We start from the raw sequence: 55,513 nt of genomic DNA, 5'->3' as shown, positions 1-55,513 counted from the left end.
GCTCCGCGCGGGGTGGCTCGACGGTCTGGCCGGCGGACAGGGACATGGTGCCGAAGCAGTCGGAGACGGCCTGCGCGGCCTGCTCGCCGGCCCTCCCGAAGAGGTCGCTGTGGGTCAGGGGAACGGGCGCGGAGGGGTCGAGTCCGAGGTCGGTCAGGAGTTCGTCCTCGCAGGATTCGATGGCGCGTCCGAGGTCGGCGAATTCGTCCTTGGTGTGTGTGACGGGGCGCGCCGACGGGTCGGCGATCACCATGCGGATCCCGCGTTCGCGCAGGTCGTGGCCGAGGGCGCGCAGAAGGTCGGCGGCGACGGGTTCGATGCGGCCGACCCGCGCGAGGTCCAGGACGAACCAGCGGGCGGCCTTCGGGAGATCGCGGGCCGCGCGCAGGGTCTGTTCGGCGGTGGCGAAGTCCAGGTCGCCCTGGAGGACGTGGACGCGGATGCGGTCGGGCCGTTCGTCGAGTGCGGCGCGCTGGTCGCGGGGGCGGTGGCGCAGCGAGCGCAGGGGGCCCGGGTCGAGGGAGCGCGGCGGCAGCGGGCGGCCGCTGCTGCCGGTGGCGCGCATCAGGTGCAGCCCGAACTGTTCCGACAGGAGGTGGCAGGCGGCGATGGCGCGGACGCTGTTGCCCTTCTCGTCCAGGGGCGGGCTGAACACCCCGATGCCGAACTGGCCGGGCAGCGCCACGCCGATCCCGCCCGAGACCCCGCTCTTCGCCGGCAGGCCCACGCGCAGCATCCACTGCCCGGAGGCGTCGTACATCCCGCAGGTGGCCATGACGGCGAGGACGTGCTGGGCGTGGCGGGAGGCGACGACCCGTTCGCCGGTGAGCGGGTTGGTGCCGCCGCCGGCCAGCGTCGCGTGCATCACGGCAAGGTCGTCGCAGGTCACGAGCACGGAGCACTGACGGAAGTAGACCGCGAGCTGCTCCTCCACGTCGCCGGTGAACGATCCCGCGTTGTGCATGAGATAGGCGAGGGCGCGGTTGCGGTCGCCGGTGGCGCGCTCGGAGGTGAACACCGCGTCGTCGACGGTCAGGTCCCGGCCCGCGAAGGCGCCCAGGCCGGCCAGGATGCGGGCGAAACGCTCGTCGGGGTCCGCTCCGGCCACCAGTGAACTGGTCACGATGGCACCGGCGTTGACCATCGGGTTGGGCGGGCGGCCGGTGCCGGGTTCGAGGCGGATCGAGCTGAACCCCTCACCGCTCGGCTCGGCGCCCACCCGCGCGAGGACGTCCTCAAGGCCCTGGTCGGCGAGTGCGAGCGCGAAGACGAAGGGCTTGGACACGGACTGGACGGTGAACGGCACCTCACTGTCGCCGCAACTGTAGACCTGCCCGTCGAGCGCACACAGGCTCAGTCCGAACAGGTCCGGGTCGGCCCTGCTCAGTTCCGGGATGTACGAGGCCGGCTCGCCCTCCGTGAGGTCGCGCAGCCGGATGCGGACGCGGTCCAGGAGCGCGGCGAGCGGATCGTCCGGCGGCTTGTTGTGCCTCACACCGCAATCGAACACCACGGCCGGACGATGCGCCTTCCCAAGCGGGCAACGGGTGCCCGCGCCGTTCGAGTCAGATCCGGCTCCCGGACGCGGTGTCCGAGGACAGACGCTGGGCGAGGTAGATCGGGATGACGGACAGCAGGACGAGGACGGCGGCGACGACGTTGACGACGGGAGCCTGCTGCGGGCGCGCCATGTTCGAGAAGATCCAGACGGGCAGCGTCTGGATGCCCGGTCCGGCGGTGAAGGTCGTCACGACGATCTCGTCGAAGGAGAGAGCGAAGGCGAGCAGGCCACCCGCGACCAGCGCGGAGCGCACCAGCGGGAACGTGATGTCGATGAACGTGCGGAAAGTGTGCGCCCCGAGGTCCATCGCGGCCTCTTCGTACGACCCCGGCATGCGCCGCAGCCGGGCGATGACGTTGTTGAAGACCACCACGATGCAGAACGTGGCGTGGCCGACGATGACGGTGAACAGGCCGAGTCCCACGCCGAGCGGTTCGAGGACCGTGCGGAAGGCGGTGTTGAGGGCGACGCCGGTGACGATGCCGGGCAGCGCGATCGGCAGGACGACGACGAAGGAGACGGCGTCGCGTCCGAAGAACCTGTAGCGCTGGCAGGCGAACGCGATGAGCGTGCCGAGGACCAGGGCGATGGCGGTCGCGCCGAGCCCGGCCTTGACCGACGTCCACAGGGCGTCGCGGGCGCCGGAGCTGTGCCACGCGTCGGCCCACCAGTCGAAGGTGAGCCCGGGCGGCGGCCAGCCCGAACTGCGGTCCGGGTTCAGGGAGTTGACGAGGACAAGGAACAGAGGGACGTAGATCACCGCGAAGCCGAGCGCGGCGGCGATGCGCAGGGTGATGCGCGCGGGGCGGGAGAGATTCATCGGAGGGACCTTCGCTGTGCGTGATCCGGAGGGTCGGCGGGCGGCGGCACGGGACATCAGGGGTTTCGGAGGCGCCGAGAGGCCTCCGGGCGTCACAGGCTGCTGAGGGCTCCGGTGCGGCGTACCGCCAGCAGATAGAGCACGATGATCACCACGGGCACGGTGCCGAGCGCGGCGGCGAGCGGCAGGTCGAGGGTGATGTTGGAGTAGATGAGGTTGCCGATCAGCTGGGTCTTGCCGCCGACGATCTGTACGGCGATGTAGTCGCCGAGGCTGAGCGAGAAGGTGAAGACCGAGCCGGCCGCGACGGACGGCAGGATCATCGGCAGGACGACGGAGCGGAAGGTGCGGCCCGTGCGGGCGCCGAGGTCGGCGGAGGCGTCGAGGAGGCTGTCCGAGAGCTGTTCGAGTCCGGCGTGGATCGGCAGGATCATGTACGGCAGCCACAGATAGGTCAGGACGAGGACGGTGGCGGTGAGGCCGTAGCCGGGCCCCTTGAGGCCGAGCGGTCCCAACACCCAGTCCAGAAGCCCGCCCTGGGCGAGGATGAGCCGCCAGGCGTACGCCTTGACGAGGTAGCTCGCCCACAGCGGGGTGAGGATGGCGACGACGAGGAGCGGCCGCCACCGCGGGTTCGCGATGCGGGCCGTGTAGAACGCGGTGGGGAACGCGATCAGCACGCACAGCGCGGTGACCGCGAGGGCGACGCCGACGCTGCGCAGGGCCACCTGCCGGTAGACGTCGGTGGTGAACAGCGCGGTGAAGTTGTCCGTGTTCCAGATCTTCACGACGTTCGAGGTGAAGGAGTCCGTGGTCCAGAACGCGGACATGAACAGGACGGTGAGCGAGCCGAGATAGGCCAGGACGAGCCAGGCCGTCGGTGCGGAGAGCAGCAGGGACAGCTGTAGCCGGGGGCGGCGGTACAGGGCCCCGGCGAGCCGCCGGACGGGTCCGGCGGCAGGCGCGGTGTCGGTCATCGGCGGCAGGTCCTAGCCCTTGATCTCGGTCCAGGCCTGGACCCACTTGGTGTACGGGACGCACTTGGTGTCCGTGCGGCCGTCGATGCACTGGGCGATGGGCGTGGTCCAGAAGTGGACGTTCTTCCAGTACGCCTCGTCGGCCGCGTGGTACGTGGCGCAGTGGTTCTTGTCCGCCGTCAGCTCACAGGCCTTCGCGTTGGCCGGGGCCTCGCCGAAGTACTCGGCGACCTGCGCGTTGGCCTTCGGCGAGATGATCCAGTCCATCCACTTGTAGGCGCAGTTGGGGTGCTTGGCCTTGGCGGAGAGCATCCAGGTGTCGGACCAGCCGGTGGCGCCCTCCTTGGGCAGGACTCCCTTCACGGGGACCTTCTCCGCCTGGGCGGTGTTGAGGATCACCTGCCAGCTGGTGCCGACGACGGAGTCGCCGCTCTTGAAGGCGGAGACCTCCTTGAGGTAGTCGCTCCAGTACTCGCCGACGTTGGAGTTCTGCGCCTTGAGCAGGGCGACCGCCGCGTCGAACTGCTTCTGGTCCAGGGCGTAGGGGTCCTTGATGCCGAGGGACGGCTTGGACTTCATCAGGTACAGGGCGGCGTCCGCGAGGTAGATCGGCGAGTCGTACGCGGTGACCTTTCCCTTGTGGGCGGAGGCCTGGTCGAAGACCGCGGACCAGGAGTCGGGCGCCGGGGAGACCTTCTTGGTGTTGTACATGAGGAGGTTGGCGCCGCGGCCGTGCGGGATGCCGTAGGCGACACCCTTGACCGAGTTCCACTGCTGGTTCTTCAGCCCGGCGAAGACGTCCTTGTAGTTGGGCACCAGCTTGGTGTTCACGGGGGCCGCGTCACCCGAGGCGATCAGCCGCAGCGACGCGTCGCCGGAGGCGGAGACCGCGTCGTACTGGCCGGTCTTCATGAGGTTGACCATCTCGTCGGACGTGCCCGCGGTCTTGGTGTTGACCTGGCATCCGGTCTGCTTCTCGAAGTCGGTGACCCAGTCGACCTTCGGGTCGTTCGAGCCGTCCTCGGCGTAGCCGGCCCAGGCGATCAGGTTGACCTGCCCCTCCGGCTTGCCGAGGGTCTTCTGCGCGGAGAGCTTCGGCGGGGTGAAGTCGCTGCCGCCGGGCGAGGATCCGGCGGTGTCCGAGGAACCGCAGGCGGAGGCGAGGAGCAGGGCGCCGAGCGCGGCCACCGCTCGGGACGTTCGGGTCAGTCGCACGGGGATCTCCACGGGGAGGGGACGGGCGGGCGGTAACGGTCGTACGGGTCTACTTCGATACGTGCTTGCCAGGAGCGTCCTGGACCGATGGCCGACTGGCTTCAGGCACCTGGAAGTTGTGCCGCCGGTGCCACTGGAGTCTGACCCGGGATCCGCGCAGGGCGGCCACGTCCTCGGACGAGGTCTCCAGGTTCTGCTGCAGGGCGGTGAGCCGGCCACCGGCGTCGAGGTCGACGAGGATCCGGGTCGCGTCCCCCAGATAGACGACCTCCGCGACGGTGCCGGTCGCGCTCGCGTGCTCCGGCTCTGCGGCGGCGGACTCCTTGAGCACGTGGATCTTCTCCGGGCGGATGCTGTACGTGGCCCGGTCACCCACGACCTGCTCCGCCGCGTCGCCGGACAGCAGGTTCGAGGTGCCGACGAACCCCGCGACGAAGGGGGTGGCGGGACGCTCGTATATCTGGGCCGGGGTACCGACCTGTTCGACGCGGCCCTGGTTGAAGACCGCGATGCGGTCGCTCATCGTCAGCGCCTCCTCCTGGTCGTGCGTGACGAAGACGAAGGTGATGCCGATCTCGCGCTGGATCGCCTTGAGTTCGACCTGCATCTGCTCACGGAGCTTGAGGTCGAGGGCGCCCAGCGGCTCGTCGAGGAGCAGCACCTTCGGGCGGCCGACGAGGGCGCGGGCCAGGGCGACGCGCTGACGCTGGCCGCCGGAGAGCTGTGAGGGCCGGCGCCCGCCGAAGTCTTCGAGCCGCACACTCGCCAGCGCCTCCCTGGCCCGGGCGAGGCGCTCGGCCTTGGGCACCTTGCGGACCTTGAGGCTGTAGGCGACGTTCTGCTCCAGGGTCATGTGCGGGAACAGCGCGTAGTCCTGGAACACGGTGTGCACGTCACGCTCGAAAGGGGCCCGGCGGGTGACGTCGGCGCCCGCGAGTTCGATGGTTCCGGCGGTCGGGGCCTCGAAGCCCGCGATCATCCGGAGCACCGTGGTCTTGCCCGAGCCGGACGGCCCCAGCATCGAGAAGAACTCGCCGTCCGCGATCTCCAGGTCGACCCCGGCCACGGCCTCCGTCCTGCCGAAGGACTTGCGCAGGCTCTGCAGCCGGATGGCCATTCCCTCCATGGGCGGGAACCTTTCTGGTGCTGTCGGGAGTTGGCGGTAAACATATGAAGTCATAGTTCTAATTTCAAGGCCCCGCTAAGGTAAAGGCTGTGCCAAGTGGCAAGGTGGTGACCGTGAACCGAGACAAAACCGGCGTCCGAAGAGCCGTCTTCACCCCCGTCGACACGCTCGCCCGCGTGGACGCCGTGGTGCGGCGGCTCGGTGACGCCATCGACCTCGGGCTGCTCGCCGACGGTGAGCAGCTGCCCGGCGAGAGCGACCTCGCCGCCCAGCTCGGCGTCTCCACCGTGACCCTGCGCGAGGCGCTCATGGCGCTTCGGCAGCGCGGCCTGGTCACCACCCGCAGGGGCCGCGGCGGGGGCAGCTTCGTGACCGTCCCCGACGGCCCCGCCGAGGACCGGCTCCTCGCCCGCCTCGCCGACTGGAGCACCGAGGAACTGCGCGATCTCTCCGACCACTGGGCCGCCGTCTCCGGCGCCGCCGCCCGTCTCGCGGCCCGGCGCACGGAGCCCGCCGATCTGCGGCAACTGCAGAGGTCTTTGGGAGAGTTGATGGACGCCAAGGACTCGGGAGCCCGCAGCCGCGTCTACGGGCGCTTCCATGTCGAGCTGGCCGCCGCCGCCCAGTCCGCCCGCCTGACCAGGGAGGAAGTCACTCTGCAGACCGAAGTCGGGGCACTGCTACGGCTCGTGCTGCACGACGACGGACTCCTCGCGGACGCCGCGGACCGTCACCGCGCCGTGATCTCGGCCGTGCATGATGGGGCGGACGACCGCGCCAGGGCCCTGGCCGAAGAATGCGTGCAGACCTCCATGGCGCGCCTGATCGAACTCCGCCTCGACCCGGCCGGCGGCGCGAGCGGTCCCGGTCCGAAGGAGGCCCCCGATGGGCAGCAACCCCCGTCCCGCAAACGCCGGATCGGCGCTGCTTGACGACCGGCCGGCAGCCGAGGCGGCCGCCCGCGTCCGCGACGCGCTCGAAGGTGTCTTCGACGCCGTCGGCGCCACCGCCGTGGACATCGAGTCCGTGCTCTCCTCCGTCGCCGCGAAGGGCCGCCGCCCGGTCACGGACGACCTGACCGCGCTCCGCCCCGGGCTGCGCACCCGCCTCGACCGCTACGACTTGGTCTCGGGGATCGGCTTCGTCGCGGCGCCCGGCCTCCTCGACGACGTACCCGCGTGGCTGGAGTGGTGGCAGCGGACCGCAGACGGGGCCGTGCAGCCGCTACTGCTCGACCTGGACCCGCAGCGCTCCGCGTACTCGGACTACACCCACTGGGACTGGTTCACGCTCCCCCGCGACACCGGGCAGCGGGCCGTCGCGGGCCCCTACGTCGACTACCTCTGCTCCGACGAGTACAGCCTCACGCTCTCCGCGCCCGTGACGGCCGGAGGGCGCTTCATGGGCGTGGCCGCCGCCGACGTCTACCTGCGCCGCTTCGAGTCCGTCGTCATGCCACTGCTCCAGCGCCTCCCGGGACCCGCCCGGCTGGTGAACGCGCGCGGCCGCGTCGCCGCCTCCACGGACCCCCGCCACCTCGTCGGCTCCCTCAGCAAGGGCCCCGATCTCGCGGCGGTACTGGCCGGACCGGCGGAGGGCACGGACCACGACGGGCTGCGCCTGCTGCCCTGCGACGGCGTCCCGCTGATCCTGGCGACGGCGACGTCTTCCGCCGTGCGGCCGTAGACCCGAGTCCTGTTCCCTCAGGCGCCGCCCGGCGCGCGCACCGGCGCTGCGACGGCGCTGTAGGTGCGGCCGTCCACCACGTACTCGCCCAGGGGGCACATACCGAACCCGTCCACGTGGACGCGCCAGGAGGGCCGGTTCGTGGACTCGATGAACGCGACCACCGCGTCGGCCCGCGCCGCGGCCGCCTCGACGGCCATGGTGAACAGTCCGCGCGCCACCCCGCGCCCCCGGTGGGCCGCGTCGACGACCACGGGGCCGTAGAGCAGCCAGCGCACCTCGTTCAGCGGCCGGCCCTCCCAGCGCAGCGTGTCCTGCGCCGCGAGCAGGCCGACGACCGGTGGCGGCGCGGGCAGTTCGTCGGGGCCGGAAAGGGCGAGGAGACCCGCCACCTGCCCGTCGTCGTCGGCCACCAGCAACGACCCGGCGGCGGCCATGGCGCGGAGCGTCGCGGCGTCGAAACCTCCTTGTACGAAGCCCTGTTCGTCTCGCTGATGTTCCGTCAGGGAGTCTCGGCGGTTGGCGGCGAAGAGCGCGGCCATGGCGGGAGCGTCGGCCTCGGTCGCCCAGCGATACATCATGAAACCGATCCTGACACGGCGGACACGGCACGCACGGCAGCGGCTATCCCAGGAACGAGGCCACCGTCTGCGTGAAGCGATCGGGGTCGTCGACCCACGGGAAGTGGCCCGCGCCTTCCTGGACGACCAGTTCGGCGTGCGGGAGCAGCTCCGCGACGGCGGCGGCGACCCGGGGCAGCGGGCCGCCGTCCCGCTCGCCCGCCAGAACCAGGACCCGCGCGTCCCACCCGGCCAGGGCGGCGCGGGCCGCGGCGGGGTCGAAGGCTCCGGCGGACGCGTAGAGGTCCGCCGCCTGCTCGTTGGTCTGCTCGACCTCGCCGGCGGCGTGCGCCTCGGCGGCCGCGTCCCAGCGCCCGTAGAAGAACGGCACCGCCGCGTCGAAGTCGGCGTCGGTCGCGGTGCCGTCCCAGACCCGTCCGTACGCCTCACGCGCGGAGGGGAACCACGGTTCGTCCACGCGCAGGGCGGCCGCTTCGAGTCGGTGCTCCGTGGTGAAGTCGACGCCCAGGGCGCGTGCGCGGGCGGTGACCATCGTGAGGGTGCGGACGCGCCGGGGGTACCTGGCCGCGTAGAGCAGCGCGAGGTCACCGGCCGCCGAATGGGCGAGCAGATCGACACGCTCCAGGCCGAGTCGGACGCGGAGCGCCTCGACGTCGTCGGCCTGCCGGTCGCAGCGGTACGTGGACGGGTCCGCCGGCACGTCGGAGTCACCCGTGCCGCGGAGGTCGAGGAGCACGAGGCGGCGCCGCTTCGAGAGCCCGCCGAGGTCTCCGAGGTAGGCGGAGGCGCGCATGGGGCCGCCGGGCAGGCAGATGAGGGGCTCACCGTCCCCCACGACGTGGTAGGCGAGCCAGGTGCCGTCGGGTGCGGTGAAGGCGGGCATGGCGTCATCCTCGGGCCCATGCGCCGATCATGGCAAGCGGATGGGCGCCCGCTCGGCGGTGCCGGGAGTCACCGGCGGGGGTCAGGAGCGGGTACGTGCATGAACTCCCTTACAGCCGAGGCCAGTTCAGTCGGCCGGTCCAAGGGGACGAGGGTGTAGCTGTCCTCGATCTCGACCAGCCGACCCTGCGGGAGGAGTTCGGCGAGGCGTCGGCCGTGGGCGAGCGGCATCACCCGGTCGTCCCGCGCCCACACGACGAGCGCGGGCCGGTCGAACGCCGGCAGGTGCTCCGCCGCCCGGAGCAGGACGCGGGTGTCGGCGAAGACCGCGCGCAGCATCCGTACGGCGTCGCGGCGGATCTCCTGTTGCGTGATGACGGGTCTCATCCACCGGCCGGTCGCGGTCCCGCCTCGTTTGGTCAGCCACCCGAACGCGACCGGCAGCCGCCGCACCGCGCCGATCCGCATCTGCTGCATGAACAGCCCGAACATCCTTGGCGACAGCTTCCCCACGAGAGCGAGCGTCCTGCCGGTCAGCCGCGGCGGAAGGTTGTCGAACGCCTCGCACGAGACGAGCACCACGCGGCCCACGCGCTCGGCGGCGCGCTCGGAGACGACCAGTTGGACGAGCGCCCCGCCGGTGTCGTTGCCGATGAGGGTGACGTCGCGCAGGTCGAGACGGTCCAGGAACTCGACCACGAGGCGGGCGACCCCGGGCAGCGACAGATCGGCGTCGTCGCGCATCGCGCGGCGGTGCGCGCCCAGAGGCAGCGTCGGCGCCACGCACCGGTGCTCGCCGGACAGTTCCGCGATCGGCCCGTCCCAGAGCGAGGCGTCCATCATCAGGCCGTGCAGGAAGACGACCGCAGGGCCACTGCCGCCCGCGTCAGACTGCGCTCCCGTGTCCTCGTACTCGACGGTCCCTGCGGTCAGCTCGATCTCCCTCATGACCGGCTCCGGGCCGAAGGATCGGAGGTGACGGCGGCACCAGGGCCGACGGGTGCCGTCCTGCCGAGCAAGTGGCGCTGCAGAAAGGCGAGTTCGGCTTCGACGGCCGGTTCGTGCGCGTCCATGAAGGGCGCGTAGTGCCCTCCCGGCAGGCGGACCACCTCTGCCTGCGGCGCCTGTCGCGCCGCGTCGACGGCCGGGCCCGGCAGGGCGGACCGGTCCTGGTCGCACACGACGACCAGCAGGGGACACCGCGCCTTGGACGCCTGGCGGCCCGGCCGGTAGAAGCTGAGGCTCAGCGCCGAGCGGGCGGCGACCTCCTGCCGCCAGTCCGGGTAGCGGTTGCCGGGGTTGAGCGCCCGGTCCCCCTCGTTCCCGTCCGGCGTGGTGAGCATGGCCACGGTCCCGGGCGGACCGGCGAGCGGCATCAGCAGGGGCTCACGTCCGACGAGACCACCGGCGGCGTCGAGGAGACCCCTCACAGTGAGCCGGAGCATTCCCCACGGCGTCTGATACGCCATCGCCCTGCGCGACGCCACGGGCCCGTCGGCCAGCGGCGTCTGCGCGATCGCCGCCGCCAACTGCGGTGCGCGCGCCGCGACCTGGAAGATGTGACCGCCCGAGGCCGAGAACCCCCAGGCCGCGACGCGTGCGGGGTCGACCGCCGGCAGCGACGCGGCACAGGCGATCGCGGCCCGCCAGTCGGCGAGCTGCTCCTCGATGTCCAGGATCTGGCGCGGCGCGCCCCCGCTCTCACCGAACCGCCGGTAGTCGAAGGCCAGGACGCCGAACCCGGCGGCGTGGAAGCGCGCCGCGAACGGGTCGGTGCCCGGCTCCTTGGTCACCCCGCCGCCGGGCGCCATGACCACGCACGCACCGTTCGTCCCCGGGTAGTGCCACGCGGCGCATTCGGTGCCGCCGCTGGGGAATCGGACTTTCTCCCGCTCCATGGACATCCGCATGACCGGCCTCCGAGTGGACCCGCGTGGATCCGAGTGGACGAGAAGCACCCTCACCGAAAGTGAACCACGTGGTTCACAAACTGTCCACGGACTCCTCCCACGTGGTCCGGCCGGATCGGATGCCGCCCGGGCGCCGCGATCACGCCTCCGCGGCCTCCTCCCGTTCCAGCGCGCGGGCCAGCGCCTCGAACCCGGCTGCGACGCCCTCGGCGTCACCGCTGGTCCGCGCGTCCACCAGAAAGCCCCGGAGCGTGGCGAGGACCATCTCGGCGACCTCGAGCTTGCGACGGCCGGACCAGTGCCCGGGGCACACGGACAACAGCGTGGGCAGATACTGCTGCGACGCCTCACGTCCCAGCGCCGCGTGACGCTCCGGGTCGTACATCGCCAGCCCGATGGCCTGGTCGAGCACGCGGGCCTCCGGCCCCACGAGGATCGGCCAGACCGCGCGCACCCAGTCCGCCAGCGTCCTGCGGTCGCGGCCCTCGGTCGCGGCGGCGAGCGCCTTCGCGATGCGCCGCTCGCGCAGCTGGACGATCGCCTGCGTGAGCAGGTCGTCGGCCCCGTCGAAGTGGTAGAGCAGCACCTTGTGCGTGGTGCCGGCCGCTCGCGCCGCGCGGCGGAGCGAGAAGTCCACGAGTCCGTGGGCCTCCAGGTCATCGGTGACGAGGGCGAGGAGTTCCCGCCGCCGGGCTTCGCCGCGCGGCGACCCGGCCGACCGCCGGTATCCCGCCCGTCCCGGTGAGCCGTCGTCGGCAGGGGTGTTCACATCGGCGGCTTCCATGGCCGGTCCTCCTCGCGCAGCGAACGCTCGGGCCGACCTTAGCCCCCGGGGACGGACCATGATCAAGCTCGGCCGGGGGTATCACAGGGGCCCGGTCAGCGAGGGAGCGCCGCCACCGGTCGCGGGCGCCGCAGCAGCCACTGCCAGAAGCCACGACGGGGCGGCCCGGGCGGCCGTATCGCGATGCTGCCGCCGTCCACCTCACCCGTCATCTGGATGCGCAGCCTGACCGGTGCGGCGGGCTCGGGCCGCGCCTGATGGCGCACGCTGCCGTTGCGCACGGCCACGTCGTCGACGTCGGCGACGACGTCCGGCGGCACGAGCAGCGTCACCGACCCGCTGCGCACCGCCACCTCGATCTCCAGGGTCGGCACCGCGATGACGGCCCGGGTGAAGTCGAGAACGACGGAACCGCTCTTCGACTCGATCTCCAGACGCCTCGGGACCACCCAGCCGCCGTCCCGCTTCGCGCTCGCGCTGTCGACGACGATCCGCGACACGTCCTTCGGATCGGCGGCCGCGACCCCGGCGGCCCATACGGGACCGGCGTCCGGCAGGTCGGCGAGCAGGGCCGCCAGCTCACCGTGGGTACGGGCCGTCAGCGCGGCCTCGAGCCGCTCGTCCAGCTCGTCCGCGGTCAGCCGGCCGTCACCGGCGGCGACGGTCAGCCGCTCCACGACCTGGTCGCGCTCCTCGTGCGACGCACGCAGTTCGCGGCGGTCTGGCACCATTTCACCGGGCATGGAGGCACTCTAGTGGCGTGGCCGCCACCCGTGGAAGCGGGCCCGATCGGCCACCCGCGATCGGGCCGCCCCCGTCAGGAGTCCAGTACCGCCGCGACACCCTCGATCTCCACGAGCTGGTCGTGGTACCCGAGCACCGTGACCCCCATCAACGTGCTGGGGACGTCGTGGTCGCCGAACGCGTCACGCACCACCTCCCAAGCCGTCACCAGGTCCGCCTGGCGCGTGGACGCGACGAGGACGCGGGTGCTGATCACGTCGTCGAGGGTGGCGCCGGACTCGGCGAGCGCCGTCCGCATGTTCTCGACGGCCTTGGCCGCCTGTCCGGCGTAGTCGCCGACGGCAACCGTCGAGCCGTCCTCGTCCAGCGGACAGGCCCCCGCGAGGAAGATCAGCCGCGCTTCGGCGGGGGCCGTGGCCGCGTAGGCGTACTCCGCGACGTCGGACAGCGAGGACGAACGGATCAGCGAGACGGCGCGGGGCACGTGGATTCCCTCCGGAGCGGGCACGACGGGCGGTCATCCTCGCAGGGAACTTCGGCGGGCGCCCCTCATTTTCCCGGCGCGGGGGCGCGCAGGCGGGCAACATCTGCCGTCATCGTCACACGAGGTGAAGAATGGACCGGAGAGGGAAACCACTCTCAGGACGGAGCGGGATGCCGTGGCGACGAGCGAGCAGAGCGATGCCGCAGAGCAGCGCTTCGACGTGGCGGACGCCGCGCCGGTGCTGCTCGACACGCACGGCGTGGTGTCCGGCTGGTCCGACGGGAGCGAGCGGCTGCTGGGGTACGCGGCCGCCGAGGTCACGGGCCGGAAGGTGGCGGAGCTGCTGCTGCCCCAGGACGCGGCCCGGATTCCCGCGCTCAGCGAGCGCTGCAGGGCGGACGGGGGCTGGTCCGGGATCCTCACGGCAAAACACCGTGACGGGCACCCGGTCCCCCTGATGGTGCGCGTCGCCGAGGCGCAGCTCGGCCCGGGGTCCGAGCGCTGGATCGCGCTCGTCGCGGCCCTGGCGGGGGCGCCCGGATGGGAGATGAGCCGTTCCGTCCTGGAGCAGATGGCCACGCGTTCCCCCCTGGGCATCGCCATCGTGGACACGGACCTGAGGTACGTGTGGTCGAACGACGCGCTGGCGCAGTTCGGCGGCGGTCCGGCGCAGGACCGTATCGGCCGCAGGCTGGCGGACATCCAGCCCGGGCTCGACTCCCAGCGGCTCGAGGCGAAGATGCGGCAGGTCCTCGAGACGGGGGTACCTATCGCGGGCTACGAGCAGGTGGGCCGCGTGCAGTCCGCGCCGCACCGCCAGTGCTGCCACGCCATGTCGTTCACACGGCTCAACGACGACAACGGGAACCCCCTGGGCGTTTACTACACGGCGATGGACATCACCGACCGCTATCTGGCCCGGCAGCGGCTCGCCCTCCTGGACCGGGCCGGTGAGCACATCGGCCGGAGCCTGGACGTCGTACGGACCGCGCAGGAACTGGCAGACGTGGCGGTGCCGGGCCTCGCGGACTTCGTCGCCGTGGATCTGCTGGAGTCGGTGCTCGAAGGGGCCGAGCCGACGGCGGGGCCGCCGAGCGACTCGGAGATGGTCACGCTGCGGCGCGCGGGCCACCGGTCGGTGCGGGACGGCCTTCCCGAGACCCGCGTCCGCATCGGGGAGGCGGTCCGCTACCGCCCGGAATCACCCCCCGTCCGCGTCCTGACCAGCGGCCTGTCCTGGTACGCGGAGCATGTGGATCCCCAGGACGAGGACTGGACCGTCGCCGACCTCGGCCGCCCGGCGGCCTCCCTCGTCGAGCTCGGGCTGCACTCGATGATGATCGTGCCGATCCGCTCGCGCGGCATCACGATGGGCGTCACCAGCTTCTTCCGGCGCGACCGCCCCGACCCGTTCGACGCGGAGGATCTGGCGCTCGCGGAGGAGTTCGTCTCCCGGGCCGCGATCTGCGTCGACAACGCCCGCCGCTACACACGCGAACGCGACGCCGCGCTGGTGCTGCAGCGGAGTCTGCTGCCGAGCCACCTGCCCGAGCAGAACGCGGTGGACGTCACCGCCTGCTACCGGCCCGCGGACGAGCTGACGGGCCTCGGCGGCGACTGGTTCGATGTCATCCCCCTGTCCGGCGCCAGGGTCGCCCTCGTCGTGGGCGACGTCCCCGGCCACGGCATCGACGGCGCCGCCGCCATGGGACGCCTGCGCACCGCGGTCCAGACGCTCGCCGATCTGGACCTGCCGCCGGAGGAGGTCCTGGCCCACCTCGACGACCTGGTCAGCAGGGGCGCGCGCGAGGACGACGCCCGCAGCGCGATCCAGGCCGTCGGCTCCAGTTGCCTGTACGTGGTGTACGACCCGGTCAGCGGCCAGTGCGCCATGGCGAGCTCCGCGCATCCCCCGCCCGCGCTCGTCACGCCCGACGGCACGGTCTCCTTCCCCGACCTCCCGGTCGGGCCGGCACTCGGCACGGGTGGTCTGCCCTTCGAGGCGGCCGAGTTCTTCCTCGCCGAGGGGTCCGTGCTCGCCCTGCACACCGACGGACTGCTCGCCGTCGACCCACGGGAACCCGGCCGCGACCCCGAACTCGACGCGGGCAGGGAGCGCCTGCGCGGTGTCCTGGAGCTGCGCGACCCCTCCCTCGACGGCCTGTGCGTGGCCGTCGTCGACGCACTGGTGCCCGCGCGCCCGAACGACGACGTGGCCCTGCTGATGGCCCGCACCCACCGCCTGGGCGCCGGGCAGGTCGCCTCGTGGGACCTGGAGAGCGACCCGGCGGTCGTCGCCGAGGCGCGCAGGAAGGTCACGCGGCAGCTGGCCGAGTGGGGGCTCGACGAGCTCGCCTACACCACGGAACTCGTCGTCAGCGAACTCGTCACCAACGCGATCCGCTACGCCGCCGGGCCGATCCGCCTGCGTCTGATCGTCGAGCGGGCGCTGATCTGCGAGGTGTCCGACGCGGGCGCCAGCGCTCCGCATCTGCGCCACCCCCGCACCACCGACGAGGGCGGGCGCGGCCTGTTTCTCGTCTCCCAGTTCTCCCAGCGCTGGGGAGCGCGCTACACCCTCGACGGGAAAGTCATCTGGGCCGAGCAGTCCCTCACCGAGCAGACGGACGAACCGGCCTCCGGGACCGACGTTCCGGCCCCGCAGACGACACGCTGAAGCAGCGCCGCGCCGGCGCACGGCCGGGACCCGCCCGCCGTCGAAGAGATCGCCCGGGCACCGACTGCGGGGCGCAGTTATGCAGTTGACGTGCGGCGACGCGCACGATTTTCTGCTGCGATGACTGATCTCCGCATTGAGAAGGTGCAGGGCGACGCCCTGATCGAGGACTGGCGCCACGTCCACAACCTGATCATCCCGGCCGACCCGCTGTCCCTCGACGACGTGCGCGAGCGGGTGGGGCGCAACCATCTGGAAGTCGCCTACCTCGGCGACACCCTCGTGGGCTGCACGACGGTGCGCCCGCCGACGGACGACACCGCCACGGCCACGGTGATCGCCCGCGTGCTCCCCGACCACCGCCGGCAGGGCTTCGGCGCCATGCTCTACCGGCACGGTCTTGAGCACGCGCGAACGCTGGACGCCGCCGTCATCGAGACGGTGATCCTGGCGTCCAACGTGGCCGGGGTGCGGTTCGCGGAGAAGCACGGATTCGTGGAAGTGGAGCGATATGTGCTGCCGGAGGACCCCGCCCTCTGGTTCACGATGCGACTCGCCGAGGACGGGCTCACCTGAGTATTCGTCTATCTTGGCGCGTATGCAGTCCTACACGATCGGCCAGGCCGCCCGGCTTCTCGGCGTGAGCCCGGACACCGCACGCCGATGGGCCGATGCGGGCAGAGTGGCCACCCATCGTGACGCGGGTGGGCGGCGGCTCATCGACGGCAGGGACCTGGCCGCCCTCTCGGTCGAGGTAGCCAGGACCGGCGGCGAGGAGGACATCTCGTACACCTCCGCGCGCAACGCCTTCCCGGGCATCGTCACCGCCGTGAAGCTGGGTGACGTGGCGGCCCAGGTGGAGATCCAGGCGGGCCCTCACCGGCTGGTGTCGCTGCTGACGCGTGAGGCCGTGGAGGAGCTGGGACTCGAGGTGGGCGCGGAGGCCACCGCCCGCGTGAAGTCGACGAACGTGCACATCGACCGCACCTGACGTCTGCGGGCGGCGGCCGTCGCGTCAGCCTCAGGAGTCTTTGGGCTCCGTGGAGTTGGACCGCGCCTCAAGGATTTCCCGGGTACTCGCCGCATCGGTCCTGCGCGGACAGCGAGGACCCGGAGATGTGCGGGGTCATGCCGTGATGTGGCCTCGCCGCCAGGGGTGGTCCGCCGGCCCGGGCTGCGCGTACCGGGCCGACCCGCGGTCCGTGCCCCGGCCCGTCCGACGGCACCACCCGCGTCCCGTCCGGTACGCCGGACATGTGCAGCCACGTGTGCGAGATGACGTGGGCGGTCGGGGGTCCGGCGCGCCGGTGGTGCTCCCGCCGCGTCAGGCCCACGGCGCGTAACGGCCGTCCACGCGGATCGCGTTGATGCCGCTGATGTGCCGCGCCCCGCAGCGGTCCTGGGGCAGGACGAGCTGGGGTCCGGCCCGGTCGAGAGGCGAGTCGTCGATGGTGACGGCGAGCAGGACGGGGGCCTGCCCGAAGTCCGGGTCGATCTCCGCCCAGGACAGCAGGGCGTGATGGCCGTCCGCTCCGGTCACCGCGATCAGGAACCGCAGCCGGTCCTTGCGGCGGGCGGGGTCGAAGCCGGGCCCGGCGTCATGCAAGACGTCGTGCAGCAGCGGGCCCGCGAAGCTGTGCTCCTGGACGCCGCTGGTGGCGCACTCGAAGCTGACCCGCGCCGTGTGCTGGGGCCAGTCGAGCAGATCGGGCACCGTCAGCCGGGCCGGGCGCGCGACATCGCCGGTCAGGGCGAGCTCTGCCACCGGATCGGCGGCCGTAAGGGATTGACGCACGGACTACCACCTCCCGAATGACCGTACCCGGGCCTCGGCCGCAGCACTCTCATACAAACGCACATGCCTACCCCTGTCTGCACATGATCCAGCTCATGCGATGCAACAAGAGACTTCCGCCTCGCATCTGCGGCAGTATGATCCGTGCATGCGCACCTACCGGATCGGGGAGGCGGCCGCCTTGATGGGCGTCAGCGCCGACACCCTTCGGCGCTGGGTCGACGGCGGGAGGCTGCATGCCGAGCGTGACGAGCTGGGCCGCCGGATCATCCCCGGGGCGGACCTGGCGTCCTTCGCCCGACAGCTGCACCGCACCGAGCGGACGAACAACGGATCCTCGGCGCGCAACCGCCTTTCCGGCATCGTCACCGAGGTGGTCCTCGGGGATGTGTCGGCGCAGGTGGAGATCCAGGCCGGGCCCTTCCGGGTCGTGGCCATGGTCAGCCGGGAGTCGGCCGAGGAGATGGCGCTGGAACCCGGTGTGCCTGCGGTCGCCGTGATCAAATCGACCAACGTGGTCGTCGAAAGTCCTTGAAGTGTCCGCCGGACGCTTCGCGGAGAATCAGCCCGATTCTTCTCAAGTGAGCCTTAGGGAGTAACCCCGTGATGACCCGTTGCACGCGCCGGACCCGCCGGACCCTGCAGGTGACCGGCGTAGGCGTCGCCGCGCTGCTGGCGCTGAGCGCCTGCTCCTCCGGCTCGGACTCGTCGTCCAAGAAGGACTCCTCCTCGGCGTCCAAGGACTCCGCCAAGAAGGTCACGGGGACGGTGACCGTCTTCGCGGCGGCCTCGCTCAAGGAGAGCTTCACGACCCTGGGCAAGGACTTCGAGAAGGCCCACCCAGGTACGAAGGTGACGTTCAGCTTCGGCGGCAGTGACACCCTCGCCGCGAGCATCACCGGTGGCGCGCCGGCCGACGTGTTCGCCGCCGCCAGCCCCAAGACGATGGCGATCGTGACGGACAAGAAGGACGCGGCCACCGCCCCGTCCACGTTCGTGCGCAACCAGCTGGAGATCGCGACCCTGCCGGGCAACCCCGACAAGGTCGCCTCCCTCAAGGACCTCACCAAGTCCGGCCTCAAGGTCGTGCTCTGCGACAAGACGGTGCCGTGCGGTGCCGCCGCGCAGAAGGCGCTGGACGCCAGCAAGCTGAAGCTCACCCCGGCCTCGTACGAGCAGGACGTCAAGAGCGCCCTGACGAAGGTGGAGTTGAAGGAGGCCGACGCCGCCGTCGTCTACAAGACCGATGTGAAGGCCGCGGGCGGCAAGGTGGACGGCGTCGAGTTCCCCGAGTCCGCGAACGCCATCAACGACTACCCGATCGCTCTCCTGAAGGACGCACCGAACGCCGCGGCGGCGAAGGAGTTCATCGCGCTCGTGCAGTCCGCCGAGGGCCAGAAGGTCCTGACGGCGGCCGGGTTCCTCAAGCCGTGACCGATCTCGACAAGTCCGGCGCCGCGGCCGAGGTCCTCACGGGTGGCGACACCCGTGGGGCCGGGCCGCGGCGTCGGCGTGCCCGGCCGGGCGCCCGGGGCCGCGGGGTGCCTCTGCCGCTTCTGGTGCCCGCCCTCGTCGGCCTCGCGTTCCTGCTGCTGCCCCTGATCGCCCTGCTCGTACGGGCCCCTTGGCGCAGCCTGCCGGAGCAGCTGACCAGTCCGGAGGTCTGGCAGGCCCTCCAGCTGTCGCTGATCTGCGCGACGGCGGCCACGGCGGTGAGCCTGGTCCTGGGGGTCCCGCTGGCCTGGCTGCTCGCGCGCACGGAATTCCCCGGGCGCGGCTTCGTCCGGGCGCTGGTGACACTGCCGCTCGTGCTGCCCCCGGTGGTGGGCGGCGTGGCCCTGCTGCTGGCCCTCGGACGCAACGGCGTCGTCGGGCAGTTGCTGGACTCGTGGTTCGGGATCACGCTGCCGTTCACCACGGCGGGGGTCGTGGTCGCGGAGTCGTTCGTGGCCATGCCGTTCCTCGTCATCAGCGTGGAGGGCACGCTGCGGGCCGCCGATCCGCGGTTCGAGGAGGCCGCCACGACGCTGGGCGCCTCCCGCTTCACGGCGTTCCGCAGGGTGACGCTGCCGCTGATCATGCCGGGTATCGCCGCGGGTGCCGTGCTTGCCTGGGCGCGCGCGCTCGGCGAGTTCGGCGCGACCATCACGTTCGCGGGCAACTTCCCCGGCCGTACGCAGACCATGCCGCTGGCCGTGTACCTGGCACTCCAGAACGACCCGGCCGCCGCGATCGCCCTGAGCCTGGTGCTGCTGGCCGTGTCGATCGCGGTCCTCGCAGGGCTGCGGGACCGCTGGATGACGGCGTCATGACCGGCCCCGCCCTCCCCCACACGGTCCTCGCCGGACCGTCCGACCACCGGATGACCGCCTCATGACGCACATCGACCCCGTCTTCGGCGGCGTCCCCGCCGACGGCATCCGCGCCGACGGCCTGGACGCCCACCTCGTCGTCGACCGGGGCACGTTCCGCCTCGACGTCGCGCTGCGCGCCGCCCCCGGGGACGTGGTCGCGCTGCTCGGTCCGAACGGCGCCGGCAAGACCACGGCCCTGCGCGCCCTGGCCGGGCTGACACCGCTGACGGGCGGTCATCTGAATCTGGACGGTGCCGCGTTGGACCGCACGGCACCCGAGTCCCGGCCGGTCGGCGTGGTCTTCCAGGACTACCTTCTCTTCCCCCATCTGAGCGCCCTGGACAACGTCGCCTTCGGTCCGCGCTGCCACGGAGTGTCCAAGGCCGAAGCGCGCGAGCAGGCCGCGAAGTGGCTGGACCGCATGGGTCTCGCCGACCACCACGGCGCCAAGCCCCGCCGGCTGTCCGGGGGCCAGGCGCAGCGCGTCGCCGTGGCCCGCGCCCTGGCGACCCGTCCCCGGCTGCTGCTCCTCGACGAGCCGCTCGCCGCGCTCGACGCGCGCACCCGCCTCGATGTACGCGCCCAACTCCGGCGCCATCTGGCCGACTTCGAGGCCGTCGCCGTACTGGTCACCCACGACCCGCTGGACGCGATGGTGCTCGCCGACCGGCTCGTCGTCATCGAGCACGGCCGCGTCGTCCAGGAGGGCGCCCCGGCCGACATCGCCCGTCGTCCGCGTACGGACTACATCGCCCAGCTGGTCGGCCTCAACCTCTACAAGGGGCAGGCCGACGGGCATGTGGTGCGGGTCGGCTCCGGGCCGGACATCGCGACCAGCGAGGAACTGTCGGGACCCGCCTTCGTGGCGTTCCCGCCGAGCGCCGTGACCCTCTACCGGGACCGGCCCACCGGCGCCAGCGCCCGGAATCTGTGGCGGTGTCAGGTCGCCGGGCTCGAGACGCACGGGGATCAGATCCGCGCGGACCTCACGGGTGAACTCACGCTCGCCGCCGACCTCACGACGGTCGCCGCCGCGGAGCTGAACCTGCACCCGGGCGCGCCGGTCTGGGCCACGGTCAAGGCGACACAGACGCACGCGTACCCCGCCTGACGCCCCACCCCTGCGCCCCTGGATCCCGCGACAAGCCGCACCCCGGCATCCCGCAGCACACTTGGCGACTCCGGCCTGCCAGGCACCCATTCCCCTTCACCTCGCAGATGCGACGCGCCTCACACCAGCCACGTCCAGCCCGGCTACGGTGAGGCCTATGCAGGCCCAAAGTCTGACATTCCATACCTTTCCTGTGAGGCGTTCCGCATGAGCCTGAGCATCCGCAATCAGCTTCCCGGCAGCGTTACGGGCATCACCGCGGGTGAAGCCATGGCGACGGTCAAGGTCCGCCTCGACGGCGGCCAGGACATCACCGCGGCGATCACCCTGGATGCCGTCAAGGAACTCGGCCTCGCCGAGGGCTCCGCCGTGCGCGCCCTGGTCAAGTCCACGGAGGTCTCCCTCGCCACCGGCACGGTCGAGGGGCTGTCCATCCGCAACCAGCTCGCCGGAACGGTCGACGACATCGCCACGGGCGGCGCCATGGCCTCCGTCAAGGTCAGCGTCCCGGGTGGCGAACTGACGTCCGCCATCACCAAGGACGCCGTCACCGACCTGGCCCTGGCCCCCGGCACCTCCGTCGTGGCCCTGATCAAGTCGACCGAGGTCTCCCTCGCGACCGCGTGACGGCCGGGCGTCGATCGGTACCTGACCGAGGAGGCGTGGCTGCCGGAGGAGGCGCCACCCGGACGACCGTCACATGTTGATCATGTGTCCGGCCAGCCCGTGGATCGCCTCCTTCACGGCCTCGCCGAGCGTCGGGTGGGCGTGCACGTTGCGGGCCACCTCGTGGACGGTCAGGTCCCACTGCTGAGCCAAAGTCAACTCCGGTAGCAGTTCGGTGACTTCGGGGCCGATGAGGTGGGCGCCCAGCAGTTCGCCGTACCGGTTGTCGCTGACGACCTTGACGAAGCCCGTCGGCTCACCGAGGCCGTGGGCCTTTCCGTTCGCGGAGAACGGGAACTTCGCCACCTTCACGTCGAACCCGAGCTCGCGGGCCTGCGCCTCGGTCCACCCGAAGCTGGCGATCTGCGGCTGGCAGTAGGTGGCGCGCGGGATCATCGTGAAGTCGACCTCCATGGTCTCCGCGCCGCCGATCGTCTCGGCGGCGATCACGGCCATGGCCTCCGCCGCGTGCGCCAGCATCAGTTTCGCGGTGACGTCACCGATCGCGTACAGGTGGGGCACGTTCGTGCGGCCGCGTCCGTCCACGTCGATCGCGCCGCGCTCGGTGAGCCGTACGCCGGTGTTCTCGAGCCCGTATCCGGTGGTGCGAGGCGCGAAGCCGATCGCCTGGAGGACCTTGTCGGCCTCGATCACGCGCTGCTGCCCGTCCTTGGAGACGGTGACGCGCACCTTGGCCGAGGGATCGCTGTCGTCGATGGATTCCACCCGGGTCCCGGTGTGCACCTCGACGCCCAACTTGCGGTACTGGCGGGAGAGTTCCTTGGACACGTCGGCGTCCTCGGTCGGCACCATGCGGTCCAGGAACTCGACGACGGTCACCTTGACGCCATAGTTGTGCAGGACGTACGCGAACTCGACGCCGATCGCTCCGGCGCCCGCGATGACGATGGACTCGGGGAGTGTCTCGGAGAGGATCTGCTCCTCGTAGGTGACCACGCGTTCGCTGAGGGCGGTGCCCGGCAGGAGGCGGGTGGTGGCGCCGGTCGCGATGATGCAGTTCCCGAAGGTGACGGTCTCGGTGCCGCCGGCCGTCAGGTCGATGCGGAGCGTGCGGTCGTCGGTGAACGTGCCGCGGCCGTCGTACTCCGTGATGTTGTTCTTCTTCATCAGGTAGTGCACGCCGGCGACGCGGCCGTCGGCGACCTTGCGGCTGCGCCGGTAGGCCTCGCCGTAGTCGAAGCTGACCTGTCCGTCGACGTGGATGCCGAAGGTCGAGGCCTGCTGCGTGAAGATGTGCGCGAGTTCGGCGTTGCGCAGGAGCGCCTTGGACGGGATACAGCCCACGTTCAGGCAGACACCACCCCAGTACTTCCCCTCGACGACCGCGGTACGAAGGCCCAGCTGGGTGGCGCGCACGGCCGCGGTGTAGCCACCGGGCCCGGCACCCAGGACGACGACGTCGTAGTGCGTGGTACTCATGGAGCGTTCCTGCCGTTTCGGTGAGACGTGAGTCTGGCCCTGACGTGCACGACGGTACGTCCGCGACCGAGACCCACGCAGATACGCAACGCCAGCGCCTCCCGGGTCCGGGCGCCGTCACGCCCTGGGGCGCGGCTCGGCCCCCGGCCCGAGCCGTGCTTCAGCTACTCCACCTCGATGCCGAAGTCCTGAACGAGCTGCTCCAGGCCCCCCGCGTAGCCCTTGCCGCCCAGGACGAATTCCCAGTCCCCGTTCGGTCTGCGGCGGAAGGAACCCAGCACCAAGGCGGTTTCGCCCGGGCGGCCGTCGGAGACCTCGAGCCGTCCCAGGTCGGCCAGCCTCGGGTCGAGCAGGCGGATGGAGGCGTCCGTGAAGCCGGTGAGGTCGGCGTCCGGGTTCACCTCCGGGTCGATCGCGGCCACGAGCACGAACCGGTCGGCTTCGTCCGGCAACTCGTCGAAGGAGACGCAGATGGCGGCCTTGTCCGGTGCGGTCGGAGGCAGAACGCGTACGGATCCGTCCGCTGTGTGCGGGTTGTTGTAGAAGACGAAGTGATCGTCACTGAGGATGCTGCCGCCACGGCAGACGAGAGCACACACGTCCAGGGCGACGTCTCCGGTCCACGACATGCCCAGGATGTTGTAGTCGTCGGGCAGCCGAAAGTCCGGCACCGTCGGAGTCGGCTGCGCTGCCGGGCGGCGGGCTCCCTCGCCCAGACGCCCTTGCAGCCCGTGCCGATGCAGCAGATCGACGAGTTCGGCACCGGAGATCAGTTCCAGCGGCTTGCCGTTGGCGAAGGTGTGCGAGCCCGGGCCGAACCCTGATGTCGTCACGAGGACACCCTTGTTGGCGCCGGCGTCCTGCACGGTTCCGTACAGGTCTCGGACGGCGGTGGGCGGCACCGTGTTGCGGTAGCGCTTCACCTGCACGACGATTTTGCCGCCCCGGATCGGCGTCGGATCCAGAGCGTCGACGTCCACCCCGCCGTCGTTCGAGCGCTGGGTGGTGACCGCCTGCATCCCCATGGCGCGGAAGAGCTCGGCGACGAGATCCTCGAAGGCGATCGGATCCATGTCGTACAGGTCGGGTTCCTCGTCGCTGCCATGGGTGACGACGCGGTTTCCGACCTCCTGCGGCCGGCGGCCGGGCCGTACCGGCGTGAGCTGATCGGGGCGGGCGGAGAGCTGCCCGCGTAACGCGTCGGACAGACAGCTGCCGGCGTCCACCTGCGCCAGGTACAGGTCGCGGAACGTCGCTCTCGATGTCATGACGGTCGCCAGGTAGATGTGGCCCGGTCGGCCCGTCGTGGGGTCGTGCCCGTCCACGAACCCGTTCAAGGCCACCCCCTCGAGCGTGCCCGTCTCGTCCGCGGCGAAGAGTTCGTGCAGGACGAGCAGCATGCACTGCGCGAGAACTTCCCGGTACAGCGACCGACGTTGACCTGCCGGGCGTGCCGTCTCCTTGTCCTGGTCCACCCCGGACATGTACCGAACGGACTTGACCTCGGGGACGACGGTGTAGGCGGGCAGTTCCCAGTCCAGCACCAACTGACCGGCCGCGGAGTCGTACGCGGCTGCCACCTGACGCGGGAAACCCTCCGGCCATGCGGTCGAGGCGTAGAGAGCCGCGGAGAAGTACTCGACCACGGAGTCGGGTTCGCGGCGCCTGACTGCCGCGGTCAGTTCCTGGATGCCCGCGTTGTGCCGGCGGACATCGGCCAGCTGGGCATCGGCCCACTGCTGGTACTCCCGCTGGTACGACGCCAGCTGCTGCTGCCGTTGAGCCTCCGCCGCCTGGGCCGAGTGCCAGTCCCTCTCGAAATGCGCCCGAGCCTCGGCCTGCGCCTGGACCCGCCGAGCGGCGGTCCAACCGCCCTGTGTCTGGTAGTGACGGAAGTCCGGCATGGGCACGGGCCGCGCCAGGGGGCCCGGAGCGAAGGGCTGGACATCCTCAGGGCGCATGAGAGAGGGCGCTCTGAAAGGCGGAGCCTGGCAACCCGAGGCGAGAAGACCTTGCAGCGAGGTGACGTGAGCGTCCAGTTCCTCCGTGCGGCGCAGGGCCTCCGCCTGCCGGTACTCGCGGTGGTTCTGGATCGCTCGCCGTTGATAGGCACGTGCTTGCTGCGCTTCTTGCCTCTGCCGTCTGGCTTCGGCCTCCAGCTGGCGCTGCTGCTGCCGCTGCATCTCGGCCCAGACGCCGACCGAGCCACTGGAGCGTCGACTCATGTGTTGCAGGCCCTCCCCAAGGCGCTCCGGTTGTCCCCACAACCAGTTGTAAAGGGACGACTGTATCGACCGATACCCATTTCGCATATCTACTCGTCAAAGGCCGACGGCAGCCGGGCTCCGTCGGTCAGGTGACGGTCGGGCGAGCAGTCGAGTCGGACCTCACCTGATCATCGGCATATGCTGTGGCCCGCCCGGAGGAGGGGCCATTCACGTGAGTGCACAGCGATGCCCCTTGTGCGGGTCCGAACCGACTGCCGGCCGGCAGCCGGTGTGCGGCTGCGCGACGTCCGCACCGGCGGTGTCGGCGAACCCGGTGTTCGGGCGGGTGAGCCCACCCGGTCAGTCCGCCGGGACGGTGGCCCAGGAGGATCTGCGGCTCTTCGAGGCACCGGTCGGGGATGCGCCGGCCGTCGAGGGCATGCCGGTCCGGATTTCGGAGCAGGTCGTCACCACCGGTCGTGGTCGTCGGCGGCCCGCACGCCCCACGCGCCGGTGGGTGCTCGTCGGGACCGCGGCGTTGGGTGCCGGGGCGGCCGCCATGATCGCCGTGGCGAGTGGCGCCCTCAGCTCCGGGAGCGCCCCCAGCCGGACCGTGTCGGCGGCGGACGAGTCCGCCGTACCCGCGCCGTCCGGATCCGTCCCGTCGCGGTCGGCGCCCCCGTCCGCCGAGAACGGCGGCGCGCACGCGACCCGCTCCGCCGGCCCGTCGTCGGCGGCCTCCGGGACGGCGTCCACCTCGGCGGCCGCAGCCGCGTCCACCTCGACGAGATCCTCCTCCGCGACACCCTCCGCGCCCGCGCCCACCGCCTCTTCCGCCGCCCACCCGGGATCCGGCGCCCGAGTCCTGTCCACCGGCAGCCACGGCGGTCAGGTCAAAGACCTCCAACGACGGCTGACCCAGCTCAACTTGTACACGGGACCGGCCGACGGCACGTACTCGACCGATGTCGCGGACGCGGTCCACCGCTATCAGGTGGCCCGCGCCATCGACGAGGACGCCGGTGTCTACGGACCCGAGACGCGGGCCGCGCTGGAGTCGGAGACCCAGCGCGGCTGACAGCATGGCGGTCCACCGTCCCGTACCACGTGAGGAAGTTGACCCGTCATGTCGTTCGTGCCCGCCGATCCGACCGTGCTCCACCCGATGCCGGGGCAGTCGCGGGTCGTGCTGCTCAAGCCGCTTGTGACGTCGCCGTTGATCGAGGTCGGTGAGTTCTCGTACTACGACGATCCGGACGACCCGACCGCCTTCGAGACGCGCAATGTGCTGTACCACTACGGGCCGGAGAAGCTGGTCATCGGGAAGTTCTGTGCGCTGGGCGAGGGCGTGCGGTTCATCATGAACGGGGCCAACCACCGTATGGACGGCCCGTCGACGTTCCCCTTCCCCATCATGGGCGGCTCGTGGGCGGACCACTTCGATCTCATCAGCGGGCTGCCGGGGCGGGGGGACACGGTGGTCGGGAACGACGTGTGGTTCGGCTACCGCACCACGGTGATGCCCGGTGTCCGCATCGGGCACGGGGCGATCATCGCCTCGGGTTCCGTGGTCGTCGACGACGTGCCCGACTACGGGATCGTCGGCGGCAACCCGGCGAAACTCATCCGCCGCCGCTACTCCGATGAGGACGTCGAGCGCCTGCTCGCCCTCGCGTGGTGGGACTGGCCCGCCGAGCACCTCACCGAGCACGTGCGCACCGTCATGTCCGGCTCCGTCGACGCTCTGGAGGCCGCGGCCCCGAAGCCGCTGTGATCGCGGCCGGAGGCCTGGACAAACAGGTTTCTCGCCGTCAGATGCGCCTCACTGAGGCGTTGTTGGGTCCACGGGCCGGGGAGTTCCGTACCGAGCCCGGTGCGGAGCTCCCACCGGAACCGCAAGGGCCCGGCGTTTCCCTGCCGAACCGGGCCGTCGGCCCACCGAGCGACCCCGCAGGCCACGGCGCCTGCGGGGTCGCTCCTTGCACTTGGTACACGCCAATGCCTTGACGCCACGATGGGCACTCCTTTAAATCAAGAAGTGAAGGAAGTACCTCAAGTGGCCGCCGCCAGCGTTCACTTCCGGATACTTCGTTCGCTGATTTGTCATGCACGCGACCCCCCACACGACCCCCCACGTGAAGCGATGTGATGACCGTGCGCTCATCCTGGCGCCGCCGCGCCTCCCTGTACGCCGCCTCCCTGGCCTGCTGTGCCGCGAGCCTGGCGGCGGTGCCCACCGGCGCGTCCGCCGCCCCGGCGCCCATCGGCAGTCCCGCGAAAGCCGCCGCCGCGGCCACGTTCACCGATGATTTCAACGGCGCCGCGGGCTCGGCCGTCGACGGCGGAAAGTGGCAGATCGAGACCGGCGACAACGTCAACAACCATGAACGGCAGTACTACACCGCGGGCAACAGCAACGCCGCGCTCGACGGCCAGGGCAACCTGGTCATCACGGCCCGCAAGGAGAACCCGAACAACTACCAGTGCTGGTACGGGCGTTGCGAGTACACCTCGGCCCGGCTCAACACCTCGGGCAAGTTCACCCAGGCCTACGGTCATGTCGAGGCCCGGATGAAGGTGCCGCGCGGGCAGGGCATGTGGCCCGCGTTCTGGATGCTCGGGAACGACATCGGCAGCGTCGGCTGGCCGGCGAGCGGCGAGATCGACGTCATGGAGAACGTCGGCTTCGAACCCGGAACGGTCCACGGCACGCTGCACGGCCCCGGATACTCGGGCTCGGGCGGCATCGGGGCGGCCTACACGCTGCCCGGCGGACAGGCCTTCGCGGACGGGTTCCACACGTTCGCCGTGGACTGGGCCCCGAACTCCGTCAAGTGGTCGGTCGACGGGAACGTCTACCAGACCCGCACGCCCGCCGACGTCGGCGGCAACCAATGGGCGTTCAACAAGCCGTTCTTCCTGATCCTCAACCTCGCGGTCGGCGGCTACTGGCCGGGAGACCCCGACGGCAGCACGAGCTTCCCCCAGCAGCTCGTCGTCGACTACGTCCACGTCACCACCCAGTAAGCAGGGGGTGACGTCCCGGGGCGACCGGTGTCCTGCGAACCCGTCGCCCCGGGACACCGACGTCCGGTTCACGATGCCGCGGAGCCGTACCCCGTCAGCTCGTCCGTCAGAGCCATCAGGCGCCGACGCGCCTCCTTGTCGTAGGCCTGTTCGTGGGCGCGCGCGTCCGTGAAGCGGTCGAAGTACCGGCCTGTGGTGGACCCGAGTTCCGGGTCCGTGATCAGCCGCACCGTCGGCCGAACGCCCTCGTCGATTGCCGTCACCGGGGTGAAGCCGTACGCGCGCACGCCCTCCGTGTCCATGAGATGGGCCGGATGCAGGGCGTTGGCCGTGACACCCGTGCCTTCGAGTTCCGTGCCCAGTTCGAACGTCGCCATGATCAGGGCGAGTTTGCTGCGGCAGTACGCCCGCAGCCCTTCGTAGTCCCGCTCCAGCATGACGTCGTCGAAGTCGATGCGCTCCTGCCCCATGGACGCGACATTGACGATGCGCGCGGGTGCGGAGGCCTTGAGCAGGGGTAGGAGGCCGCGGATCAGGGCGTACGGGGCCAAGTGGTTGACGGCGAACCGCAGTTCGTGGCCCTGCGCGCTCAGCTCCCGCCGCAGCGGCTCCGCGCCGCCACTGGCGACCGCGTTGTTGACCAGCACGTCGAGACGGGGTTCGGCGTCGCGGATCCGGTCCGCCATGGCCCGCACCTGGTCGAGGTCCGAGAGGTCGGCGAGGTACGTACGGACCGTGGCGTCCGGTGCGGCCGCCCGCACCTCGGCGGTGACCGCTTCGAGCCGCCCCGCGTCGCGGCCGTGCAGAAGGAGGGTGTCTCCGCGCGGGGCGAGGTCGAGCGCGATGCCACGGCCCAGGCCCTGGGTCGCTCCGGTGATCAAGGTGATGCGTGGGTTCATGACGCCCATCCTGGACGGCGCGGCGCCACAGTCGGGGGAGCGCGCCACGCCTGGTGTTCCCCCCACCACTCATCGATGCGCGCGTCTCTCCTCCCGCCGTTCGACGACGGCCGCCGCCAGCTCCCGTACATCGGGGTCCGGGTCGGACACCAGGCGGGCGAGGAGCGCGTCGACCCCGGGCGTCGACCAGCCGGCGACCGCGTCGGCGAGAGCCTCGCGCACCGCCGGCTCCGGGTGGCCGGCGAGCCTGGAGAGCCGTTCCACCGGGCCGCGCCGACGCAGGCCGAACCAGCGCAGCGCCTCGCACAGCGCCGTGGCGTCGCCCGGATCTCCGGCCGCCTCCACGCGTCGCAGCAGGACCGGAGCCGGGGGCGGCGGGCCGTCGTACGGGTGCGGCCTGCGTTCACGCAGCCGCCGGGACCCGTATTCGCCTCGCACCCGGCAGCCCGCGCACGTGCACGGCACGACGCCGTGCGCGTTCGGGAAGTAGCGCCAGCCGGTCACCTGCCGAACGGCGCGGACACGCCGCACCTCGCCCTTGGCGACCGCCCGGGGGACGAACACCTCCCACCCGCGCGGGTCGTCCATCGCGGCCACTCGGCGCACCGCGTCACTCGCCGTCGTCGCCAGCGGATCGCGGTTGTACCGGCCCACCGTGACCGGCTCGTCGTCGGGCAGCCGCACCTGGACGGCGACGAGCCCGCGCGGCGCGCCGTGCCGTGCCAGCTCCCGCAGCCACTGGTGCGTCAGCGTGTACGACGCGAGCACGGGGAAGCAGAACACCCCGCGCCCGCCGTCGTGGTGCCGACTCGCGGCCCGGATACCCGCCCGCCTGATGCGCGCCGCGTTGGCCTGGGGCGTCAGGTGTACGAACATTGCCATGACCGCGATCCTAGGCTCCGCCCTCCGCAGGCCGGCCGGTGTGTCACTTGCCCAGTTCGGTGGCGCGGGCCGCTCGGCGGGCGAACACGCTGTCCTTCGTCTCCTCCATCTCGCTCAGCGCCGCCTTGCGTTCGCGCCGGGCGAGCCGGTCCAGATAGGTGCGGCCGTGGAGATGGTCCGTCTCGTGCTGCAGGCAGCGCGCGAAGTAGCCCCGGCCCTCGATCACCAGCGGACTGCCGTCCTGGTCGCGGCCACGGACGACTGCGTGGTCCGGCCGGGGTACGAGTTTGTAGGGGCCGGGGACCGACAGGCAGCCCTCCGATTCCTCGGCCAGGACGCGCTGCGCGGCGGGCAGTTCGTCGAGTACGGGGTTGGCGATGTGACCGACATGACGGACGCCCCAGTCGTCCATGATGTCCCACACGAACAGCTGGAGATCCACGTCGACCTGGTTGGCGGCGATGGCCGCGCCGTCCGCGACAGCGTTCGTGGCGAACATGTCGTCGATCAGGCGCGCCAGTTCAGAGGTTCCGAATTGCGTCACCTCGCGGCAGCGGCGGTGCAGGATCGCCTCCCCCACGACGGTGATCCGACGCACCGTTCCGCGCGCGACCTCCGGCGGAAGGGCCGGGTACGAGTCCACCGGAACACCCTGCACCCGCACCCTGAGATCTTGTGATGTCCCGTCATCGAGCCGCAAAGACATGGGTGTTGACGCCTCCTGAGCAGGCCGAAGGAGGACCGGGAACGCATCCCCCGGCCCGGCTCGGCAAACCTGACCGACTTGACCAACCGCTTTGCAAAGTAGCACTCTTTGCAAAATGAGCGACAAGGAACGCCCCACCGCGCCCGCCGGCCATGGCCTTGACTCCGGCTCCGGCTCCGGCCCGTGGATTCCGCCGCACGGAGCACGCCGGCCCCTGCCCGACCACCCGGTCCGGATCGCGCTCCTCGACCTGCTCGCCGAGGCCGGCACGGTCACCTCCACCGAGGCCGCCGCCCGCCTCGGCCACAGCTCCGGGCTCTGCTCGTTCCATCTGCGCCAGCTCGCGCGCTACGGCCTCATCGAGGAGGCGCCGCCCACGGACGGACGGGCCCGTCCATGGCAGTTGCGCTGGGAGTCCGACCACCTGACGGACCAGGCCGGCGCAGTGGAGTTCACCGCGCCGGCCCACAACCGCGAGGACGCGACCTACCGGCACCGCCTCGCCCGCCTGGAACAGGCACCGGCAGCGTGGCGTCACGACGAGTCGTTCAGTGCCGTGCTGCGCCTCAGCCCCGAGGAGGTGAGCCAACTGGCGTCGTCCATACGCCAGTTGATGACCGACTTCCAGGCGCGTCATGACGCGGCCACGACGCGCCCGGCGGACACCGTGGCGGTCGCGGCCGTCGCGCGGCTGTTCCCTCTGCTCGACGAGGACGCCGCCCCCGCTCTACGGCAGAGCGAACCCCCGACGGCGTCTAGCGGACCTTGAAGCTGTCCACGATCAGATAGCTGCCCGTCTTCATCACGCCCTTGATCGTGTGCTCGCCCGGCGTGAGGCCCGACTTGCTGAACACGGTCTGCTGATGCTGCCGAGTGGGGCTCGCGTTGTCGATCGTGCCCGCCGGCTGTCCGTCCACGTAGAGGTCGACCTGCCCCTCGTCGCTGTTGATCTGGGTGATGACGTCGATCGCCGTGCCGTTGAAGGTGAGCTCGAAGGAGTCGCCCTTGTTCTGTGTGGCATGCACGTCGTCGGCCCAGCCGCCCGCGCCACCGCGCGAGGCGTTCTTCCAGTCCCAGCCCGATCCGGCGTACACGACCCCGGACGTGTTGTTGATCTGTTCGCCCGACTCGGGCTTGTGGAGGGTGAGTTGGGTCGAGGCCTGGTTGCGCCAGATCGTCAGCGGGACGTCGGTGCCCGGGGCCGAGCGGTTGTAGACGCTCCAGAAGCTGTCGCGTCCGGTCACCTTCCTGCCGTCGATCTCCCGGATGACGTCGTTCGTGCGCAGGCCCTGCCGGTACGCCTCCGACGTGGTGGGGACGGTGGGCAGATGCAGACCGTCGTAGTCGGTGAGACCCGTCGCCGACTTGACCGCGTCGGAGTAGATACGTGTCGCGGACGCCCCGAGCAGCGGCTCCTGGAACGCGTCGAGCGTGTCGGTGGGAGTGTCGTCGACCCATTCGAGCGGGGGCGGCGTGGGGCTGCCGGTCTTTCCGAAGCCGTCCATCGCGAAGGGACGGAAGCCGAGGGCCCGGGCCGGGGAGTCCGCCTGGAGCGTGTAGTCGAGCTTCTTCGGATCGGTGAAGGGCGAGGCTCCGGTGAACTCGGGGTCGGCCGTCACCGAGTGCGTGTCGAGGCCGAGGGCGCGCCACGCGTCGGTGACACCGGTGACCGGCCTGCCGTTGTTCCAGAACAGGTTGTTGTCGACGGTCGGCTTGCTCTTCGCCATGTCGGCCTGGATCAGGCTGTACGGGGTGCCGGTGACGAAGACGTTCTTCTCCACCGTGTCGCCGCTGTCCGCGTACCAGACGTGGAAGTGCGCGCCGCCGTTGACGAAGATGTTGTTGCGCACGGTCCGGTGGAAGCCCTCGCGGAGCTTCACCCCGCCGTTGAGGAGGAGGTTGTCCTCGATGAGGTAGTTCGAGCTGCCGTCGTCGAGGTCGATGTCCCAGTGCGAGGAGTGGCGGATCCGGTTGTGCCGGATGACGGTGGTGTCCATCGCGTCGAGTCTCGCGTACGACTTCTTCGTCGCGTCGTCAGCGGTCAGCGGCCAGAACCGGTCGCGGCCCCAGGAGTTGATCGGCCCGTGGTCGGAGGTCTCCTTGACGCAGTTGAAGATGTCGTTGTTCTCGATGACGTGTCCGCCCCAGGTGCCGTCGTTGATGTCGACGCAGGCGCGGGGGCCGTCGTGGATCGTGTTGCCGTCGACGGTGACGCGCCGGCTCATCGAGATCTGCACGCCTGAGGTCTGCTTCTCGAACTGGCCGTTGTCGTGCATGTAGTTGTCGCTGATGCGGATGTCACGCGGGTAGTTGTCGGACTTCGGGCCGGGTGTGGTGTCCGTGATGGTCTTGCGCATGCTGTCCCAGGTGGACGGCTCGCGTACCGCGTCGCGGTTGCCCACCACGGCGACGTCGGAGGCGCCCGAGTGGCTGAACTCGTTTCCGGAGACGATGTCTTCGCGGTTGTAGCCGTCGACGAAGAGGGCGTTGCCTCCGACCTGGTCGAAGAGGGAGTCGCGCACGGCGACGTTCTCGGTGTTCTTGAGGTGGACCGCCGCGGCGCGCGCGATCGCCCAGTCGCCGAGCTGGAGCTTCTCGTACGGCTGGTCGAAGAGGGTGCGGTGGGTGCGGGCGAAGGTGAATCCGGAGAAGCTCAGATCGTGCACGGCGTCGTCCGGTCCGCCGCCCTGCACCCTGATGAGTTCGTCGAGTTCGGCGGTCTCGATGTGCGCCGAGGCGAGATCGGCGCCCTTCGGAGGGTAGAGGTAGAGCTTGCCGGCCGCTTTGTCGTAGAACCACTCGCCGGGGGCGTCCAGTTCCTCGAAGACGTTCTCCACCATGCGGTACGTGGTGTGCAGGCCGCTGCCGCGGTTGTTGTCGCCCACCCAGTCGAGTTGCGGAGTGCCGTCGGCCTTCAGCCCGGTGACCCGGTAGGAGTTGCCGCCCCACTCCCCCTGATGCAGGCCTCGTACGAGCGCGGTGGTGGGGTTCTTCCAGCGGGCGGCGCGTTGCGCCGAGATGGCGTCGGCCGCGTAGCCGCCCAGGATGGCGGTCTTGGGGTCGTAGTCGGGGTAGCGGGCTAGGACCTGGCGTTGCCCGTCCAGGAAGAGACCGTCGAAGTCGAGACCCGTGCCTATGTCGGCGACCTTGACGGTGTCGTCGTACGACTTCCACTCGGGCCGCAGCGATCGGCCGCCGCTGATGACGACGCGTTCACCGGGCGCCGCCAGGTAGCGGACCGGGACGCGGTCCGTGCCGGAGTCTTCCGGGCCGAACGTCAGGGTGTGGTCCAGGCGGTAGGTGCCCGCGTGCACCACGACGTCGACGGGTCGTGACCTGGGCTTGCGCACCTCCTTGCGGGCGGCTTCCTGGGCACGCTCCACCGTGCGGAACGGCCTGGCCGCCGAGCCGTTGGCGCGATCGTTGCCGGTGGGCGCCACGTGAAGGGTGACGGTCCTGCCGCCACCCGCGGCCGCCGACGCGGTGGGCGCGGTGGCGGCGCCGAAGCCCAGCGTGACGCCCACCGCCGCGGCGAGCAGACCGGGGAGCGGGGATCTTCGGCTCTTGCGGAAACCTGGGACGGTACGCACGGGGACTCCTGAGGCCGGGCAGGTCGGGATTGACCATCGATCTACGGACCGAACATCCAACGTTTGATGGTTAGTTGGCTCAATTGAGGAGCGTCTGGCCACGGAAGCTACAAATTCATCGGATGACTGTCAAGGGATGCTGCAGGCATCGGCTGCCCGATACGCCGTCGAAGGCATCCGGGCGGGAGAGGTGATCAACTACCCTGCCTGCGACCGCTGCGGCAGACCGGTCACCGCGGTACCCCCAGCTCCCCCCTGCTTCCCCGGCCCCCAGTGGCACACCTCAAGAGATGTGGTCCGTCATGCGCGAAGGCACGCTCGTTCACGCCGCCACCGGCGTTCATCTGGTCCACGGCAGCAACACGAACTGGGTCATCCTGAGCGAGGGCGACGCCGTCACGCTCATCGACTGCGGCTACCCCGGCGACCGGCAGCAGGTCCTGGACTCACTGGCCGCGGCGGGCCACTCCCCCGAGGCGGTCACGGCGATCCTGCTCACCCACGCGCACAACGACCACCTCGGGTCGGCCGAGTACCTCAGCCGCACCTTCGGCGCCCCGGTGTACGCCCACCCGGCCGAAGTCCCGCACGCCCGGCGCGAGTTCCTGCACCAGGTGTCGCTCGGCCAGGTCCTGCGCAACAGCTGGCGCCCGGGCGTCCTGCCCTGGGCCGTGCACGCCCTGCGCTCCGGCGGGACGAAGGACGCCCGCGTCAGTCAGCCCCTGCCCTTCCCCGCAGAGGGTGCCCTCGACCTGCCGGGCCACCCCGTCCCGGTCCACACCCCCGGACACACCGCGGGCCACTGCGCCTACCATCTCCCCGGCGCGGGCATCGTCATCTCCGGCGACGGCCTGGTCACCGGCCACCCGACCTCGCGCGTTCGGGGGCCGCAGCTTCTGCCGGTCATGTTCGACGGGGACCGCGAGCGCACTCGCGACTCCCTGGAGGTGTTCGAGAAACTCTCGGGCGACATGCTGCTGCCCGGGCACGGCCCGTTGCACCACGGTTCGGTGAGCGAGGCCGCCAGGACGGCACGCGAACGTGCGACTCCGGCGCGGCAGAGGTCGTGAGCGGCCCAGCAGTGGCCGGCAAGCGGCCCGCCTGCTCGTAACCGCCCGTCTCAGCCCTGCGAGCCGGAGCGGCGCCTGGCGGCGTACACGCCCGCCGCGCCCACGGCGCCCGCCACCAGTGCGGTGCCCGCCAGGAGCTGTGTGGCGTCGAGCTCGGAGAGGCTGCCGCCGTCTCCGGCCTCCACGCCCCTCGGCACGGTCGGCGTCTGTGGGCCGGTGGGACGGGCGCCGCCTGCGGAGATCGTCAGTTTGGCGGTGCCCCGCTCCCCCTTGCAGTCGAACGTCACGTCGTGCGCACCCGGCTTCGCGTCGGGGGAGATCTTGGCAGTCGACGAACGGCCCTCATTGAGCGTGACGGCGTCGAAGACCGGCGCCGTGACACGTACGGTCGGCGTCTGGCACTTGGTGGCATTGACGGTGACGGTCCCCCCGGGGGACACGGTCGTCGGGGACACCGTGAATCCGAACGAGGTGACGTTGCGACCGCCGCTGTCCGTACGGCCGTCACCGCCGGTGCCGGTACCACCGGAATCGGTACCACCGGCGTCGGTACGACCGGGATCGGTACCACCGGCGTCGGTACGACCGGCGTCGGTACGACCGGCGTCGGTACGACCGGGATCGGTACCACCGGCGTCAGTACGACTGGAATCGCCAACACCGGGATCGCTCACACCGGCGTCGGTACCACCAGAGTCAGTACCACTGGAATCGCCAACACCGGCGTCGGTACCACCAGAGTCAGTACCACTGGAATCGCCAACACCGGCGTCGGTACCACCAGAGTCAGTACCACTGGAATCGCCAACACCGGCGTCGGTACCACCAGAGTCAGTACCACTGGAATCGCCAACACCGGAGTTGGTACCACCGGAATCAGTACGACCAGAACCGCCCACACCGGCGTCGGTACCACCAGAGTCAGTACCACTGGAATCGCTCACACCGGCGTCGGTGCCACCGGAATCAGTACGACCAGAACCGCCCGCACCGGAAGCGGCCCCACGGGAAACGGCACCACCGGAAACGGCACCACCGGAGCCGACACCACCGTCGGAGCGGCTGCCACTGGCGGATTCGTGAGCAGCGGTGTCGCCGCCACCGTCGCCCGCGACGGACGCCGGCGCGGTCACGGACAGAAGCGCGGCGGCGCCGAACAGTGCTGCGGAAGCGAAACCGATGGAACGCACAGTGGACCTCCAGACGGAACTACCCCCTGCCTGTGGGAACGCTAGGTTCGGCGCAGGACCGCAGCGACCCGGGCGCCGCCGAACGGACCAGCCCCGCGGCGCTCGGCACGGGTTCACGCTCAGTGAGCGGCGAAGAGTTCCGTCACGAAGGCGTTGCCGAACTTCCCTGCCGGGTCCAGCTCTTGCCGCAGCCGACGGAAGTCGGGTGCCCGTTCGTAGAGCGCGGCCACGGTACCGGGAGCCGCCGTCGTCAGCTTCCCCCAGTGGGGGCGCGCCCCGAGGGGCAGCAGCCGCTCCTCGATGGCGCCGATGACCGGGAGTACGTCGTCGGGGCGGCGCACCCAGGTGAAGTGGAGGGCGAGGGACGCGCGGCCGTGGCTCGGGCTGAGCCACAGGTCGTCCGCGGCGACCGTCCGGATCTCGGAGACAAGGAGAACCGGGGCGATCCGGTCTCCGAGGTCACGCAGGGCCGCCATCGCGTCGGCCGCGGCCTCGCGCGGCAGGAGCAGCTCGGACTGGAGCTCCTCGCCGTTGCTCGGGGTGAAGTCGGGCCGGAAGTGGGGAAGCCGCTCGTGCCACGGTCCGGGGACGCCCAGCTGCTCGGTGCAGAAGGCCGGTGGCATGCCGGGGACCGGGTGGCGCGGTCCGTCCGCGAGGAGCCCGCCCATCCAGCGGTCTCCCGGAGTGCCGGTCGGCAGCCGGTCGGTGCGGCGCTTCAGCCACACCGTGGCGGTGTCCGCGCGCCAGTCGGTGAACGCGCTGACGCTGTACGCGGCGCCGAACACGGCGTCGAAGTCCTCGGCGATCCGGTCGAGCGGCACGTCGTCGTACACCCACTGGGCGACGTCGAACGCGGGCTCGACGGCGAGGGTCATGGCGACGACGACACCGAGTGCGCCGAGGTTGACGACGGCTCCGGGGAAGCGGTCCGGGTCGGAGGAGCGGTTCAGCGTCGTCCGTGTGCCGTCGGGGCCGATCAGCTCGATCCCCGTCACGGCGGAGGCCAGGCCTCGCAGCGCGTCTCCTGAACCGTGCGTGCCGGTGGCGCACGATCCCGCGACCGAGATGTGCGGCAGCGAGGCCAGGTTGGCGAGAGCGAGACCCTGCGCCTGGAGCGCCGAGGCCACCTCCGCGTACCGCATGCCCGCCGAGACGTCCACGGTGGCGCGGTCCTCGGACACCCGCACCCGGCGCGCGAGCCCTTCCAGGAGGACCAGGTCGCCGTCCGTGTCCGCGATGCGGTTGAACGAGTGACCGCTGCCGAGGACCCGCACCTTCTCGGCGGAGGCGACGGTCCGGCGCAGGTCGGCCTCCGACGCCGGACGATGGACCCGCGCCGGGCCGAAGGTGACGTTTCCCGCCCAGTTCCGCAGCGGTGTACCGGTCGCCGGCATACACATGTCCGTTCTCAAGAGGTTCGCGTCTCAGGTCCCGAGGGGCTCACGTCCCCAGTCTCAAGGAGTTCGCGTCTCGAGGAGTTCGCGTTCAACTATTTCGACGTCGATGACGCATGTTGCGAAAACTAGAAGGATCTTTCCGGGGCGTCAAGGCGCCGAGGTCCTCTGATCCCCTTGCCGCGTCTCACCCCCTAGAAGTTACGATCCGTACCGTGAACTCCTCAGCGGTGCAGAAGAAGCAGAGGCCGGCGTCCCCGGAGGCCCCCGAGGCCGGCACGGCGACGCTTGCCGAGATCGCCCGCGAAGCGGGGGTCTCCGCTCCGACTGTTTCGAAAGTCCTCAACGGCCGGGCCGATGTCGCCCCGGCCACCCGCGAGCGGGTCGAGGAGCTGCTCCGCCGCCACGGCTACCAGCGCCGCAGGGCCAACACCACGGCCATCCCCCTCCTCGAACTCGTCTTCCACGAGCTGGACAGCTCCTGGTCGATGGAGGTGATCCGCGGCGTCGAGAACGTCGCCCGCGAGGAGGGGCTCAGCCTGGTCCTGTCCGAGCACGCCGGGCAGCTCAGCATCGGCCAGTCCTGGGTCGACGGCGTCCTCGCCCGCCGTCCCACCGGCGTGATCCTCGTCCTGTCCGGGCTCGACGCCGCCCAGCGGGCGCAGCTCACCAGCCGCGACATCCCGTTCGTGGTGATGGACCCGGCGGGCGACCCCGGGGACGATGTGCCCGCGATCGGCGCCACGAACTGGCAGGGCGGCCTGGCCGCCACCCGGCACCTGCTGGAACTGGGCCATCGCCGGATCGGTGTGATCGCGGGCCCGGCGGGGATGATGTGCAGCCGCGCCCGGATCGACGGCTACCGGGCGGCCCTGGAGACGGCCGGAGTGGCATTCGATCCCGCGCTGATCCGCGAGGGGACCTTCCATCACGAGTCCGGCCACGCGGCCGGTCTGGAACTGCTCGGCCTGCCGGACCGGCCGACCGCCGTGTTCGCCGGCAACGACCTCCAGGCGCTCGGCCTCTACGAGGCGGCCCGCGAGCTCGGCCTGCGGATCCCGGACGACCTCAGCGTCGTGGGCTTCGACGATCTGCCCCTGGCCCGCTGGGTCGGTCCGCCGCTGACCACCGTCCGCCAGCCCCTGGTCGAGATGGCCGAGGCAGCCGCACGGCTGACCCTCGACCTGGCACGGGGCAGGAAGCCCCCGACGCCGCGCATGGACCTGGCGACCCGTCTCGTCGTGCGGAGCAGCACGGCGGCGCCCGCCGAGCGGTAGCCCTCACCACGACGCCCGTCACCCCTCACACGCGACGGCGATCTTCGAAACTGTCGGCGCGCACTGCCCGTGCCCATCTTCGGCGGCCAGAACCGGGCCGCCCCGTCGTCATGCCCTTTCGCCGCACGGGCCGACCTGCGCCGGGCGCTCCACCGATAACGCTTCGGAAACCCGCACTCCGAGTATTGACCGCCTCCTCGGCGCGCCTTAGCGTCACACCGCCCAGCAAATTTCGCTCTCTTCACCGACACTTTCGAGAGGCTTCGAAGATGAAGACACCCGCACGGATCTCCCGCGCCGTCGCCGCAGGTGTGGCACTCGCCCTCGGTCTGACCCTGTCGGCCTGTGGCGGCGGCTCCTCCGACTCGGCAGGCGGCGGGGGCTCCGACAAGATCCACGTGCTGGTGTACGGGGACGCGGCCAACAAGGTCGAGAAGCAGCTCGTGGCCACCTTCAACAAGACGTCGAAGGTCAAGGCGGTCCTCGACACCATTCCCGGCGCCGACTACCAGCAGAAGCTGCAGACCATCATCAGCACCCCGCAGGCCCCCGACATCTTCTTCAACTGGGGTGGCGGCAGCATCAAGCCCTTCGTCGACGCCGACCTGCTGCTGCCGCTCGACGACTTCATCAAGGAGGACCCGGCGCTCAAGTCCAGTTTCCTGCCGTCCGTCTTCGACAGCGCGTCGGTGAACGGGAAGCCGTACGGCGTCCCGATGCGCGGCACGCAGCCGGTGCTGCTCTTCAACAACAAGAAGGTGCTGGCCGACGCCGGTGTCACGCCGCCCAAGACCTGGGACGACCTGCTGGGGGCGGTGAAGGCGCTCAAGGCCAAGGGCGTCACCCCGATCGCGCTCGGCGGTGGCGACCAGTGGCCGACGCTGATGTGGTTCGAGTACCTCTACGACCGCGTCGCCGGCCCGGAGGTCTTCCAGAAGGCGCTCGGCGGCGACAAGAGCGCCTGGGAGAGCGCGGGCAGCAAGAAGGCGCTGGGCATGATCAGGGAGCTCGTCGACGCGGGCGCCTTCGGCACCAACTACGACTCGGTCAAGTTCACCGACCAGGGTTCGCCCACGCTGCTCGCCACCGGCAAGGCCGGCTTCGAGCTCATGGGTTCGTGGGAGTACTCGACCCAGCAGGACTCCCACCCCGCGTTCGCCAAGAAGGACCTCGGCTACTCCTCGTTCCCGACGGTCGCGGGCGGCACCGGCGACGCCGGCAACCTCGTCGGCAACACCAACAACTTCTACTCCGTGATGAAGAAGACGAAGCATCCCGAGGCCGTCGCCGCGTTCCTCAAGCTCCAGTACTCCGACGAGTTCGTGAAGGCGCAGCTGGGCATCGGCAACCTGCCGACCACGACCAACACGGAGAAGTTCCTCGGCGCCTCCGCGAGCCCGGGGTACTCGAAGTACCAGTTCGACCTCGTGAAGAAGGCCCCGTCGTTCCAGCTCTCGTGGGACCAGGCCTACCCCCAGTCCGCCTCGACGCCCATGCACCAGGCGGTCCAGCAGTTCTTCAACGGCGGGCTCGACACCGACGGCTTCATCAAGGCCATGCAGGCCTTGCCCACCGCGTGAGCCCGGCTGCCGAGATGACCACCACCGTCTCCAAGGCCGCGGTCGTGGCGGAACGGCGGACCGCGAAGCGGCGCACGGGAGGTGTGGGGCGCCCGGGTTTCGCCTGGGCGCTGCCCGCCACCGCGTTCTTCGTCCTGTTCGCCGTCGTTCCGCTCCTCCTGGTCGCCGTGCTGTCGTTCACGAGCTGGAACGGCCTGGGCTCGCCCCGGTTCGCCGGGCTCGACAACTGGACCAAGCTCCTCGACGACCCGGTGATGCTCAACAGCCTCTGGCTGAGCGTGCTGATCACCGTCCTGGGCGTGCTCGTCCAGACGCCGCTGAGCATCCTGCTCGGCGTCTGGGCGGCGGGCCACCAGCGCAACCGCGCGGTCCTGTCCGCGATCTACTTCGTCCCGCTGCTGCTGTCCGCCACCGCGGTCTCCGTCCTGTGGCGCACCCTGCTCGACCCCAACTTCGGTGTGCCGTCGCAGGCCAAGTGGCTGTTCGGCGACGGCAATCTGCTCGGTATGCAGAGCGGGGCCATCGGGGTGCTCGTCTTCGTGGGAGCCTGGCAGTTCACCCCGTTCCACACCCTGATCTACCAGGGCGCGGCGCGGGCGATCCCTCAAGTCCTCTACCAGGCGGCGCAGATCGACGGGGCGGGCACGGTGCGCCAGTTCTTCCACATCACGCTGCCGCAACTGCGCAACACCATGATCACGTCGATGATCCTGATGGTCGTCGGCGGCCTCACCACGTTCGACACCGTCCTGATCCTGACCCAGGGCGGCCCCGGCACGGACACCACCATCAGCGCCTACTACATGTACCAAAAGGCCTTCAAGAGCTTCGACTTCGGCGCGGGATCGGCCATCGCGCTGCTCCTGGTGGTGGTCGCGACGGTCATCTCGCTCGTCGTGGTGCGGGTCTCGGGCTACGACAAGATGCGCAGCTCGGTGGAGGGCCTGTGAGCAAGCAACGCCCCAACTACCTGGCCGGCCTGGGCTCCGTGCTCTGGCTGCTCGTCGTCGGCGCCCCGCTCTACGTCCTGGTCTCGGCGTCCGTGCAGTCACGCGCGGACTACGGCGCGAGCGGCCCGCTGAGCCTGCCGCGGCACTTCACACTGCACAACTACATCGACGACTTCTCCACCGGCTTCGGCCGGTACTTCCTCAACACGGTGATCGTGACCGTGTGTGTGGTCGCGATCGTCCTCGTGGTGGTGCCACCGCTGTCGTACACCATCGTCCGCAGCCGCGGCCGCGTCACGACCGCTGTCTTCCGCCTCTTCCTGCTCGGTCTCGCCATCCCCGCGCAGGCGGTGATCGTGCCGATGTTCTACGTCATCAGCAAGGCGGGGCTCTACGACAACCTCATCGGCGTCATCCTGCCGACCGCCGCCTTCTCGCTCCCCATGTGCGCCCTGGTCCTGACCGGGGTGATGCGCGACATCACCCCGGATCTGTACGAGGCCATGGCCATCGACGGCGCCTCGTCCTGGCGGGTGTTCCGTCAGCTCGTGCTCCCCCTGTCGCGGGGCGGGCTCTCGACGATCGCGGTCTTCTCCGCCCTTCAGGCGTGGAACGGCTTCCTGTTCCCCCTGGTGCTCACCCAGTCCGACTCCACCAAGGTGATCACCCTGGGGCTCTACAACTTCCGCACCCAGTACGGCATCAACGTCCCGGGGCTGCTGGCCGCCGTGGTCCTGTCCATGGTGCCCGTCCTGCTCGTCTACCTGTTCGCCCGGCGCACCCTGGTCCAGGGGCTCATGGGCGTGGGAGGAAAGTGACCCACAACGTGGCCGTAACGACAGACTCCACCACCCCCCTGTGGCGCGACACGACCCTCGGCCACGAGGCGCGCGCCGACGCCCTCGTCGCCGAGATGACCCTCCAGGAGAAGGTCGCCCAGCTGTTCGGCGTGTGGGTCGGGGCGTCCGACGAGGGCGGCGAAGTCGCTCCGTACCAGCACGAGATGGAGGAGGTGGTCGACCTCGAGGCGCTGCTGCCCCACGGGCTCGGGCAGCTCACCAGGCCCTTCGGCACCGCCCCCGTCGACCCGGCCCTCGGCGCGCTGTCCCTGCTGCGCACCCAGCGCCGCATCGCCGCGGGAAACCGCTTCGGCATCCCGGCCGTGGCCCATGAGGAGTGCCTCGCGGGCTTCGCCGCCTGGGGCGCGACCGCCTACCCCGTCCCCCTCTCGTGGGGCGCGACCTTCGATCCGGCGCTGGTACGGCGCATGGCCGGGGCCATCGGGCAGGACATGCGCTCGGTGGGTGTGCACCAGGGTCTCGCCCCCGTGCTCGACGTCGTGCGCGACGCCCGGTGGGGCCGCGTCGAGGAGACCATGGGCGAGGATCCCTACCTCGTCGGAACCCTCGGCACCGCCTACGTCCAGGGCCTGGAGTCCGCCGGGGTCGTCGCCACCGTGAAGCACTTCGTGGGGTACTCCGCCTCCCGCGCGGGACGGAACCTCGCGCCCGTGGGCATGGGGCCCAGGGAGCGCGCCGATGTGATGCTGCTGCCGTTCGAGATGGCGCTGCGGGAGGGCGGCGCCCGCTCGGTGATGCACGCCTACACCGACACGGACGGCGTCCCGGCGGCAGCCGACGAGCAGCTGCTCACCGGGCTGCTGCGGGACACCTGGGGCTTCACGGGGACGGTGGTGGCGGACTACTTCGGTGTCGGGTTCCTCAAGACCCTGCACGGTGTCGCCGCCACGTGGGGCGAGGCCGCCGGCGCCGCGCTGAGCGCCGGGGTGGACGTGGAACTGCCCACCGTCAAGGCGTTCGGGCAGCCGCTCCTCGACGCGGTCGAGGACGGTCGGGTGTCCGAGGCCGTCGTGGACCGCGCGCTGCGCCGCGTGCTCGTGCAGAAGGCGCAGCTGGGTCTCCTCGACACCGGATGGGACGCGGTGCCGCCGGCGCTGGCCGGTGCCGATCTCGGGGACCCCCGGGCGCTGCGCGGAACCGTGGCCCTCGACACCACGGACCGCCGCGCCCTCGCCCGGGAGGTCGCCGAACAGGCCGTCGTACTGCTGCGCAACGACGGCACACTCCCCCTGGCCCGGCCCGCCAGAATCGCGGTGGTCGGCCCGACCGCCGACACCGCGACGGCCGTCCTCGGCTGCTACGCGTTCCCGGTGCACGTGGGCGCCCGGCACCCCGAGATACCGGCCGGGATCGAACTGCCCACCCTGGTCGAGTCGTTGAGGTCCGAGTTCCCCGACAGCGAGGTCGTCACCGCGCCCGGGTGCGGCATCGACGACACCGGCACCGACGGTTTCGCCGAGGCCGTGGAGCTGGCCCGTGGCGCCGACGTCGTCGTCCTCGCGCTCGGCGACCGCGCCGGCCTCTTCGGCCGGGGCACCAGCGGCGAGGGCTGCGACGCGGACTCACTCGCGCTGCCGGGCGTGCAGGAGCAACTCCTCGACTCGCTCCTGGACACCGGCACACCGGTCGTGGTGACGCTCCTGGCGGGTCGCCCGTACGCACTCGGCCGTGCGGTACGGGAGTCGGCCGCCGTCGTCCAGTCGTTCTTCCCCGGTGAGGAGGGCACGCCCGCGATCGCCGGTGTGCTCAGCGGGCGGGTCGCGCCGTCGGGACGGCTGCCCGTCAGCATCCCGAACGGCCCGGGCGCCCAGCCGTCCACGTATCTGGCGGCGCGGCTCGGGCAGGTCAACGAAGTGTCGAACATCGACCCGACTCCGGCGTTCGGCTTCGGGCACGGACTGACGTACACGTCGTTCGACTGGTCCGACCTCACCATGGGGCGCGCGACGGTCGGGACGGACGGCGAGGCCGAACTCGCCTTCACCGTACGGAACTCGGGCGACCGGGACGGCACCGAGGTCGTGCAGCTCTATCTGCACGACCCGGTCGCCTCGGTCGTGCAGCCCGTCCAGCGGCTGGTCGGATTCCTGCGCCTGGCACTCGCGCCGGGGCAGGCCGCGCGGGTCGGGGTGACGGTGCCCGCGGACCTCGCGTCGTTCACCGGGCGGGACGGTCGGCGGATCGTCGAACCGGGCGAACTGGAGCTGCGGCTCGGCGCGTCCAGCACCGACCTCCGGCTGACCGCGAGCGTGACCCTGACCGGTCCCGTGCGGGCCGTGGACCACACCCGCGTGCTGCACGCCGGCTTCGGCGTCACCGCGCTCTGAACGAGCCGTGGCCCGTACCTTCCTGGAAGGTACGGGCCACGCGTCACGGGCGCTACCAGATGCGGACGCGGTCCGCCGGGTCGAGCCACAGGCCGTCGCTGTCCGACGTGCCGAACGCGTCGTGGAACTCGTCGAGGTTGCGCACGATGTTCGCGCGGAACTCCGGCGGCGAGTGCGGGTCGATCGTCAGGTACTGCTGCTCCTGCTCCTTGCGCCGCTTGGTGCGCCAGCAGTAGGCCCAGTTGAGGAACAGGCGCTGGGAACCGGTGGTGGCCTCGTGCTCCGGCGACGGGGTGTCGCCGAGCGAGATGACGTACGCCTTGTGGCCGATGGTCAGGCCGCCGAGGTCGCCGATGTTCTCGCCGACGGTGAGCGCGCCGTTGACGGACTCGCCGGGCAGGTTGCGCGGCGAGAAGCCGTCGTACTGCTCGATGAGGGCCTTCGACTTGGCCTCGAAGGCCGTCTTGTCGGCGGCGGTCCACCAGTCGTTGAGGTTGCCCGCGCCGTCGTACTGGGCGCCCTGGTCGTCGAAGCCGTGGCCGATCTCGTGACCGATCACCGAGCCGATGCCGCCGTAGTTCTCGGCCGCGTCGGCGTCGGGCGCGAAGAACGGCTTCTGCAGGATGCCCGCGGGGAAGCAGATCTCGTTGGTGCCCGGGTTGTAGTACGCGTTCACCGTCTGCGGCAGCATGAACCACTCGTCGCGGTCGACCGGCGAGCCGATCTTGGCGAGCTCACGGTCCGTCTCGAACGCCGCGGCCGCCTGAGCGTTGGCGAGCAGGTCGTCCGCGGTGACCTGGAGCTTGGAGTAGTCGCGGAACTTGTCCGGGTAGCCGATCTTGGGACGGAACGTGGCGAGCTTCTCGTACGCCCGCTCCTTCGTCTCGTCGGTCATCCAGTCGAGCTGGGCGATCGACTGACGGTAGGCCTCCAGGAGGTTGGCGACGAGCTCGTCCATCATCGCCTTGGACGCCGGCGGGAAGTGCCGGGCCACGTACTCCTTGCCGACCGCCTCGCCCATCGCGCCCTCGACGAGCGCGACGCCACGCTTCCAGCGGGCCCGCAGCTCCGGGGTGCCGTTGAGCGTGCGCCCGTAGAAGTCGAAGTTGTTCTGGACGAACGCGTCCGAGAGGTACGGCGCCGAGGCGCGCAGCACGCGCACCAGCACCCAGTCGCGCCACTGCTCGATCGGGAACTCGGTCAGGACCTGGGAGAGGTGGGCGAAGTACGAGGGCTGCCGGACGCACGTCTCGGCGATGGTCGCGTCGGTGCCACCGAGCCCGGCGGTGTAGCCGTGCCAGTCGAACTCCGGTGCCAGGGCCTTGAGTTCGTCCAGGGCGGTGAGGTTGTACGTCTTCTGCACGTCACGGGTCTCGGCCCGCTCCCAGTGGCCCGCGGCCAGCTTCGTCTCGATGGCGAGGACCGTCCGCGCGGCGGCCGCGGGGTCGGCGTGCTCGGCGAGCGTCAGGAGATCGGTGAGGTAGGTGACGTACTTGTCGCGGATCTCGGCGAACTTGTCGTCCCGGTAGTACGACTCGTCGGGCAGGCCGAGGCCGCCCTGCACGACGTTGACGAGGTAGCGGTCGGAGTTGCGGTCGTCGGTGTCGACGTACGACCCGAAGAGGCCGGAGCCGCCGACGCGCTCGAAACGGCCGAGGAACGTCGCGAGGCCCCGGAGGTCGGCGATGTCCGCGACCTCGTCGATCAGCGCTCGCGCCGGCGCGAGACCGAGCGCCTCGACGGCCCGCTCGTCCATGAAGGAGGCGTAGAGCGCGGCGATCTTGTGTGCCTCGCCGGCGTCGGCCGAGGTCGACTCGGCCCCGGCCGCGAGTTCCTCGATGATCGCCTTGACCTGCTCCTCGGCGGTGTCGGCGAGCTGCACGAAGGGGCCCCAGCTCGAGCGGTCCTCGGGGATCGGCTCGGTGTCCAGCCAGTGGCCGTTGACGTGGCCGAACAGGTCGTCCTGCGGCCGGATCTCGGGGTTCATACCCGGGCGGGCGTCATCAAGAATGCTCATCGAGGCAGCTTATGCGAGGCGCGGCCGGGACGTTTCGCAATCCCCCGGGCCGGGTCCGTCACGGCGCAGGACGAACATGTTCGTCAGAAACTTGTTCGTAACGAACATGTTCGTTACCTTGGAGGAGAGGCTCCCGGAACGGCGGGCGCCACCTACTCCCGGAGGAGCGCGCCATGACCACCGCAACCCACCACCCCATCGCGATCGTCGGCGGAGGCCTCGGCGGCCTCGTCCTGGCGCGCGTCCTGCACCTCGGCGGCGTCGAAGCCGCCGTCTACGACCTGGAGGCCTCGGCCGCCGCGCGCCCCCAGGGCGGCATGCTCGACATGCACGTCGAGTCCGGCCAGGCCGCGCTGCGCGCCGCGGGTCTGCACGAGGAGTTCCTCGCCGCCATCCACGCGGGCGGCGAGGCCATGCGGATCCTGGACCAGCACGGCACCGTGCGCATGGAGGAGAGCGACGACGGCGGCACCGACGGCCGGCCGGAGGTCAGCCGGCACGATCTGCGCGACATGCTGCTCGCCTCGCTGCCGGAGGGCACCATCCGCTGGGGCGCCAAGGTCACCGGCGCCCGCCCGCTGACCGGGGGCCGCCACGAGGTGACCCTCGCGTCCGGCGAGACCTTCACGACCGATCTGCTCGTCGGCGCCGACGGCGCCTGGTCCAAGGTCCGCCCGCTGCTCTCCGACGCCCTCCCCGCCTACTGCGGCATCTCGTTCGTCGAGGCGCACCTCGACGACGCGGACACCCTCCACCCGGAGAGCGCCGAAGTCGTCGGCGGCGGATCGCTGTTCGCGCTCGGGGACGAGAAGGGCTTCCTCGCCCACCGCGAGAGCGACGGCCGGCTGCACGTCTACTGCGCGCTGAAGGTGCCCGCCGACTGGATCACCACCGGCGGCATCGACTTCACCGACACCGAGGCCGCCAAGGACGGTGTCCTCACCTCCTTCGAGGGCTGGGACGAGGCGTTGCGCGCTCTCGTCGGCGACGCCGACGGCGCGCTCGTGCCGCGGCCCATCCACGCCCTGCCCGTCGGACACCGGTGGGACCGGGTCCCTGGTGTGACCCTGCTCGGCGACGCCGCCCACCTGATGTCGCCGTTCGCCGGCGAGGGCGCCAACCTGGCGATGCTCGACGGCGCGGAGCTGGCCGCCGCGATCCTGGCGCACCCCGGTGAGACCGAGAAGGCCCTCACCGTCTACGAGGAGGCACTCTTCCCCCGCAGCGAGCACGCCGCGGCCGAGTCCGCCGGCAACCTCGACGTCATCTTCCACCCGGACGCCCCGCAGGGCCTGCTCGACATGTTCGCGTCCTTCCGCGAGGAGGCGGAAGCCGGGGGAACGGGTTCGTGACGAACTTGTTCGTCACGAACCCGCCTCGTTACGGTGAGCACGTGTCCCCCCAGCCCGCAGCACCCCGCAGCCGCCGAGAGCGTCCGGCCAAGCCCGCCCTGACCCGGGACGGCATCGTCGCGACCGCGGTCGCGGTCATGCGCGACGAAGGTCTCAAGCGCGTCACCATGCGCCGCCTGGCGCAGGAGCTCGACACGGGCCCGGCCTCGCTCTACGTGTACGTGCGCAACACCGCCGAGCTGCACGCGGCCATCCTGGACGAGCTGCTCGGCGCGGTCGACCTCTCCCCCGCCACCGCTCCGGGTGACTGGCAGGACCGTCTCGTGCGGATCCTGTCCTCGTACACCGCGGTGTTGTTCGAGCATCCGAGCCTCGCCCGGTCGGCGCTGGTGGCGATGCCCTCCGGCGAGCACTACCTCGACCTGCTCGAAGCCCTCCTCGCGCTGCTCGCCGAGGGCGGCATCCCGGACGCGCAGGCCGCGTGGGGCGTGGACGCCCTTCTGCAGTACGCCACTTCGACCGCGGCCGAGCAGTCCACCCGCGACCGGGACGCGGACGCCCAGGGCGACTGGGACGCGCTGACCACCGCGCTGCGCGACGTGTCCGCGACGACCCACCCGCGCCTCGCGGCGCTGGGTGACGAGCTGCTGTCCGGGCCGGGAGAGGCCCGCCTCGGCTGGGGGCTGCGCGTACTGATCAACGGGATGCCGCACACACCCAGGCCGTCCGCCACCGACGCTCCGTGACCCCCCACCAGCTGTCACGGCAGGTCAACGCGTCGCTCTGACGTCCAGGCGCACGGTCAGCCGACGGCCGGTCATGCCCTTCGCGGTGGTCACACCGAACGCGTAGCGGTCCACGACGGTCGACGCCACCACCGTGAGACGGCGGCCCTCGACAGTCACACGCTCGACGGTGACGTCGACCGGCCGGCTGACACCGAGGACGGTCAACTCCCCCGTCAGGACCGTCCCGTCGGAACCGACCTCGACGCCGTCACCTCGGAACGCGAACTCGGGATGGGTGGCCACATCGAGGTAGTCGGCCGACCGGACGTGTTCGTCGCGGCGCGCCACACCCGACTCGAACGTGTCCGCTCCGATCCTCACGTCCACCGTGGACTTCTCGACGGGTCCGGCCACGTCGATCCGTCCCCGCGTGATCCGGAAGCTCCCCCGCACCGGGAACAGCCCGAAGACCGTGCGCATACGGAAGTTCACGCTCGACGCCGCCGGATCGATCTCGTACGAGCCGTTCTCCGGCACAGGGTGTTCTCCCACTCGCGATGTCACCATGACCTCCGTCGGTCTCGACGCCGCCGCCGTGGCGGTTGACCTCAGCATGTCAGGCGGCGGACGGCACCCGGCAGAGCGAGATGTCGTCGCCCGGCCGGTACAAATGTCACTGTCGGCGTGGTCGGCACAGTCGCCACGTCCACCCCACGCACCCAACCGGCACCCCACGCAAGGGTGTTCCACACCCCGTTCCCGTAGTGCCCAAGCGCCCCGCACGGCCCTGCATGGTGCCACCCCACCGACACTGCGCAGGGGCAATGCGCCGAAGGACCGTGCACAAACGTGTGTGGTGTGAGTACCCTTCGGCACCAACACACAGCCCCACAACCACAGGAAGCGGGCAGTCATGTCGGACAGCAACACGCTCAAGTCCCAGTACTCCGCCCAGGTGGACGCCGACCTCGAGCGCAACGCCAAGGAACAGGAACGCGTCACCGCCGAGTTGGCCGCACTTCAGGAGCAGCTCCAGACGCTGGATCACGACCGCACCCTTTTGGTGGGGATGCGCGACGCACTCACGGGACCGGGCGCGGCACCGGTGGCCGAGGAGGCGCCGGCCGCTCCGAAGGCGGAGTCCCCCGTCGAACTCCCCAAGGCACGCAAGCCGAAGGGCGAGAGCGCGGCACCCAGGCAGCGCGCGAAGAAGGAGGCCGGCAAGAAGCCCGCCGCGAAGAAGGCACCCACCGCCGCACAGCCCCGCACCCCCGGCTCCCCCACCCTGCGGGAACTGGTCCTGAACCTCATCACCACGAGCACCGAGCCGCGTTCGGCGGCCGAGGTCACGACGACGCTCGCCGACTCCCACCCGGAGCGCAAGGCCGGTGGCACGGTCGTACGCAACACCCTCGAGTCCCTCGTCGCCCGAGGCCAGGCCGAGCGCACCAAGCAGAACAAGTCCGTGTTCTACACCGCCCTTCCGGCCGCGGCTGCCACCACTGAAGGCGCCGACAAGAAGGACGCTCCGGCGAACGCCTGAGACATGCGCTCCCGGCACCGCACCACCACCGCTATCGTGCGCCCTCATGGAAACCGTTCCTGAGACGTACACCGCACTGGCGTCCCGCATCCGGGCGGCGGCGCCGCGGTGCGGACCGGTCAGGCTCGTCGCCGTGGACGGCCCGTCGGGGGCGGGCAAGAGCACGTTCGCCGAGCGCCTGGCCGGGGCACTCGGCAGCGCGCGGATCGTGCACACGGACGACTTCGCCTCGTGGGACGACCCGTTGGGCTGGTGGCCCCGCCTCGAGGAGCAGGTGCTCCAGCCGCTGGGGAGCGGGGTGGCCGGCCGGTTCCAGCGCTACGACTGGGAGCGGCGCGAACTCGCCGAGTGGCATGACGTTCCCGTCGGCCACTCCCTCGTCCTCGAAGGTGTGTCGACGGCGCGCCGGGCCGTCGCCGACCGTCTCACCTGCGCCGTGTGGGTCGAGACGGGACGCGCGGTGCGGCTGCGCAGAGGCCTTACCCGCGACGGCGAGGACGCGCTGCCGCTATGGCGTACGTGGATGGCCGCGGAGGACGAACACTTCGCCAAGGACGGGACGCGCGAGCGGGCCGACGTGGTGGCCGACGGCGACCCGCTCACCCGGCCCGCCGATCCGGCACACACCTACATGCGCCTGCGGTAGACACCTACGTCCGTACGGGAGTTCAGGACCGGCCGGCATGTGAGGTGCGCCGCGCCAGGATGTCCAGGACGCGCTCGCCCCACCGGAGGTTCTCCTCCTCGAAGGAGCGGCCGCGCATCAACGTCAGGTACGGACCGATGCGTTCGGCGTCGCGCAGGTAGGTGTCCTCGTCGCGCCCGTCGAGGAGCCGCTCCCGGAGGCGTTCGTAGCGGGCCAGTTTGCCGCGCGCCCACCCCATGCGCTCCTCGACGAGCGCGCGCACGGCGTCCGGGTCCGCGCCGTCCGACGCCTGGATCTTGACCATGAGTTCGTCGCGGATGGCGGTGGGCCTCGGAGGGGCGAGGGCGAAGTCGTCCAGTGCGGCGCGTCCCGCGTCGGTGAGCGTGAACATGCGCTTGTTCGGCCTGCGTTCCTGCGGCACGACCCGCGCCTCGACCAGACCGTCCCCGGCGAGGCGCTCCAGTTCACGGTAGAGCTGCTGCGGGGTCGCGGACCAGAAGTTGGCCACCGCCACGTCGAACACCTTGGCCAGGTCGTACCCCGACGCCTCGCCCTCCAGGAGAGCAGCGAGGACCGCGTGCTTCAGAGACATCTGGACACGCTAACACCGGCACGATTAATCTCGGCCGCACCTATTCAACAAATTGACTATGGAGCGCGCGCATGCAGGCATTCCGCAAGGCCGTGGAAGCGAACGACCCCGACGCCGTCGAGGCGCTCCTCGCCGAGAACGTCGTGTTCACCAGCCCGGTCGCCTTCCGCCCGTACCCGGGAAAGGCGATCACCGCCGCGATCCTGCGGGGCGTCACACGGGTCTTCGAGGACTTCCGCTACGTACGGGAGATCAACAGCGCCGACGGCCGTGACCACGCCCTGGTCTTCGTCGCCCGCGTCGGCGACCGCGAGGTCAACGGCTGCGACTTCATCCACCTCGACGAGGACGGGCTCATCGACGACCTCACCGTCATGGTGCGCCCCCTGTCCGGCGCCGAGGCGCTCTCCGAGGCCATGGGGGCGCAGTTCGAGCGCATCCGGCAGGAGGCCGCGGGCGCGTAGCCGCCGGCGCGGCGTGGAGGCCGGCGCGGCGTGGAGGCCGGCGCGGCGTGGAGGCCGGCGCGGCGTGGAGGCCGGCGCGGCGTGGAGGCCGGCCGGGGCTACCAGCCCCGGCCGGCCTCCAGGAGCCGGTCACGGACGAGGGCGATGTGCGGGTTGTCCGGCGTTCCGGGGCGCTGGACGACGTAACCGGTGTTGAACGGCGGGTCCTCCGGGTCGTGGAGGAGGACGAGCGCCCCCGCGGCGAGGAGCTCGCGGCACAGATAGCGGGGCAGCACGCTGAATCCCGCCCCGGCCGTCACGGAGGACACGACACCGCGCAGGTCGGGCACGGTGACGGCGGCCTTGCAGGTCAGGCGTCTGCCGAAGACGTGCTGCCAGTACCGGCGAACGATCGGGAGTTCCTCCGCGTACGTGATGAGCGGGACGGTGTGCAGCACCCCCGGCCCGTCGGCGGCGATCCGGTTCGGGCCGCCGATGCGGTCCGCCCATGCCGGGGCGGCGACCAGGACGAACTCCTCGTCCGCGAGAGGCACCGACGTCAGATTGCGGCCGCGGGGCCGGGAGGTGGCGATGACGAGGTCGTGCCGGCCAGTGCGCAGCTCCTCCAGGAGCGGGTCGGTCAGCCCGGTGGTGACGCGCAGCCGCACGCCCTTCTCGACCAGGGGCGCAAGCGCCGGCAGGACACAGTGACAGAGCATCTCGGCCGGTCCCGCCAGATGGACGGGCTCGGCCGCGGCGTCCGCGCCGGCGCCGCCCTGTCCGGCGACGGCCGAGAGGGCGTCGAGCGGGTCGACCACGCGGGACGCGAGCTCGTCCGCGAAGGGGGCGGGAGTGACGCCGCGCGGCAGCCGCTCGAAGAGTTCGCGGTCCAGCTGCCGCTCCAGCGCGCGGATCTGTGTGGTGACGGTCGGCTGCGACAGACCGAGCAGTCGCGCGGCCGCGGTGAAGGAACCCGACCGGTACACCGCGAGGAAGGTGCGCAGCAGATTCAGGTCCAGCGGGCCCGCGTGCGCCGTCCGGCCTATTCCCGGAGACCCATTCGAATCCCTATTTCTCATATTGGCCACCCTATTGGATTCCTATGGGAGACCCGCCCTACGGTCGGTGCCATCGCCACACACTGACGTTCTGGACACAAAGCGTCAGAGGTTCCGCGATCCGAACCCGTCCTCCGGGCCCGCGGGCCCGCACCCTCGGAGCACTCACCATGTCGAAGATCCTTTTCGTAGTCACCGGCGCCACCCACTGGACGCTGGCCGACGGCACCCTGCACCCCACCGGCTTCTGGGCCGAGGAGGCCGTCGCCCCGTACGCGGCCTTCAAGGCCGCGGGCCATGACATCGTCGTGGCCACGCCCGGCGGCGTCGTCCCGACCGTGGACAAGGGCTCCCTCGCACCCGAGTTCAACGGCGGACAGGCGGGCGCGGACCAGGTGGCGGCTGCCCTCGACTCCTTCGGCGAACTCCAGCACCCGGTCAAGCTGGAGGACGTGGACCTCGACGACTACGCGGCGGTGTTCTACCCCGGCGGCCACGGCCCCATGGAGGACCTCTCCACCGACGCCGACTCGGGCAGGCTCCTGACCCTCGCCCTGGAGACGGGCAAGCCGCTCGGCATCGTCTGCCACGCCCCCGCCGCCATGCTCGCCGCGATCAAGAGTGACGGCACCAACGCCTTCGCCGGGTACAAGGTGACCGGCTTCACCAACACCGAGGAGACCCAGGCCGGCTTCGCCGACAAGGCCAAGTGGCTGCTCCAGGACCGTCTCGTCAACGCGGGCGTGGACTTCCAGGAGGGCGAGCCGTGGGCCCCGAAGACCGTCGTCGACCGCAACCTGGTCACCGGCCAGAACCCGTCCTCCTCCGCCCCGCTCGCGGCCGAGCTCCTCAGGAAGCTGGCCTGACGATGGGCGCCGACCGGCTCGACGAGGTCCTCGACGCCGCCTACGACTGCCTGACCAGGTACGGCGTTCGGCGCACCACGATGGACGACATCGCATCCACGATGGGCGTGTCCCGGTCCGCGGTCTACCTCTGATCTTGGCCAGTGCTCTGCCCTTCAGGGCGGGGGCGGAGGCCATCTCAGAACTGCCGACGTGCAGGTTGTAAACGACGTGGCACCCGGTGCGCATATCAGGATTAGGGCTTCATCGTGGTGAGATAAGCCAACCGCAGTAGAGTAATCGTGATGAACGAACTTGCCTGGGAGAAGCGGCAGTTCGGGCACCGCGCCCGGCTGGCGCTGACGCCTGCAAAGGCCCGGCTTATGGACGACCAGGCGCACGCGGCCCGCACCATGTGGAACTGCCTGCACGACTGGTGGACGATGCTCCCCAAGGACAAGCGTTCCCTGACTGCGGCTGATGCGGCGATCCGCCAGGCCCGCAAGGAGATCGACTGGCTTGGAGTGCTCCCCGCCCAGGCCGCGCAGGCAGTGCTGAAAACGTACGTCCAGGCGTGGAAGAACTGCTGGGAAGGCCGCGCCGACGCACCGAACTTCAAGGCCCGCCTGCGCACGGCCATGTCGGTGGACATCCCGCAGGGGCGCGATCTCCAGATCAAGCGGGTGCACCGCCGATGGGGCATGGTCAACATCCCCAAGGTCGGACGTGTCCGCTTCCGCTGGACCAAGGATCTCCCTGTCGGCAAGCTCGCCAACAGGGAGAACCGGATCACCGGGGCACGGCTGGTCAAAGACGGACTCGGATGGCATATCGCCTTCCGCGTCCAGACTCTGGAATCAAAGCCTGAGCCGCACACTGGCCCTCAGATCGGCATCGACGCCGGGGTCAATCTTCCCCTTGCCCTGTCCGATGGCAACCATCAGGATCACGGACGACCCGCCCGGCTCCCGGATGGCACCGCCGACCGGGACAAGTGGCTGAACCCGGATGAAAAGGCCAAGCTGCTCCGCCTCGAACAACAGGCCGCGCACCGCAAGTCCTTCCGCAAGCCGAAGGAGCGCAGCTCCAACCGGCTGAACCACACCTACGACCAGATCAAGCAGCTCCGCGCAAAAGCCACGCGCCGCGCTGTTGACTGGCAGCACAAGACCACCACCGGTATCGCCCAGCAGTACGGCACGGTCGTGGTCGAAGCACTCACCATCACGGACATGGTCAAGTCGGCCAAGGGCACCATCGAGGAACCCGGGAAGAACGTCGCGCAGAAGTCCGGCCTGAACCGCTCCATCAGTCAAGAGGCATGGGGCCGCACCGTGACCATGCTGATGTACAAGGCCGCCCGCCACGGCGGCACCCTCGTCAAGGTCCCCGCCCCGAACACTTCCCTGCGCTGCTCCGCATGCGGCTTCCTCACGCCCGGCAGCCGGGAAGGCCAGGCCACGTTCGTGTGCAAGAACCCAGACTGCGGCTGGTCCGGCAACGCCGACTGGAACGCG

General features: G+C 70.8%; 53 protein-coding genes (2 of these 53 only partly in view). 28 read left to right on the top strand and 25 right to left on the bottom strand.

Annotation, left to right across the window (positions count from 1 at the left end; translation table 11 throughout):
- The 5 genes from glsA to OHO83_RS40750 all read right to left on the bottom strand — a co-directional run.
- On the bottom strand, window positions 1-1,495 hold the 5' portion of the coding sequence (gene glsA / locus OHO83_RS40770) for a glutaminase A (RefSeq protein WP_266666622.1). Its footprint begins 290 nt before the window's first position; only the first 1,495 of its 1,785 coding nucleotides appear in the window; it begins with the start codon at window positions 1,493-1,495; its stop codon lies off the left edge, out of view.
- Window positions 1,496-1,565: 70 nt separating this feature from the next.
- Entirely contained in the window at window positions 1,566-2,381 is an 816-nt protein-coding gene (locus tag OHO83_RS40765) for an ABC transporter permease (RefSeq protein WP_266666624.1), read from the bottom strand.
- 92 nt (window positions 2,382-2,473) lie between these two features.
- Entirely contained in the window at window positions 2,474-3,358 is an 885-nt protein-coding gene (locus OHO83_RS40760; protein ID WP_330280620.1) for an ABC transporter permease, read from the bottom strand.
- A gap of 12 nt (window positions 3,359-3,370) precedes the next feature.
- A complete protein-coding gene (locus OHO83_RS40755) occupies window positions 3,371-4,573 on the bottom strand; it encodes an ABC transporter substrate-binding protein (protein WP_266666628.1) in 1,203 nt (400 codons plus the stop codon).
- A 49-nt stretch (window positions 4,574-4,622) separates the two neighbouring features.
- Window positions 4,623-5,699: an ABC transporter ATP-binding protein gene (locus OHO83_RS40750; RefSeq protein ID WP_266666630.1), complete on the bottom strand. Its 1,077-nt coding sequence runs from the start codon at window positions 5,697-5,699 to the stop codon at window positions 4,623-4,625.
- 113 nt (window positions 5,700-5,812) lie between these two features.
- Between OHO83_RS40750 and OHO83_RS40745 the strand changes: the two genes are divergently transcribed.
- Together OHO83_RS40745 and OHO83_RS40740 are read left to right on the top strand one after the other, a co-directional pair.
- A complete protein-coding gene (locus OHO83_RS40745) occupies window positions 5,813-6,631 on the top strand; it encodes a FadR/GntR family transcriptional regulator (protein ID WP_266666632.1) in 819 nt (272 codons plus the stop codon).
- A complete protein-coding gene (locus OHO83_RS40740) occupies window positions 6,585-7,385 on the top strand; it encodes a cache domain-containing protein (RefSeq protein ID WP_266666634.1) in 801 nt (266 codons plus the stop codon). The genes OHO83_RS40745 and OHO83_RS40740 overlap by 47 nt, the downstream gene beginning before the upstream one ends.
- Window positions 7,386-7,402: 17 nt before the next feature.
- On the opposite strand, the gene OHO83_RS40735 is transcribed toward OHO83_RS40740, so the two are convergent.
- The 7 genes from OHO83_RS40735 to OHO83_RS40705 form a co-directional block, all read right to left on the bottom strand.
- Window positions 7,403-7,966 (bottom strand): GNAT family N-acetyltransferase, encoded by a 564-nt coding sequence (locus OHO83_RS40735; protein ID WP_266666636.1) that lies wholly within the window; start codon window positions 7,964-7,966, stop codon window positions 7,403-7,405.
- A gap of 43 nt (window positions 7,967-8,009) precedes the next feature.
- Window positions 8,010-8,849 (bottom strand): alpha/beta fold hydrolase, encoded by an 840-nt coding sequence (locus tag OHO83_RS40730; RefSeq protein ID WP_266666637.1) that lies wholly within the window; start codon window positions 8,847-8,849, stop codon window positions 8,010-8,012.
- Between the two features lie 68 nt (window positions 8,850-8,917).
- A complete protein-coding gene (locus OHO83_RS40725) occupies window positions 8,918-9,796 on the bottom strand; it encodes an alpha/beta fold hydrolase (protein ID WP_266666639.1) in 879 nt (292 codons plus the stop codon).
- Complete coding sequence (locus OHO83_RS40720) at window positions 9,793-10,758, bottom strand: alpha/beta hydrolase (protein WP_266666641.1); 966 nt, start codon at window positions 10,756-10,758, stop codon at window positions 9,793-9,795. Before OHO83_RS40720 ends, OHO83_RS40725 begins: the two co-directional genes overlap by 4 nt.
- A 139-nt stretch (window positions 10,759-10,897) precedes the next feature.
- Window positions 10,898-11,542 (bottom strand): TetR/AcrR family transcriptional regulator, encoded by a 645-nt coding sequence (locus OHO83_RS40715; RefSeq protein WP_266666643.1) that lies wholly within the window; start codon window positions 11,540-11,542, stop codon window positions 10,898-10,900.
- Between the two features lie 95 nt (window positions 11,543-11,637).
- Window positions 11,638-12,285 (bottom strand): DUF1707 SHOCT-like domain-containing protein, encoded by a 648-nt coding sequence (locus tag OHO83_RS40710; protein WP_266666645.1) that lies wholly within the window; start codon window positions 12,283-12,285, stop codon window positions 11,638-11,640.
- A 74-nt stretch (window positions 12,286-12,359) separates the two neighbouring features.
- On the bottom strand, window positions 12,360-12,770 hold the full coding sequence (locus OHO83_RS40705) for a RidA family protein (RefSeq protein WP_266676096.1): 411 nt from the start codon (window positions 12,768-12,770) through the stop codon (window positions 12,360-12,362).
- Window positions 12,771-12,945: 175 nt separating this feature from the next.
- Here OHO83_RS40705 and OHO83_RS40700 point away from each other — a divergent pair, with 175 nt between their 5' ends.
- The 3 genes from OHO83_RS40700 (at window position 12,946) to OHO83_RS40690 (ending at window position 16,438) form a co-directional block, all read left to right on the top strand.
- Window positions 12,946-15,447 carry a SpoIIE family protein phosphatase gene (locus OHO83_RS40700; RefSeq protein ID WP_266666647.1) on the top strand — a complete coding sequence of 834 codons (2,502 nt, stop codon included), beginning with the start codon at window positions 12,946-12,948 and terminating at the stop codon, window positions 15,445-15,447.
- Between the two features lie 120 nt (window positions 15,448-15,567).
- Entirely contained in the window at window positions 15,568-16,023 is a 456-nt protein-coding gene (locus tag OHO83_RS40695; protein ID WP_266666649.1) for a GNAT family N-acetyltransferase, read from the top strand.
- A 22-nt stretch (window positions 16,024-16,045) separates the two neighbouring features.
- Window positions 16,046-16,438, top strand: coding sequence for a TOBE domain-containing protein (locus OHO83_RS40690; protein ID WP_266666651.1), 393 nt, complete (start codon window positions 16,046-16,048; stop codon window positions 16,436-16,438).
- 333 nt (window positions 16,439-16,771) lie between these two features.
- Here OHO83_RS40690 and OHO83_RS40685 read toward each other — a convergent pair whose 3' ends face one another.
- Entirely contained in the window at window positions 16,772-17,242 is a 471-nt protein-coding gene (locus tag OHO83_RS40685) for a molybdopterin-dependent oxidoreductase (protein WP_266666653.1), read from the bottom strand.
- Window positions 17,243-17,390: 148 nt separating this feature from the next.
- On the opposite strand from OHO83_RS40685, the gene OHO83_RS40680 reads away from it, so the two are divergent.
- The 5 genes from OHO83_RS40680 to OHO83_RS40660 all read left to right on the top strand — a co-directional run bounded on the left by OHO83_RS40680 (window position 17,391) and on the right by OHO83_RS40660 (window position 21,334).
- Window positions 17,391-17,777 carry a TOBE domain-containing protein gene (locus OHO83_RS40680; RefSeq protein ID WP_266666655.1) on the top strand — a complete coding sequence of 129 codons (387 nt, stop codon included), beginning with the start codon at window positions 17,391-17,393 and terminating at the stop codon, window positions 17,775-17,777.
- A 71-nt stretch (window positions 17,778-17,848) separates the two neighbouring features.
- Window positions 17,849-18,676 carry a molybdate ABC transporter substrate-binding protein gene (gene modA / locus OHO83_RS40675; RefSeq protein WP_266666657.1) on the top strand — a complete coding sequence of 276 codons (828 nt, stop codon included), beginning with the start codon at window positions 17,849-17,851 and terminating at the stop codon, window positions 18,674-18,676.
- A complete protein-coding gene (gene modB / locus OHO83_RS40670; protein ID WP_266666659.1) occupies window positions 18,673-19,554 on the top strand; it encodes a molybdate ABC transporter permease subunit in 882 nt (293 codons plus the stop codon). Before modA ends, modB begins: the two co-directional genes overlap by 4 nt.
- Before the next feature lie 61 nt (window positions 19,555-19,615).
- The gene (locus tag OHO83_RS40665) at window positions 19,616-20,707 is read left to right on the top strand and encodes an ABC transporter ATP-binding protein (protein ID WP_266666661.1); all 1,092 of its coding nucleotides are present in this window, start codon (window positions 19,616-19,618) and stop codon (window positions 20,705-20,707) included.
- Window positions 20,708-20,914: 207 nt separating this feature from the next.
- A complete protein-coding gene (locus OHO83_RS40660; RefSeq protein WP_266666663.1) occupies window positions 20,915-21,334 on the top strand; it encodes a TOBE domain-containing protein in 420 nt (139 codons plus the stop codon).
- Window positions 21,335-21,403: 69 nt separating this feature from the next.
- On the opposite strand, the gene lpdA is transcribed toward OHO83_RS40660, so the two are convergent.
- Entirely contained in the window at window positions 21,404-22,813 is a 1,410-nt protein-coding gene (gene lpdA, locus OHO83_RS40655; protein WP_266666665.1) for a dihydrolipoyl dehydrogenase, read from the bottom strand.
- Window positions 22,814-22,977: 164 nt separating this feature from the next.
- Window positions 22,978-25,038, bottom strand: coding sequence for a restriction endonuclease (locus OHO83_RS40650; RefSeq protein WP_266666667.1), 2,061 nt, complete (start codon window positions 25,036-25,038; stop codon window positions 22,978-22,980).
- 214 nt (window positions 25,039-25,252) lie between these two features.
- Between OHO83_RS40650 and OHO83_RS40645 the strand changes: the two genes are divergently transcribed.
- From OHO83_RS40645 to OHO83_RS40635, 3 genes are all read left to right on the top strand, one after another.
- Window positions 25,253-26,098, top strand: a complete 846-nt coding sequence (locus OHO83_RS40645) for a peptidoglycan-binding domain-containing protein (protein WP_330280619.1) — start codon at window positions 25,253-25,255, stop codon at window positions 26,096-26,098.
- Window positions 26,099-26,146: 48 nt separating this feature from the next.
- Window positions 26,147-26,794 carry a CatB-related O-acetyltransferase gene (locus tag OHO83_RS40640; protein WP_266666670.1) on the top strand — a complete coding sequence of 216 codons (648 nt, stop codon included), beginning with the start codon at window positions 26,147-26,149 and terminating at the stop codon, window positions 26,792-26,794.
- A gap of 374 nt (window positions 26,795-27,168) precedes the next feature.
- A complete protein-coding gene (locus OHO83_RS40635; protein ID WP_266666671.1) occupies window positions 27,169-28,047 on the top strand; it encodes a glycoside hydrolase family 16 protein in 879 nt (292 codons plus the stop codon).
- Between the two features lie 68 nt (window positions 28,048-28,115).
- Here the strand turns inward: OHO83_RS40635 and OHO83_RS40630 are convergent, their stop codons facing one another.
- The 3 genes from OHO83_RS40630 to def form a co-directional block, all read right to left on the bottom strand.
- Window positions 28,116-28,946, bottom strand: coding sequence for an SDR family NAD(P)-dependent oxidoreductase (locus OHO83_RS40630; protein ID WP_266666673.1), 831 nt, complete (start codon window positions 28,944-28,946; stop codon window positions 28,116-28,118).
- Window positions 28,947-29,015: 69 nt separating this feature from the next.
- The gene (locus OHO83_RS40625; RefSeq protein ID WP_266666675.1) at window positions 29,016-29,828 is read right to left on the bottom strand and encodes a HEAT repeat domain-containing protein; all 813 of its coding nucleotides are present in this window, start codon (window positions 29,826-29,828) and stop codon (window positions 29,016-29,018) included.
- Window positions 29,829-29,871: 43 nt separating this feature from the next.
- Window positions 29,872-30,534, bottom strand: coding sequence for a peptide deformylase (def, locus tag OHO83_RS40620; RefSeq protein WP_266666677.1), 663 nt, complete (start codon window positions 30,532-30,534; stop codon window positions 29,872-29,874).
- 115 nt (window positions 30,535-30,649) lie between these two features.
- On the opposite strand from def, the gene OHO83_RS40615 reads away from it, so the two are divergent.
- Window positions 30,650-31,303 carry a winged helix-turn-helix domain-containing protein gene (locus OHO83_RS40615; protein WP_266666679.1) on the top strand — a complete coding sequence of 218 codons (654 nt, stop codon included), beginning with the start codon at window positions 30,650-30,652 and terminating at the stop codon, window positions 31,301-31,303.
- On the opposite strand, the gene OHO83_RS40610 is transcribed toward OHO83_RS40615, so the two are convergent.
- Window positions 31,290-34,124 carry a right-handed parallel beta-helix repeat-containing protein gene (locus OHO83_RS40610; RefSeq protein WP_266666681.1) on the bottom strand — a complete coding sequence of 945 codons (2,835 nt, stop codon included), beginning with the start codon at window positions 34,122-34,124 and terminating at the stop codon, window positions 31,290-31,292. The genes OHO83_RS40615 and OHO83_RS40610 overlap by 14 nt on opposite strands.
- A 302-nt stretch (window positions 34,125-34,426) precedes the next feature.
- On the opposite strand from OHO83_RS40610, the gene OHO83_RS40605 reads away from it, so the two are divergent.
- Window positions 34,427-35,194 carry an MBL fold metallo-hydrolase gene (locus OHO83_RS40605; RefSeq protein WP_266666683.1) on the top strand — a complete coding sequence of 256 codons (768 nt, stop codon included), beginning with the start codon at window positions 34,427-34,429 and terminating at the stop codon, window positions 35,192-35,194.
- Window positions 35,195-35,244: 50 nt separating this feature from the next.
- On the opposite strand, the gene OHO83_RS40600 is transcribed toward OHO83_RS40605, so the two are convergent.
- Entirely contained in the window at window positions 35,245-35,649 is a 405-nt protein-coding gene (locus tag OHO83_RS40600) for a hypothetical protein (RefSeq protein ID WP_330280618.1), read from the bottom strand.
- 854 nt (window positions 35,650-36,503) lie between these two features.
- Complete coding sequence (locus OHO83_RS40595) at window positions 36,504-37,778, bottom strand: D-arabinono-1,4-lactone oxidase (protein WP_266666686.1); 1,275 nt, start codon at window positions 37,776-37,778, stop codon at window positions 36,504-36,506.
- A gap of 215 nt (window positions 37,779-37,993) precedes the next feature.
- Between OHO83_RS40595 and OHO83_RS40590 the strand changes: the two genes are divergently transcribed.
- From OHO83_RS40590 to OHO83_RS40570, 5 genes are all read left to right on the top strand, one after another.
- Window positions 37,994-39,055 (top strand): LacI family DNA-binding transcriptional regulator, encoded by a 1,062-nt coding sequence (locus tag OHO83_RS40590; protein WP_389569486.1) that lies wholly within the window; start codon window positions 37,994-37,996, stop codon window positions 39,053-39,055.
- A 269-nt stretch (window positions 39,056-39,324) separates the two neighbouring features.
- Window positions 39,325-40,635 carry an ABC transporter substrate-binding protein gene (locus tag OHO83_RS40585; protein WP_266666688.1) on the top strand — a complete coding sequence of 437 codons (1,311 nt, stop codon included), beginning with the start codon at window positions 39,325-39,327 and terminating at the stop codon, window positions 40,633-40,635.
- Window positions 40,636-40,649: 14 nt separating this feature from the next.
- Window positions 40,650-41,585, top strand: a complete 936-nt coding sequence (locus OHO83_RS40580; protein WP_266666690.1) for a carbohydrate ABC transporter permease — start codon at window positions 40,650-40,652, stop codon at window positions 41,583-41,585.
- Entirely contained in the window at window positions 41,582-42,403 is an 822-nt protein-coding gene (locus OHO83_RS40575) for a carbohydrate ABC transporter permease (protein ID WP_266666692.1), read from the top strand. The genes OHO83_RS40580 and OHO83_RS40575 overlap by 4 nt, the downstream gene beginning before the upstream one ends.
- On the top strand, window positions 42,400-44,772 hold the full coding sequence (locus tag OHO83_RS40570; protein ID WP_443066078.1) for a glycoside hydrolase family 3 N-terminal domain-containing protein: 2,373 nt from the start codon (window positions 42,400-42,402) through the stop codon (window positions 44,770-44,772). Before OHO83_RS40575 ends, OHO83_RS40570 begins: the two co-directional genes overlap by 4 nt.
- 52 nt (window positions 44,773-44,824) lie before the next feature.
- Here OHO83_RS40570 and OHO83_RS40565 read toward each other — a convergent pair whose 3' ends face one another.
- Window positions 44,825-46,789: a M13 family metallopeptidase gene (locus OHO83_RS40565; protein ID WP_266666694.1), complete on the bottom strand. Its 1,965-nt coding sequence runs from the start codon at window positions 46,787-46,789 to the stop codon at window positions 44,825-44,827.
- Between the two features lie 173 nt (window positions 46,790-46,962).
- On the opposite strand from OHO83_RS40565, the gene OHO83_RS40560 reads away from it, so the two are divergent.
- Window positions 46,963-48,141 carry an FAD-dependent oxidoreductase gene (locus OHO83_RS40560; protein WP_266666696.1) on the top strand — a complete coding sequence of 393 codons (1,179 nt, stop codon included), beginning with the start codon at window positions 46,963-46,965 and terminating at the stop codon, window positions 48,139-48,141.
- A 41-nt stretch (window positions 48,142-48,182) separates the two neighbouring features.
- Window positions 48,183-48,887, top strand: coding sequence for a TetR/AcrR family transcriptional regulator (locus tag OHO83_RS40555; protein WP_266666698.1), 705 nt, complete (start codon window positions 48,183-48,185; stop codon window positions 48,885-48,887).
- Between the two features lie 24 nt (window positions 48,888-48,911).
- On the opposite strand, the gene OHO83_RS40550 is transcribed toward OHO83_RS40555, so the two are convergent.
- Complete coding sequence (locus tag OHO83_RS40550) at window positions 48,912-49,421, bottom strand: YceI family protein (protein ID WP_266666700.1); 510 nt, start codon at window positions 49,419-49,421, stop codon at window positions 48,912-48,914.
- Between the two features lie 361 nt (window positions 49,422-49,782).
- Between OHO83_RS40550 and OHO83_RS40545 the strand changes: the two genes are divergently transcribed.
- Together OHO83_RS40545 and OHO83_RS40540 are read left to right on the top strand one after the other, a co-directional pair.
- On the top strand, window positions 49,783-50,412 hold the full coding sequence (locus OHO83_RS40545) for a hypothetical protein (protein WP_266666702.1): 630 nt from the start codon (window positions 49,783-49,785) through the stop codon (window positions 50,410-50,412).
- Window positions 50,413-50,458: 46 nt separating this feature from the next.
- Window positions 50,459-51,058 carry a uridine kinase family protein gene (locus OHO83_RS40540; protein WP_266666704.1) on the top strand — a complete coding sequence of 200 codons (600 nt, stop codon included), beginning with the start codon at window positions 50,459-50,461 and terminating at the stop codon, window positions 51,056-51,058.
- 22 nt (window positions 51,059-51,080) lie between these two features.
- Here the strand turns inward: OHO83_RS40540 and OHO83_RS40535 are convergent, their stop codons facing one another.
- The gene (locus OHO83_RS40535) at window positions 51,081-51,650 is read right to left on the bottom strand and encodes a PadR family transcriptional regulator (protein ID WP_266666705.1); all 570 of its coding nucleotides are present in this window, start codon (window positions 51,648-51,650) and stop codon (window positions 51,081-51,083) included.
- Window positions 51,651-51,721: 71 nt separating this feature from the next.
- Here OHO83_RS40535 and OHO83_RS40530 point away from each other — a divergent pair, with 71 nt between their 5' ends.
- A complete protein-coding gene (locus tag OHO83_RS40530; protein WP_266666707.1) occupies window positions 51,722-52,114 on the top strand; it encodes a nuclear transport factor 2 family protein in 393 nt (130 codons plus the stop codon).
- A 98-nt stretch (window positions 52,115-52,212) separates the two neighbouring features.
- On the opposite strand, the gene OHO83_RS40525 is transcribed toward OHO83_RS40530, so the two are convergent.
- Window positions 52,213-53,172: a LysR family transcriptional regulator gene (locus OHO83_RS40525; protein ID WP_266666709.1), complete on the bottom strand. Its 960-nt coding sequence runs from the start codon at window positions 53,170-53,172 to the stop codon at window positions 52,213-52,215.
- 149 nt (window positions 53,173-53,321) lie between these two features.
- Between OHO83_RS40525 and OHO83_RS40520 the strand changes: the two genes are divergently transcribed.
- The 3 genes from OHO83_RS40520 to OHO83_RS40510 all read left to right on the top strand — a co-directional run.
- On the top strand, window positions 53,322-54,017 hold the full coding sequence (locus tag OHO83_RS40520) for a type 1 glutamine amidotransferase domain-containing protein (protein ID WP_266666711.1): 696 nt from the start codon (window positions 53,322-53,324) through the stop codon (window positions 54,015-54,017).
- A 2-nt stretch (window positions 54,018-54,019) separates the two neighbouring features.
- A complete protein-coding gene (locus tag OHO83_RS40515) occupies window positions 54,020-54,151 on the top strand; it encodes a TetR/AcrR family transcriptional regulator (RefSeq protein ID WP_266666713.1) in 132 nt (43 codons plus the stop codon).
- A gap of 150 nt (window positions 54,152-54,301) precedes the next feature.
- Window positions 54,302-55,513 carry the 5' portion of an RNA-guided endonuclease InsQ/TnpB family protein gene (locus tag OHO83_RS40510; protein ID WP_330280617.1) on the top strand. It continues 108 nt past the right edge of the window, so only the first 1,212 of its 1,320 coding nucleotides appear in the window; its start codon is at window positions 54,302-54,304; its stop codon lies off the right edge, out of view.

It is taken from the genome of Streptomyces sp. NBC_00569 (genome assembly GCF_036345255.1).
Lineage (GTDB): Bacteria > Actinomycetota > Actinomycetes > Streptomycetales > Streptomycetaceae > Streptomyces.
The sequence above is the reverse complement of the archived record's forward strand: the minus strand, read 5'-3'. Positions and strand labels throughout refer to the sequence as shown.

What these genes read in the sequence shown, in the direction of transcription:
- OHO83_RS40525 (WP_266666709.1), bottom strand. Translation starts at nt 53,172, where the DNA reads ATGAGAAATAGGGATTCGAATGGGTCTCCGGGAATAGGCCGGACGGCG.
- OHO83_RS40695 (WP_266666649.1), top strand. Translation starts at nt 15,568, where the DNA reads ATGACTGATCTCCGCATTGAGAAGGTGCAGGGCGACGCCCTGATCGAG.
- OHO83_RS40660 (WP_266666663.1), top strand. Translation starts at nt 20,915, where the DNA reads ATGAGCCTGAGCATCCGCAATCAGCTTCCCGGCAGCGTTACGGGCATC.
- OHO83_RS40715 (WP_266666643.1), bottom strand. Translation starts at nt 11,542, where the DNA reads ATGGAAGCCGCCGATGTGAACACCCCTGCCGACGACGGCTCACCGGGA.
- OHO83_RS40595 (WP_266666686.1), bottom strand. Translation starts at nt 37,778, where the DNA reads ATGCCGGCGACCGGTACACCGCTGCGGAACTGGGCGGGAAACGTCACC.
- OHO83_RS40520 (WP_266666711.1), top strand. Translation starts at nt 53,322, where the DNA reads ATGTCGAAGATCCTTTTCGTAGTCACCGGCGCCACCCACTGGACGCTG.
- OHO83_RS40535 (WP_266666705.1), bottom strand. Translation starts at nt 51,650, where the DNA reads ATGTCTCTGAAGCACGCGGTCCTCGCTGCTCTCCTGGAGGGCGAGGCG.
- OHO83_RS40710 (WP_266666645.1), bottom strand. Translation starts at nt 12,285, where the DNA reads ATGCCCGGTGAAATGGTGCCAGACCGCCGCGAACTGCGTGCGTCGCAC.
- OHO83_RS40760 (WP_330280620.1), bottom strand. Translation starts at nt 3,358, where the DNA reads ATGACCGACACCGCGCCTGCCGCCGGACCCGTCCGGCGGCTCGCCGGG.
- OHO83_RS40635 (WP_266666671.1), top strand. Translation starts at nt 27,169, where the DNA reads ATGACCGTGCGCTCATCCTGGCGCCGCCGCGCCTCCCTGTACGCCGCC.
- OHO83_RS40585 (WP_266666688.1), top strand. Translation starts at nt 39,325, where the DNA reads ATGAAGACACCCGCACGGATCTCCCGCGCCGTCGCCGCAGGTGTGGCA.
- OHO83_RS40615 (WP_266666679.1), top strand. Translation starts at nt 30,650, where the DNA reads ATGAGCGACAAGGAACGCCCCACCGCGCCCGCCGGCCATGGCCTTGAC.
- OHO83_RS40740 (WP_266666634.1), top strand. Translation starts at nt 6,585, where the DNA reads ATGGGCAGCAACCCCCGTCCCGCAAACGCCGGATCGGCGCTGCTTGAC.
- OHO83_RS40630 (WP_266666673.1), bottom strand. Translation starts at nt 28,946, where the DNA reads ATGAACCCACGCATCACCTTGATCACCGGAGCGACCCAGGGCCTGGGC.
- OHO83_RS40530 (WP_266666707.1), top strand. Translation starts at nt 51,722, where the DNA reads ATGCAGGCATTCCGCAAGGCCGTGGAAGCGAACGACCCCGACGCCGTC.
- def (WP_266666677.1), bottom strand. Translation starts at nt 30,534, where the DNA reads ATGTCTTTGCGGCTCGATGACGGGACATCACAAGATCTCAGGGTGCGG.
- OHO83_RS40650 (WP_266666667.1), bottom strand. Translation starts at nt 25,038, where the DNA reads ATGAGTCGACGCTCCAGTGGCTCGGTCGGCGTCTGGGCCGAGATGCAG.
- OHO83_RS40730 (WP_266666637.1), bottom strand. Translation starts at nt 8,849, where the DNA reads ATGCCCGCCTTCACCGCACCCGACGGCACCTGGCTCGCCTACCACGTC.
- OHO83_RS40565 (WP_266666694.1), bottom strand. Translation starts at nt 46,789, where the DNA reads ATGAGCATTCTTGATGACGCCCGCCCGGGTATGAACCCCGAGATCCGG.
- lpdA (WP_266666665.1), bottom strand. Translation starts at nt 22,813, where the DNA reads ATGAGTACCACGCACTACGACGTCGTCGTCCTGGGTGCCGGGCCCGGT.
- OHO83_RS40735 (WP_266666636.1), bottom strand. Translation starts at nt 7,966, where the DNA reads ATGATGTATCGCTGGGCGACCGAGGCCGACGCTCCCGCCATGGCCGCG.
- OHO83_RS40640 (WP_266666670.1), top strand. Translation starts at nt 26,147, where the DNA reads ATGTCGTTCGTGCCCGCCGATCCGACCGTGCTCCACCCGATGCCGGGG.
- modA (WP_266666657.1), top strand. Translation starts at nt 17,849, where the DNA reads ATGACCCGTTGCACGCGCCGGACCCGCCGGACCCTGCAGGTGACCGGC.
- OHO83_RS40545 (WP_266666702.1), top strand. Translation starts at nt 49,783, where the DNA reads ATGTCGGACAGCAACACGCTCAAGTCCCAGTACTCCGCCCAGGTGGAC.
- OHO83_RS40540 (WP_266666704.1), top strand. Translation starts at nt 50,459, where the DNA reads ATGGAAACCGTTCCTGAGACGTACACCGCACTGGCGTCCCGCATCCGG.
- OHO83_RS40560 (WP_266666696.1), top strand. Translation starts at nt 46,963, where the DNA reads ATGACCACCGCAACCCACCACCCCATCGCGATCGTCGGCGGAGGCCTC.
- OHO83_RS40680 (WP_266666655.1), top strand. Translation starts at nt 17,391, where the DNA reads ATGCGCACCTACCGGATCGGGGAGGCGGCCGCCTTGATGGGCGTCAGC.
- OHO83_RS40580 (WP_266666690.1), top strand. Translation starts at nt 40,650, where the DNA reads ATGACCACCACCGTCTCCAAGGCCGCGGTCGTGGCGGAACGGCGGACC.
- OHO83_RS40720 (WP_266666641.1), bottom strand. Translation starts at nt 10,758, where the DNA reads ATGCGGATGTCCATGGAGCGGGAGAAAGTCCGATTCCCCAGCGGCGGC.
- OHO83_RS40690 (WP_266666651.1), top strand. Translation starts at nt 16,046, where the DNA reads ATGCAGTCCTACACGATCGGCCAGGCCGCCCGGCTTCTCGGCGTGAGC.
- OHO83_RS40665 (WP_266666661.1), top strand. Translation starts at nt 19,616, where the DNA reads ATGACGCACATCGACCCCGTCTTCGGCGGCGTCCCCGCCGACGGCATC.
- OHO83_RS40625 (WP_266666675.1), bottom strand. Translation starts at nt 29,828, where the DNA reads ATGGCAATGTTCGTACACCTGACGCCCCAGGCCAACGCGGCGCGCATC.
- OHO83_RS40750 (WP_266666630.1), bottom strand. Translation starts at nt 5,699, where the DNA reads ATGGAGGGAATGGCCATCCGGCTGCAGAGCCTGCGCAAGTCCTTCGGC.
- OHO83_RS40725 (WP_266666639.1), bottom strand. Translation starts at nt 9,796, where the DNA reads ATGAGGGAGATCGAGCTGACCGCAGGGACCGTCGAGTACGAGGACACG.
- OHO83_RS40765 (WP_266666624.1), bottom strand. Translation starts at nt 2,381, where the DNA reads ATGAATCTCTCCCGCCCCGCGCGCATCACCCTGCGCATCGCCGCCGCG.
- OHO83_RS40605 (WP_266666683.1), top strand. Translation starts at nt 34,427, where the DNA reads ATGCGCGAAGGCACGCTCGTTCACGCCGCCACCGGCGTTCATCTGGTC.
- OHO83_RS40515 (WP_266666713.1), top strand. Translation starts at nt 54,020, where the DNA reads ATGGGCGCCGACCGGCTCGACGAGGTCCTCGACGCCGCCTACGACTGC.